Annotated in this window: 50 protein-coding genes, 1 other RNA gene and 1 pseudogene (1 of these 52 running past the window's edge); 21 read left to right on the top strand and 31 right to left on the bottom strand. The window is 37.1% G+C overall.

Features of this window, described 5'->3' with window-relative positions; all coding sequences use genetic code 11:
- Window positions 1-165: the final stretch of a ribonuclease Z gene (locus QNJ50_RS08035; protein WP_300633870.1), read on the top strand. It extends 804 nt beyond the left edge of the window; 165 of the gene's 969 nt are visible here — the last part of the coding sequence; its start codon lies off the left edge, out of view; it ends in the stop codon at window positions 163-165.
- A gap of 379 nt (window positions 166-544) precedes the next feature.
- Here QNJ50_RS08035 and QNJ50_RS08030 read toward each other — a convergent pair whose 3' ends face one another.
- The 4 genes from QNJ50_RS08030 to QNJ50_RS08015 form a co-directional block, all read right to left on the bottom strand.
- Window positions 545-667 carry a hypothetical protein gene (locus QNJ50_RS08030; RefSeq protein ID WP_300633868.1) on the bottom strand — a complete coding sequence of 41 codons (123 nt, stop codon included), beginning with the start codon at window positions 665-667 and terminating at the stop codon, window positions 545-547.
- A gap of 171 nt (window positions 668-838) precedes the next feature.
- Entirely contained in the window at window positions 839-1,180 is a 342-nt protein-coding gene (locus QNJ50_RS08025; RefSeq protein ID WP_027841978.1) for a ribulose bisphosphate carboxylase small subunit, read from the bottom strand.
- 107 nt (window positions 1,181-1,287) lie between these two features.
- Window positions 1,288-1,692, bottom strand: coding sequence for a chaperonin family protein RbcX (locus tag QNJ50_RS08020; RefSeq protein WP_300633865.1), 405 nt, complete (start codon window positions 1,690-1,692; stop codon window positions 1,288-1,290).
- Window positions 1,693-1,812: 120 nt separating this feature from the next.
- Window positions 1,813-3,243, bottom strand: a complete 1,431-nt coding sequence (locus tag QNJ50_RS08015; protein WP_027841980.1) for a form I ribulose bisphosphate carboxylase large subunit — start codon at window positions 3,241-3,243, stop codon at window positions 1,813-1,815.
- 1,507 nt (window positions 3,244-4,750) lie between these two features.
- On the opposite strand from QNJ50_RS08015, the gene QNJ50_RS08010 reads away from it, so the two are divergent.
- Entirely contained in the window at window positions 4,751-4,918 is a 168-nt protein-coding gene (locus QNJ50_RS08010) for a hypothetical protein (RefSeq protein ID WP_300633861.1), read from the top strand.
- Window positions 4,919-4,985: 67 nt separating this feature from the next.
- Here QNJ50_RS08010 and clpB read toward each other — a convergent pair whose 3' ends face one another.
- Window positions 4,986-7,613 (bottom strand): ATP-dependent chaperone ClpB, encoded by a 2,628-nt coding sequence (clpB, locus tag QNJ50_RS08005; protein ID WP_300633859.1) that lies wholly within the window; start codon window positions 7,611-7,613, stop codon window positions 4,986-4,988.
- Between the two features lie 342 nt (window positions 7,614-7,955).
- On the opposite strand from clpB, the gene QNJ50_RS08000 reads away from it, so the two are divergent.
- The 5 genes from QNJ50_RS08000 (at window position 7,956) to QNJ50_RS07980 (ending at window position 13,593) form a co-directional block, all read left to right on the top strand.
- Window positions 7,956-8,330 carry a hypothetical protein gene (locus QNJ50_RS08000; RefSeq protein WP_300633857.1) on the top strand — a complete coding sequence of 125 codons (375 nt, stop codon included), beginning with the start codon at window positions 7,956-7,958 and terminating at the stop codon, window positions 8,328-8,330.
- Between the two features lie 666 nt (window positions 8,331-8,996).
- The gene (locus QNJ50_RS07995; RefSeq protein WP_300633907.1) at window positions 8,997-9,239 is read left to right on the top strand and encodes a TIGR02450 family Trp-rich protein; all 243 of its coding nucleotides are present in this window, start codon (window positions 8,997-8,999) and stop codon (window positions 9,237-9,239) included.
- A gap of 882 nt (window positions 9,240-10,121) precedes the next feature.
- Window positions 10,122-10,988, top strand: a complete 867-nt coding sequence (gene bchL / locus QNJ50_RS07990; RefSeq protein ID WP_300633855.1) for a ferredoxin:protochlorophyllide reductase (ATP-dependent) iron-sulfur ATP-binding protein — start codon at window positions 10,122-10,124, stop codon at window positions 10,986-10,988.
- 31 nt (window positions 10,989-11,019) lie between these two features.
- Window positions 11,020-11,820 carry a DUF5331 domain-containing protein gene (locus tag QNJ50_RS07985; RefSeq protein WP_300633853.1) on the top strand — a complete coding sequence of 267 codons (801 nt, stop codon included), beginning with the start codon at window positions 11,020-11,022 and terminating at the stop codon, window positions 11,818-11,820.
- Between the two features lie 357 nt (window positions 11,821-12,177).
- Entirely contained in the window at window positions 12,178-13,593 is a 1,416-nt protein-coding gene (locus QNJ50_RS07980; RefSeq protein ID WP_300633851.1) for a ferredoxin:protochlorophyllide reductase (ATP-dependent) subunit N, read from the top strand.
- 389 nt (window positions 13,594-13,982) lie between these two features.
- Here the strand turns inward: QNJ50_RS07980 and QNJ50_RS07975 are convergent, their stop codons facing one another.
- The gene (locus QNJ50_RS07975; RefSeq protein ID WP_300633849.1) at window positions 13,983-14,159 is read right to left on the bottom strand and encodes an element excision factor XisI family protein; all 177 of its coding nucleotides are present in this window, start codon (window positions 14,157-14,159) and stop codon (window positions 13,983-13,985) included.
- 223 nt (window positions 14,160-14,382) lie between these two features.
- Here QNJ50_RS07975 and QNJ50_RS07970 point away from each other — a divergent pair, with 223 nt between their 5' ends.
- On the top strand, window positions 14,383-14,859 hold the full coding sequence (locus QNJ50_RS07970) for a peptidoglycan-binding protein (protein ID WP_300633848.1): 477 nt from the start codon (window positions 14,383-14,385) through the stop codon (window positions 14,857-14,859).
- 177 nt (window positions 14,860-15,036) lie between these two features.
- Here the strand turns inward: QNJ50_RS07970 and QNJ50_RS07965 are convergent, their stop codons facing one another.
- On the bottom strand, window positions 15,037-15,768 hold the full coding sequence (locus QNJ50_RS07965) for an HAD family hydrolase (RefSeq protein ID WP_300633846.1): 732 nt from the start codon (window positions 15,766-15,768) through the stop codon (window positions 15,037-15,039).
- A gap of 58 nt (window positions 15,769-15,826) precedes the next feature.
- Window positions 15,827-15,985, bottom strand: a complete 159-nt coding sequence (locus QNJ50_RS07960; protein WP_300633844.1) for a hypothetical protein — start codon at window positions 15,983-15,985, stop codon at window positions 15,827-15,829.
- 67 nt (window positions 15,986-16,052) lie between these two features.
- Between QNJ50_RS07960 and QNJ50_RS07955 the strand changes: the two genes are divergently transcribed.
- Together QNJ50_RS07955 and QNJ50_RS07950 are read left to right on the top strand one after the other, a co-directional pair.
- Entirely contained in the window at window positions 16,053-20,468 is a 4,416-nt protein-coding gene (locus tag QNJ50_RS07955) for an AAA domain-containing protein (protein ID WP_300633842.1), read from the top strand.
- 131 nt (window positions 20,469-20,599) lie between these two features.
- On the top strand, window positions 20,600-21,583 hold the full coding sequence (locus tag QNJ50_RS07950; RefSeq protein WP_300633840.1) for a hypothetical protein: 984 nt from the start codon (window positions 20,600-20,602) through the stop codon (window positions 21,581-21,583).
- Between the two features lie 78 nt (window positions 21,584-21,661).
- Here the strand turns inward: QNJ50_RS07950 and QNJ50_RS07945 are convergent, their stop codons facing one another.
- Window positions 21,662-22,189, bottom strand: a complete 528-nt coding sequence (locus tag QNJ50_RS07945; RefSeq protein WP_300633838.1) for a DNA-binding protein — start codon at window positions 22,187-22,189, stop codon at window positions 21,662-21,664.
- A gap of 3 nt (window positions 22,190-22,192) precedes the next feature.
- Entirely contained in the window at window positions 22,193-22,465 is a 273-nt protein-coding gene (locus QNJ50_RS07940) for a hypothetical protein (RefSeq protein WP_300633836.1), read from the bottom strand.
- Here QNJ50_RS07940 and QNJ50_RS07935 point away from each other — a divergent pair.
- Window positions 22,465-22,725 (top strand): hypothetical protein, encoded by a 261-nt coding sequence (locus QNJ50_RS07935; protein WP_300633834.1) that lies wholly within the window; start codon window positions 22,465-22,467, stop codon window positions 22,723-22,725. The two genes, QNJ50_RS07940 and QNJ50_RS07935, sit on opposite strands and share 1 nt — an antisense overlap.
- 180 nt (window positions 22,726-22,905) lie before the next feature.
- On the opposite strand, the gene QNJ50_RS07930 is transcribed toward QNJ50_RS07935, so the two are convergent.
- Window positions 22,906-23,532 (bottom strand): LysE family translocator, encoded by a 627-nt coding sequence (locus tag QNJ50_RS07930; RefSeq protein ID WP_300633832.1) that lies wholly within the window; start codon window positions 23,530-23,532, stop codon window positions 22,906-22,908.
- Window positions 23,533-24,130: 598 nt separating this feature from the next.
- Here QNJ50_RS07930 and QNJ50_RS07925 point away from each other — a divergent pair.
- The 3 genes from QNJ50_RS07925 (at window position 24,131) to QNJ50_RS07915 (ending at window position 25,502) form a co-directional block, all read left to right on the top strand.
- Window positions 24,131-24,334 carry a hypothetical protein gene (locus tag QNJ50_RS07925; protein WP_300633830.1) on the top strand — a complete coding sequence of 68 codons (204 nt, stop codon included), beginning with the start codon at window positions 24,131-24,133 and terminating at the stop codon, window positions 24,332-24,334.
- Between the two features lie 579 nt (window positions 24,335-24,913).
- Window positions 24,914-25,162, top strand: a complete 249-nt coding sequence (locus QNJ50_RS07920; RefSeq protein ID WP_300633828.1) for a hypothetical protein — start codon at window positions 24,914-24,916, stop codon at window positions 25,160-25,162.
- Between the two features lie 82 nt (window positions 25,163-25,244).
- A complete protein-coding gene (locus tag QNJ50_RS07915; protein ID WP_300633826.1) occupies window positions 25,245-25,502 on the top strand; it encodes a hypothetical protein in 258 nt (85 codons plus the stop codon).
- 970 nt (window positions 25,503-26,472) lie between these two features.
- Here the strand turns inward: QNJ50_RS07915 and QNJ50_RS07910 are convergent.
- The 3 genes from QNJ50_RS07910 to QNJ50_RS07900 all read right to left on the bottom strand — a co-directional run bounded on the left by QNJ50_RS07910 (window position 26,473) and on the right by QNJ50_RS07900 (window position 29,626).
- On the bottom strand, window positions 26,473-27,609 hold the full coding sequence (locus QNJ50_RS07910; protein ID WP_300633824.1) for a Gfo/Idh/MocA family oxidoreductase: 1,137 nt from the start codon (window positions 27,607-27,609) through the stop codon (window positions 26,473-26,475).
- Between the two features lie 214 nt (window positions 27,610-27,823).
- Window positions 27,824-28,693 carry a lysozyme inhibitor LprI family protein gene (locus QNJ50_RS07905; protein WP_300633822.1) on the bottom strand — a complete coding sequence of 290 codons (870 nt, stop codon included), beginning with the start codon at window positions 28,691-28,693 and terminating at the stop codon, window positions 27,824-27,826.
- A gap of 396 nt (window positions 28,694-29,089) precedes the next feature.
- Window positions 29,090-29,626, bottom strand: coding sequence for a 2'-5' RNA ligase family protein (locus QNJ50_RS07900; RefSeq protein WP_300633820.1), 537 nt, complete (start codon window positions 29,624-29,626; stop codon window positions 29,090-29,092).
- Window positions 29,627-29,907: 281 nt separating this feature from the next.
- On the opposite strand from QNJ50_RS07900, the gene QNJ50_RS07895 reads away from it, so the two are divergent.
- From QNJ50_RS07895 to queF, 5 genes are all read left to right on the top strand, one after another.
- Window positions 29,908-30,174 (top strand): YciI family protein, encoded by a 267-nt coding sequence (locus QNJ50_RS07895; RefSeq protein ID WP_300633818.1) that lies wholly within the window; start codon window positions 29,908-29,910, stop codon window positions 30,172-30,174.
- A 37-nt stretch (window positions 30,175-30,211) separates the two neighbouring features.
- An RNA gene (gene ffs, locus QNJ50_RS07890) (signal recognition particle sRNA small type) lies at window positions 30,212-30,308 on the top strand.
- 26 nt (window positions 30,309-30,334) lie between these two features.
- Window positions 30,335-30,733, top strand: a complete 399-nt coding sequence (locus QNJ50_RS07885; protein ID WP_300633905.1) for a phasin family protein — start codon at window positions 30,335-30,337, stop codon at window positions 30,731-30,733.
- Between the two features lie 339 nt (window positions 30,734-31,072).
- Window positions 31,073-31,483 carry a hypothetical protein gene (locus QNJ50_RS07880; protein WP_300633816.1) on the top strand — a complete coding sequence of 137 codons (411 nt, stop codon included), beginning with the start codon at window positions 31,073-31,075 and terminating at the stop codon, window positions 31,481-31,483.
- A gap of 127 nt (window positions 31,484-31,610) precedes the next feature.
- Window positions 31,611-32,030, top strand: coding sequence for a preQ(1) synthase (gene queF, locus QNJ50_RS07875; protein ID WP_300633814.1), 420 nt, complete (start codon window positions 31,611-31,613; stop codon window positions 32,028-32,030).
- 110 nt (window positions 32,031-32,140) lie between these two features.
- Here the strand turns inward: queF and QNJ50_RS07870 are convergent, their stop codons facing one another.
- The 6 genes from QNJ50_RS07870 to QNJ50_RS07845 form a co-directional block, all read right to left on the bottom strand.
- Entirely contained in the window at window positions 32,141-33,568 is a 1,428-nt protein-coding gene (locus tag QNJ50_RS07870) for a cytochrome c biogenesis protein (RefSeq protein WP_300633812.1), read from the bottom strand.
- Window positions 33,569-33,915: 347 nt separating this feature from the next.
- On the bottom strand, window positions 33,916-34,662 hold the full coding sequence (locus QNJ50_RS07865) for a cytochrome c biogenesis protein CcdA (protein ID WP_300633810.1): 747 nt from the start codon (window positions 34,660-34,662) through the stop codon (window positions 33,916-33,918).
- 201 nt (window positions 34,663-34,863) lie between these two features.
- Entirely contained in the window at window positions 34,864-35,982 is a 1,119-nt protein-coding gene (gene lepB / locus QNJ50_RS07860) for a signal peptidase I (RefSeq protein ID WP_366914232.1), read from the bottom strand.
- A 696-nt stretch (window positions 35,983-36,678) separates the two neighbouring features.
- The gene (locus QNJ50_RS07855; protein WP_300633808.1) at window positions 36,679-37,869 is read right to left on the bottom strand and encodes an FtsW/RodA/SpoVE family cell cycle protein; all 1,191 of its coding nucleotides are present in this window, start codon (window positions 37,867-37,869) and stop codon (window positions 36,679-36,681) included.
- 791 nt (window positions 37,870-38,660) lie between these two features.
- Window positions 38,661-39,581: a hypothetical protein gene (locus QNJ50_RS07850; RefSeq protein WP_300633806.1), complete on the bottom strand. Its 921-nt coding sequence runs from the start codon at window positions 39,579-39,581 to the stop codon at window positions 38,661-38,663.
- Window positions 39,582-41,236: 1,655 nt separating this feature from the next.
- A complete protein-coding gene (locus tag QNJ50_RS07845) occupies window positions 41,237-43,792 on the bottom strand; it encodes a sialidase family protein (RefSeq protein WP_300633804.1) in 2,556 nt (851 codons plus the stop codon).
- 721 nt (window positions 43,793-44,513) lie between these two features.
- Between QNJ50_RS07845 and QNJ50_RS07840 the strand changes: the two genes are divergently transcribed.
- The gene (locus QNJ50_RS07840) at window positions 44,514-44,777 is read left to right on the top strand and encodes a hypothetical protein (RefSeq protein WP_300633802.1); all 264 of its coding nucleotides are present in this window, start codon (window positions 44,514-44,516) and stop codon (window positions 44,775-44,777) included.
- Window positions 44,778-45,126: 349 nt separating this feature from the next.
- Here the strand turns inward: QNJ50_RS07840 and QNJ50_RS07835 are convergent, their stop codons facing one another.
- From QNJ50_RS07835 to pqqA, 11 genes and pseudogenes are all read right to left on the bottom strand, one after another.
- The gene (locus QNJ50_RS07835) at window positions 45,127-45,330 is read right to left on the bottom strand and encodes a phycobilisome linker polypeptide (protein WP_027845265.1); all 204 of its coding nucleotides are present in this window, start codon (window positions 45,328-45,330) and stop codon (window positions 45,127-45,129) included.
- 224 nt (window positions 45,331-45,554) lie between these two features.
- Entirely contained in the window at window positions 45,555-46,040 is a 486-nt protein-coding gene (apcB, locus tag QNJ50_RS07830; protein WP_027845264.1) for an allophycocyanin subunit beta, read from the bottom strand.
- Window positions 46,041-46,109: 69 nt separating this feature from the next.
- Entirely contained in the window at window positions 46,110-46,595 is a 486-nt protein-coding gene (gene apcA, locus QNJ50_RS07825) for an allophycocyanin subunit alpha (protein WP_027845263.1), read from the bottom strand.
- An 894-nt stretch (window positions 46,596-47,489) separates the two neighbouring features.
- Window positions 47,490-50,240 (bottom strand): annotated as a pseudogene (locus QNJ50_RS07820) (phycobilisome rod-core linker polypeptide); the annotation flags it as partial.
- Between the two features lie 358 nt (window positions 50,241-50,598).
- The gene (gene pqqE / locus QNJ50_RS07815; RefSeq protein ID WP_300633798.1) at window positions 50,599-51,699 is read right to left on the bottom strand and encodes a pyrroloquinoline quinone biosynthesis protein PqqE; all 1,101 of its coding nucleotides are present in this window, start codon (window positions 51,697-51,699) and stop codon (window positions 50,599-50,601) included.
- Window positions 51,700-51,802: 103 nt separating this feature from the next.
- A complete protein-coding gene (gene pqqD / locus QNJ50_RS07810) occupies window positions 51,803-52,117 on the bottom strand; it encodes a pyrroloquinoline quinone biosynthesis peptide chaperone PqqD (protein ID WP_300633797.1) in 315 nt (104 codons plus the stop codon).
- Between the two features lie 114 nt (window positions 52,118-52,231).
- Window positions 52,232-52,693, bottom strand: coding sequence for a hypothetical protein (locus QNJ50_RS07805; protein WP_300633796.1), 462 nt, complete (start codon window positions 52,691-52,693; stop codon window positions 52,232-52,234).
- A 65-nt stretch (window positions 52,694-52,758) separates the two neighbouring features.
- A complete protein-coding gene (gene pqqC, locus QNJ50_RS07800; protein ID WP_300633795.1) occupies window positions 52,759-53,520 on the bottom strand; it encodes a pyrroloquinoline-quinone synthase PqqC in 762 nt (253 codons plus the stop codon).
- A gap of 355 nt (window positions 53,521-53,875) precedes the next feature.
- Window positions 53,876-54,886 (bottom strand): pyrroloquinoline quinone biosynthesis protein PqqB, encoded by a 1,011-nt coding sequence (locus QNJ50_RS07795; RefSeq protein WP_300633794.1) that lies wholly within the window; start codon window positions 54,884-54,886, stop codon window positions 53,876-53,878.
- Window positions 54,887-55,006: 120 nt separating this feature from the next.
- Window positions 55,007-56,248, bottom strand: coding sequence for a PQQ-dependent sugar dehydrogenase (locus QNJ50_RS07790; protein WP_300633792.1), 1,242 nt, complete (start codon window positions 56,246-56,248; stop codon window positions 55,007-55,009).
- A 169-nt stretch (window positions 56,249-56,417) separates the two neighbouring features.
- Complete coding sequence (gene pqqA / locus QNJ50_RS07785) at window positions 56,418-56,585, bottom strand: pyrroloquinoline quinone precursor peptide PqqA (protein ID WP_300633790.1); 168 nt, start codon at window positions 56,583-56,585, stop codon at window positions 56,418-56,420.
- 395 nt (window positions 56,586-56,980) lie between these two features.
- On the opposite strand from pqqA, the gene QNJ50_RS07780 reads away from it, so the two are divergent.
- The gene (locus QNJ50_RS07780) at window positions 56,981-57,529 is read left to right on the top strand and encodes a thioredoxin domain-containing protein (RefSeq protein ID WP_300633788.1); all 549 of its coding nucleotides are present in this window, start codon (window positions 56,981-56,983) and stop codon (window positions 57,527-57,529) included.
- Window positions 57,530-57,671 lie beyond the last annotated feature (142 nt).

The following is a 57,671-nucleotide window of genomic DNA, read 5'->3' as shown; positions in this document are numbered from 1 at the left end:
TTTAGTCCCCGTTACGCTCCTGGAAATGCTTTAGAACTCAAAGACCTACTTAAGGAAGCCCGAGCAATTTTTCCCAAAACTCAAATGGCTCATGATTTCTTGACTTATGAAGTTCCTAGACGTCGGGATGTCGATAAGGAGAAATTGGTAATGGGTAATGGGTAATGGGTAATGGGTAATTGGTGATTTCTTGGTACGTAGTCGGGCTTCAGCCCTATCTAAAAAAATAAGGGAAAATCAAGCATTTCCCCTTTTCCTATGCGAATAATTTTATTTTTTATAGGGTAGTATTAATTGCTTGCCTTAGAATTTTTAATCAAATTACAACTACTTAGTTTCCTTTTATGGTTATTTATTTTTGCTAGTTTTTTTAAAACTCTATTTTCTTAAAACTTGATGTTTCTGAAGTTGTTGTACAAAAGTCTTATCAATGGTGCGTTACGCTATCGCTAACACACCCTACTGGACTGACACGCCTAAAATGATGCAATAGATTTGTCCTAAAATTTATTTCAATTAATGATTTTTGGATTTTGCTAATGCACTATTTTAGCTGTGTCAGTCCACTACGTTTTTTACGTGAAGCAGGCTGAGAACAACAAAAATCCCATAAGAAGTTTTCTGTTAATGGTTCCTCCTGACTCCTGACTCCTGACTCATTACTCATTACTCATTACTCATTACTTATTACTTATTACTCCTAAATTTTCTTGTGTTTGCGACCAAAAAAATAAAAACCTCCCAGCTGTATACGCGGGGAGGAACTCAATTCTTCAGGTAAGGTAATATTTGTCTGAAAAGCTTTGATTCAAATTCAATCCAAAATTAAATTGAATTTCTAGTATCTGTAACCACCTTGGTTGGGTTTGTGAACGATAAAGCTGAGGATTTGACATTGCTTAATGTTGTCAAAACCAACAACACGAATGAAACAGCTAGGATACTGAGAACGACAAGCTTGAATTTCGTTCAAAACTTCTTGGGTGCTTCTAGCATTAAACAAAGGTAATTTCCACATTGTCCAATATATCTCTGTAGGTTCAGAGGTTTCGTTGAATTCAATTGCTGGGAAATAACCTTGCTCTAAAATGTATTGGATCTGACGATTGATTTGAGCGTCACTGAGGGGAGGAAGGTAAGAAAGGGTTTCGTAACGACGTTCTTTTGGTAAAGTTTGCATGGCGAATATTAATTATTTTGCGAAATTTGACATTTATCAGCGAACAGCTACCAGTTAACATTTATTAGTATTTTTATAACTGTTCCCTGTTTTCTGTTCCCTAACTCTTAAGGACTATCTGAACTAGGATCCGAAGATTGCTGCTGTTGGGATCCCGAACTGGGGTTAGAAATATCTAATTGCGTTATTCGCTCAAGATGCTTGCGACGGTGCTCCATATTCGCTTGTGTAATCCCAGCACTCACCATTTCTGGTAAGTATTCCGTAACCTCCTCCGCTAAATATTCTCTGACTGTCATTATTCGTAAAGCTAAATCCGGACTTTCACGAAATAAATCTTCGATATACGCTTCCCCATCTTGAATTTTATCCTTAACAGAAAAGCGATGCAGCCAAAGCGACAAAGGTGGATTGGTTTCACTGAGTTGAGCTATCACCGTTTTCACAGCCTGATAAGTCAGGTAGCTTTGCAGCGTCTTAGCTGTGTCCTTCGCAATTTGTTTAATATTCATGCTTGACCCCAGCCCGTAATAAGTAAAAAGTTAAAAGTCAAAAGTCAAAAGAAAAAACAACTATATTTGTCTTAAATATTTGAATTCGATCTTTTATCTTTTTACTTCCTACCTAAACGATCAGACGGTATCCATTGCTTCAAACTCGAACTTAATTTCTTTCCAAAGTTCGCAAGCAGCAGCCAATTCTGGAGACCATTTTGCAGCTTCACGGATAATGTCATTACCTTCGCGAGCCAAGTTACGTCCTTCGTTACGAGCTTGGACACAAGCTTCTAAAGCTACACGGTTCGCTGTAGCACCAGGAGCATTACCCCAAGGGTGACCTAAAGTACCACCACCAAACTGTAGTACGGAGTCATCACCAAAGATTTCTACCAGCGCGGGCATGTGCCATACGTGGATACCACCAGAAGCAACTGCCATTACACCAGGCATAGAAGCCCAATCTTGGGTAAAGTAAATACCGCGAGACTTATCTTGTTCGACATAGTTCTCACGTAGTAGGTCAACGAAGCCCATTGTAATGCCGCGTTCACCTTCTAACTTACCAACTACTGTACCGGTGTGAATGTGGTCACCACCAGACATCCGCAAACACTTAGCTAATACCCGGAAGTGAATACCGTGGTTCTTCTGACGGTCGATAACCGCGTGCATAGCACGGTGAATGTGTAGCAACAAACCGTTATCACGACACCAACGAGCTAAGGTAGTGTTAGCTGTGAAACCTGCTGTTAGGTAGTCATGCATTACGATGGGCATGTTGAGTTCTTTCGCGTACTCAGCACGCTTGAGCATTTCTTCGCAGGTAGGAGCGGTAACGTTTAGGTAGTGACCTTTGATTTCGCCAGTTTCTGCTTGTGCTTTGTGGATTGCATCAGCCACAAATGTAAAGCGATCGCGCCAACGTTGGAATGGAGCAGAGTTGATGTTTTCATCATCTTTGGTGAAGTCCAAACCACCACGCAAACATTCGTATACGGCACGTCCGTAGTTCTTCGCAGATAAACCTAACTTGGGCTTAATGGTACAACCGAGTAAGGGACGACCATATTTGTTGATTTTATCGCGCTCAACTTGGATACCGTGGGGAGGTCCTTGGAAAGTTTTTAGGTAAGCAACGGGAATACGTAAGTCTTCCAAACGTAATGCACGCAAAGCTTTAAAACCAAATACGTTACCTACGATTGAGGTCAACATATTGGTTACAGAACCTTCTTCAAACAAATCCAAAGGATAAGCTACATAACAGATGTACTGGTTATCTTCACCACGTACTGGCTCGATATCGTAACAACGACCTTTGTAGCGATCTAGGTCGGTTAACAAATCGGTCCATACAGTGGTCCATGTACCGGTAGAAGACTCAGCAGCAACTGCAGCACCAGCTTCCTCTGGAGGTACTCCTGGCTGGGGGGTCATACGGAACGCCGCTAAAAGGTCCGTATCTTTTGGTGTGTAATCGGGTGTGTAGTAAGTTAATCGATAATCCTTAACACCTGCCTCATATCCTGATTTTGACTGAGTCCTCGTTTGAGCGTAAGACATATTTCCCTTCCAAGTCACTCTTTACTTACAACAAATTACGTCGATCTGCGAATTTTCTTTACCACTCCTCTTGCTCCCTATGAAAGGGGAAATCAAGAAAAAATGTTTATTAGAAACTCCCTCAGGTAGAGGGTTATACTTCGTTCTCTTTTTCGTTCTCTTAAGAACACTTAGTGAAAGACAAAGATTATCGTATCCGTTTTCCTTTATACTCCACTAATTGTTTTTAGACTTTGTTCAACCTTAAATTTTCTCCAAAAGAGAAGTCACTTCATCATTTTCCGTTGGCTCGAATCAAGTTGGTGAATGCATCTAATACCCATCAGATACAATTTTCCCAGAACATGACCCTCATTCCCACTAGAAAAATAAGGATTATCCTCCGATTGCATTAACTCAGAGTCGCGATAAAAAAAATTGAACAACTGCACACCGCGTAATTTGTAGCCTGATTCACAATATATCAAGAATGTAATAAGTTATTCTTTGAAGATTTTTAACTTTTTGATTTAATTTTCTTATTAAATCATTTTTTGACAATATGTTGCGAAAACTTTACAAATACTACTTTTAAGTAGTAAACAAGTTGGACTCAAGAACATAAAACACCTATTTATCTAAGATTTCAGACCTTAAAGGAGCTAAGTCTCAAAAATCCTCAGACTAATTTGATAAATTAATTTAACTTTTAACTTGTCTTGTACAAGCACATTTATTTTGTTTTCGTTTAAAAAGAACGAAAACAAATATTGAGATTTGTAAATAAAATTAAATCAAAGATGAATGAGTGCACATATATGATATTGCTTCAACTACACAAAAACGCATTGGTGAGTCCGTAATTCTTTTGATGTAAATATCTACTAAAAATCAATGTTTCAATAATTTGATTTCTTGATTAGTATTCTCTATTCAGGAATACCCACAAAAAAATAAGAAACAGCAAATAGAAATAAGTAATATTTATGTATTTCGCTGTTATTATGGATACTTTGTTTTTTCTGTACCTTCAAATCTTCAGTTAGGAATGTGGATTAAATAAAGTACAAAAGTAGGGTGCTGTTAGCATCGCGTAACGCACCATTCCAAATCTCAGAATTACAGGTTATTAAACTCTCATTCCTTAGTTACACTTTCAAATGAATTGCTAAACAATGGGGATATGTCCCAAAGTTCCCAAATTTCTTGCACAGACCTATTAAGCTGAAGCGCGACTCATTCTTTTATTTTCTCTTTGGGTACGCAGCTAAATTATGAGGTAATAAATTTCATTTCTCAACACTGGTGAATACTTTTATTCAATAACACGCGAGATTTATAATGTGCAATTGAGTTGCTCAATTTAAACTCACTAAAAAAATCTCCATTTATAACTTTCAAAATTGATTTAGTAATTATTGTAACTAATAAAATAAAAATAACTATACTTATCGAATTTTATATTTCAATTTTATTTTGCTCGAAAAATTTCTAATTTTTGCAAACATGCTTTTGGATATAATCCATAATGACATTTGATGATGGTGAATGGGAGGCTTGGGAATTTGCTACCTGGTATCCTAGAGCAGTAAGATATTCGTCATTTTTAGAAATTATGATGGATGGATATGACAGAATTTTGGATTCAGATTTGCCCAAAATTCGAGATATTTCCCTAAAAAACTTAGAGACGTAGCAATGCTACGCCTCCATAAGCCTAAAATTATTAACAGCAACCCCTCAAATAATATTAGTTTTACTTATTAATTGGACTCTGTCGCAATCAAATCAGCGCTCAAACGCTTAAAAGAAAGCCGTTCATTTTCCACATCAACGAAAATGGTATCCCCATCATTGAATTCACCCCGCAAAATACATTTAGCAATTTGCGTTTCCAACTCCCGCTGAATTGCTCGTTTGAGGGGACGTGCTCCATAAACTGGGTCATAGCCAATTTCTGCTAAAAAGTCCAGAGCACCATCGGATAACTTCAACGACATCTTGCGATCGCTAAGTCTATGACGCAATCTTTCGACCTGTAATTGGACAATTTTCCGCAACTGGGGCTTTTGCAAAGCGTGGAAAATAATTGTTTCATCAATCCGGTTGAGAAATTCCGGACGGAAACTATTGCGCATTGCTTCTGTGACTCGACGACGCATTTCTTCGTAACGTGAGTCATCTCCAGAAACATCTAAGATGTATTGGGAACCGATATTACTGGTCATGATAATAATGGTATTTTTGAAATCTACCTTATGACCTTGAGCGTCGGTAACCCTTCCATCATCGAGAATCTGCAACATGATGTTGAAAACATCTGGATGAGCTTTCTCAATTTCGTCAAATAATACCACTGCATAGGGACGACGACGAATTGCTTCTGTTAATTGTCCGCCTTCATCGTAACCCACATAACCAGGTGGTGCGCCAATTAACCGCGAAACGGCGTGTTTTTCCATGTACTCAGACATGTCAATGCGGACGATCGCTTCTTCGGTATCAAACAAATATACCGCCAAAGCTTTTGCTAATTCGGTTTTACCCACACCTGTGGGACCAAGGAAAATAAAACTTGCAATGGGACGATTGGGATCTGCAAGTCCCGCGCGGGAACGTTGGATTGAATCTGCAACCGCTGTTACTGCTTCTTCTTGTCCCACCACTCTATTATGCAGTTCTTCTTCCAAGTGAAGTAATTTTTCTTTCTCAGATTCTACCAATTTGCTGATTGGTATTCCGGTCCACTTAGAAATAATTTCCGCAATATCTGATTCTGTGACCTCTTCCCGCAACAATGATTTTCCACTGTGTTGGGTTTGAGTTAACTCGACTTCGGCTGCTTCTAATTGACGATGTAAATCAGTTAACTTGCCGTATTTTAACTCGGCAGCCCGGTTAAGGTCGTAGTTGCGTTCCGATTGTTGAATTTCCAAACTAACCCGGTCAATTTCTTCTTTGACGGATTGAATTTTGGCGATTACGCCTTTTTCCGACTCCCACTGAGCGCTTAAAGTCCGTTGCTCTTCCTTGAGATCGGCTAATTCTTTTTCTAATCTTTCCAAACGTTCGCGAGAAGCGGGATCGCTTTCCTTTTGCAGCGATAACTTCTCCATTTCCAACTGCAAAATTTTTCGATCGATTTCGTCAATCTCTTCTGGTTTGGAAGTAATTTCCATTTTTAACTTAGCCGCTGCTTCATCAACCAAGTCAATGGCTTTATCTGGTAAAAAGCGATCGGAAATATATCTACTAGACAAAGTTGCAGCAGCGACTAAAGCACTATCAGCAATTTTCACCCCGTGGTGAACTTCATAACGTTCTTTCAAACCCCGTAAAATAGAAATAGTATCTATTGGACTGGGTTGATCGACAAAAACCTGTTGGAAACGTCGTTCTAACGCTGCATCCTTTTCGATATACTTACGATATTCATCTAAAGTTGTCGCCCCAATACAGCGTAGCTCACCCCGAGCCAACATGGGTTTTAATAAATTCCCCGCATCCATTGCACCTTGGGTTGCACCAGCACCGACTACGGTATGAATTTCATCAATAAATAGAACAATATTACCTTCAGATTCGGTAACTTCCTTTAATACCGCTTTGAGACGTTCTTCAAATTCACCCCGGAATTTTGCTCCCGCAATTAAAGCACCCATATCCAGTGCAATTAATTGACGGTCCTTCAAAGATTGGGGTACATCACCAGTAACAATGCGCTGGGCTAAACCTTCTGCGATCGCAGTTTTACCAACACCCGGTTCCCCAATTAAAACCGGATTATTTTTCGTACGACGGGATAAAATTTGCACCGTGCGGCGAATTTCATCATCCCTTCCAATCACCGGATCTAATTTACCTTCTCGGGCTGCTTCTGTCAGGTCGCGCCCATATTTTTCCAATGATTGATATTTACCTTCTGGATTTTGATCGGTCACTTTCTGGTTTCCTCGAATTTGCTTAATCGTATTTTTGAGCTTTGCTTCATTCAATCCAAATTCTTGGAGCAAACCTTTACCAAAACGATTATCTTTGGCGTAAGCGATTATTACGTGCTCAATAGAAATATATTCATCGCCAAATTCTTTGCGGTAACCGTCTGCTCGATCCAAAAGACTATCTAAACTTTTTCCGAGATATACAGAAGTACTGCTACCGGAAACTTTTGGTTGTTTTTGGATAAATTGATCTGTGTACTCCCGGACTCGCTGAACGCTGACGCTAACTTTATTAAAAATACTATTGGTTAGTCCTTCCTGTTCTAGCAGCGCTTTCATCAAATGCTCGCTTTCAATTTGCTGCTGATGATTTTGTTTCGCAATGTCTGGAGTATGGGCGATCGCTTCCCAAGCTTTTTCCGTAAACTTATCTGGATTAGTAGGTTGCATAGGCTTAGTAGGAAAACGAATAACTTACTTAGCGCTGACTTACTTAGCGCCGTGAATTATGACTAAGATAGAAAATATCAGTTCTTATTAAATATTGTAGAAAAGCAGAAAAACTGACAGGATCGGTGTTCGCGACTCCTGAAAGTAGAATTACCGTCCATTACTTGCAGTTGAAATCAATTTGCTTAGTTTCATTTTTGATTTTTCCCCTCCCCCAGATAGTTTGATGACTTAGAACCTTAATTATCGTTGAACACCTAAATACTGAAAACAGCATGTTTTTTGTGTAACTCAGATAGAGTTACTATGATGCCAGAAATAAGATGAGGTAGAGCTAAAAATATGACCGACTCCTACAATTTCGAAGACGAAGAATTCAATTTTGAGCGCGAAGACTTGTTTTATCCAAAACTCACTGGTGAGATGAGTGAAGGAGAAAAACTCAGACGCTTTCAACAGTTGTTTGATGGTTGTAGTCGGGCTTTGCTCCAAGATTGCTTATTTCGAATTCTCTATCAAACAGATGGTACGGGAACTTTAGAGATTTTGTGTCCCAGTCAAGTTGCTGTGGAAACCCTCATTGAGAAAAAACGCAAAATAGTTAACAACATTAATACTTGTTGGGAAAATATTAAATTTTTCTCCTTATGCATCCGGGAAAATGGCAAGTTGGTGTATCAAACATTTAGCCATAGTGGCAACCAAATCATGCCATGAAGAAATATTGGTGGGGAGTGACTATAGTCACAATTAAAAAATCCTCCATGATATGCGCCTGCGGTGCTTGCGAGCCTTGCGCTCCAGGTGCATTTTGAAATAGACTTCTTAATAAATCTCAACTTATAGTAAGGAGTAATAAGTAATAAGTAATAAGTAAGTAAGTAATGAGTAAGGAATGTGAATTAAATAAAGTACAAAAGTAGGGTGCTGTTAGCATCGCGTAACGCACCACTCCAAATTTCAGAATTACAGGTTATTAAACTCTCATTCCTAAGGAGTAATGAGTAAGGAATAAAAAAATTAAAATTATGTGTTGTGTGAATTCGAAGCTGAAATAACGTTAATTCGTGCAAATAATCACAAATATGATTGATTTATAGCGTTTCTTAAAACCCTTATTACAAGGCTCAATTTAATTCACGTTGGACATAAACATAAATTATAGATTTCAAATCTAAATAAAATCTTAATTTTAAATTCTAAGCTGGTTGTTTGGATTATTGATTTAGAACTTTTGATTTAGATATATGCCTTTCAAGAAATGTTTTACCTAATTATTTGATACTTGCAACCATCTTCGGTCAATATTTGAAAATTTCCTATTTAAAGTCAAATATATTACCCAATAGCCAATTGACAGTCGCCAATCCCCAATCCCCAACAATGCCGAAAAAACAAAAATATCCTCATCTACTCAACTCAAAATGGACATCGCAGAAAAAAATAGATGGATGGCGACACTTTCGAGTCATTAACCGCAAAAATCAAAGTAAATGGGTTTACGCCGAAATGGTTGCAGCTTGCGATCCCAAAGTACGTTTTTGGATTAATGCACAATTACTCAAAGACCGTTCTCAATGGGAAGCAGGTTGGTTATCGTTACAAGAAATGCATGGAGGGGATTAGGCTAGATTATTCCTTCCTCGGGGGAGGTTAGGTGGGGGTTAGATCTCTTGGGAGGTTATGTAGCAATACAGTTCAGTTAAAACTTTTTTTAAAACAAATACCACTGTAGAGACGCGACATGTCGCGTCTCTACCAAGAAATTTAGGCTTATCTGAACTGTATTGGATTATGTAGGGGTTAGACCTTGGAGTATTGACGACTATTCGTTAAGTTTTGAGAATTTTCCGCAAAAGTTATATTTTTTTACATTGTGTGAGCATAAACCCCCAACTTATTACGCCGAGTAGATGGGATTTATTGTCGCAACTGGGTTTTTATTTTTTATGATTTTTTAAATTAATTGCGATAAGCACAAAGTGCATGAGCATTCGCATCGTAATCACACTCATTGCAAGTCATCAAATTCTAGATTTTGAGTACTGATTATGATCGAGTTCGTAGTTGCACTTCAGCGCCATAGGCAAATTTTTGCGCTAAAGCGCAACTACAAACAAACATGCTTTTCCCATAAGTCATTAAGTTCCCAGAGGTTATTTAAAGCCCACTGAAAAGCTTAAATCACAGGGAAATTTTTTATATATTATTTTTATTTTGTAACTATTTTTATATAAGTCAAACATAAAATATATTTTTGAAGAATATTAAATGTATATAAAGCATGAACAAACAAAATAGTTGTGCATGATACCTTTAAAATCACTATTTACCCTTTTAATACCCTAAATGTCGATTAAAGACCTTTATTTTCGTTGTAAGTTGAAAACTATCGAATAGACAACAACAAACAGCTAACGAAAAAAACTGTTAACTGTTAACTGGTAACTGGTAACTGTTAACCGACAACTAACTGATATAAAAAACAACAGTAAGAGGCAAAGTAAGGTGAAACTAGCAGTTTACGGAAAAGGTGGTATCGGTAAATCAACTACAAGCTGTAATATATCGGTCGCTTTAGCTAAACGTGGCAAAAAAGTCCTACAAATTGGTTGCGACCCCAAACATGACAGCACCTTCACTCTCACTGGGTTTTTAATTCCAACAATTATCGATACCCTGCAAGAAAAGGACTATCACTACGAAGACATTTGGCCCGAAGATGTAATTTATAAGGGTTATGGCGGAGTAGACTGTGTTGAGGCTGGTGGTCCCCCCGCTGGTGCTGGCTGCGGAGGTTACGTAGTTGGCGAAACAGTAAAATTACTCAAGGAATTAAATGCTTTTGATGAGTATGATGTAATTTTGTTTGATGTTTTAGGGGATGTGGTTTGTGGTGGTTTTGCTGCACCTTTGAACTATGCCGATTACTGCATGATTGTTACTGATAACGGCTTTGATGCTTTGTTTGCAGCTAACCGGATCGCAGCTTCTGTGAAAGAAAAAGCACGTACTCACCCCTTACGATTAGCTGGTCTAATTGGTAACCGCACTTCTAAACGAGATTTAATTAATAAGTACGTAGAAGCCGTACCTATGCCAGTATTAGAAGTATTACCTTTAATTGAAGATATCCGTGTTTCCAGAGTGAAGGGAAAGACCTTATTTGAAATGGCGGAGTCCGAAGAATCCTTAAATTATGTTTGTGATTATTATTTAAATATTGCCGATCAAATCCTGGCACGCCCGGAAGGAGTAGTTCCTAAGGATGCTCAAGATCGAGATTTATTTGCATTGTTGTCAGATTTTTACCTAAATCCGAGTAAACCACAGGTCACTAATCCGGAAGAGGAATTAGACTTAATGATTGTATAAAACATTAATTCTATTTCTTAGGATGAGGCGTATGGCATTTTTTTACAGTTTTACTGATTCTTTACGACAAAAGTGGTTAAATTTTTACCAAACCAATCGTGACTGGATTACCCTGCATATGCAGGTAGAATCGGTTTATACACCCGATGGAGGTAAGCGACCACCTTCATACCTCATCCTGGGAGTTGCAAACGCCTTAGAGCCAAAATTAGCGCAGTTAATGCTTCCTTTCTCTAAGTTGAATGCCGATGCTGATACTTTAATTGAAGTTTTAGATTTGCATTTCGACCCAGAAATGGCTCTTGGTAACCGTATTATTCCTCCGGTGGAAACCGACGAAGTTGATGGTGATGGTTCTGCGATCGCAACTCGAGGTGAAATGGGGGAAGAACCTGTAGATGAATTCGATCGCGAAATCATGGTTGCGAAAGAATTTCTCGCCAAAGGACATTCCACGGAAATGTCTGGGGATGGTGTTTCCTATGTTGAAGCGGTAATGGGAGAACACGAACCGGTGGGTGAAGCTGATGGGTATGAAGATACCCAAGATCGCCATCGTTCCCAAGGATTCAATAATGGTGAATCCGGCGATGAATTTGGGGAGATTTCCTTTGACGCAGATACCCAAATCCTCGGAAACCACAACGAAGAAACCCTAGAAAATCTCGATACTGATGATGATTCCCATGAGTTCAGCAATGTATTAATGGATGTCTGGGGAGAAGAATCTTCAGTTCCCGATGGCGCACATAATGAAGAGCAGTCGGGAGAAAATGAGCCGGGAAATGCATTTGACGATACGGAAATCGCTAACCTTTTTCCTGACACTTAAGTGCTATTAAATTTAGGGGTTTTACTGTAGAGACGCGAAATTTCGCGTCTGTACATTTGGGAATCTAAATATGTGATTGAAATGAAAATTCCTGTATAGCGCTATACACAAGTCAAAATTCATTAGCGCCTAGCGAAGCGTAACGGATCCGCAGGTAGCGCAGCTATAGTTATTGCGTGTCCGTAGGACATAAGTAAGAAGTCAAAAGTTTATTAATTATAGTTTGCAGTTTTAATCAATGTCCGAACCTAATTACTTAGTGCGATAAATCTACAAAATATTTTGACTCTTAAATCCTGAATTCTTAAATCTTGAATTCTTAAATCCTGAATGTCGAACCAAGGGGAGAACACCAACATGACCGTTGCACAATCACAATCTTCAAATTCACCATCTTTAAACTTTGAATGCGAAACTGGTAACTATCATACTTTTTGTCCCATTAGTTGCGTTGCGTGGTTATACCAAAAAATTGAAGATAGCTTTTTCTTGGTAATTGGAACCAAAACCTGCGGTTACTTTCTCCAAAATGCGATGGGGGTAATGATATTTGCTGAACCCCGCTATGCAATGGCAGAATTGGAAGAAGGGGATATTTCCGCCAAATTAAATGATTACGAAGAATTAAAGCGGTTATGTTTGCAAATTAAACGCGATCGCAATCCTAGTGTAATTGTTTGGATCGGTACCTGCACCACTGAAATCATTAAGATGGATTTGGAAGGTTTAGCGCCCAATTTGGAAGAAGAAATTGGGATTCCCATTGTGGTTGCACGAGCGAATGGTTTAGATTATGCTTTCACCCAAGGGGAAGATACAGTTCTCGCTGCAATGGCTGCACGTTGTCCTAAAGAAGCTCCCGTAGCACAAAGTGACAAGGACGAACGCACTGGGATCAAAAAACTCCTCAACTTCGGTAAGAAGAAAGAAGAAATCGCCCAAGAAGAATCGGAATATGTAGATCACCCACCATTAGTTTTATTTGGTTCTTTACCCGATCCTGTAGTTACCCAGTTAAGCTTAGAACTGAAAAAGCAAGGAATTAAGGTTTCTGGTTGGTTACCGGCTAAACGCTTCACTGAATTACCGGTAATTGAAGAAGGATATTATGTTTCTGGGATTAACCCCTTCCTGAGTAGAACCGCGACGACCTTAATGCGACGTCGTAAGTGTAAGTTAATTGGTGCACCGTTCCCCATTGGTCCCGATGGTAGTAGAGCTTGGATCGAAAAGATTTGCTCGGTATTTGGAATTACTCCCAAAGGTTTAGACGAACGGGAAGCGCAGATTTGGGAAAACTTAGAAGATTACGTGAAACTAATTCGCGGTAAATCTGTGTTCTTTATGGGAGACAACTTACTAGAAATTTCCTTAGCAAGATTTTTGATTCGCTGTGGAATGACGGTTCCCGAAATTGGTATTCCCTACATGGATAAACGTTACCAAGCTGCAGAGTTAGCATTTCTGGAAAAAACCTGTAAAGAAATGGGTGTACCGTTACCCACAATTGTGGAGAAACCAGATAATTACAATCAATTACAACGGATTAAAGAAATTAAACCGGATCTTGTGATTACAGGTATGGCTCATGCTAACCCCTTAGAAGCACGGGGAATTAACACCAAGTGGTCTGTAGAGTTTACCTTTGCACAAATTCACGGGTTTACTAATGCTCGGGATATTTTGGAGTTGGTGACTCGTCCCCTACGTCGGAATAATAGTTTGAAAGATTTGGGTTGGGATAAGTTGGTCAAGGAAGAAGCTCAGGTTTAGGAATTTGGATTTAAATTAGTTTAAATTAAACCAACTGACAATTTAAGGTTGTTTCAAATGTAGAAACACACCATATTTCAAATGTAGAGACGCGCCATGGCGCGTCTCTACAAGGTTTTTCGGGTTTAGTGAGGGTAATCTAAACAAACAAAAAATATCGGTTGTATACTGAAGAATAAAAATCTCCAAAATATGCAAGTTACCTTCGACCTACCCGATGAAGTTGTTGCTCAACTTAACATGTATATAGAAAAACTCATAAAAAACCATACCATTCGATAGGGCGCACGTCGGTGCGCCCCTACAGCTTCAAATTATGATGTTAATTATTTTTGGAAATCCCTAATAGACCGGAACTCAGGCGGTAAATCTTGTAGATGCTTTTAGTATTATAGTATTGGTAAAATTTTCAGTAGATTTAAGTCTTGCTGAGAGTTGTGACTATAGTGGTTGTTTTCTGCATCAAAAATTGTCTGCGCTTCTACTTCGCTATTAGATTTTGTATATTGACTATATGCTACAAGTAATTCTTTTATATGCTGTCTATATTCCTCTATTTTAGCCATTTAACAATCACCTCACTATCGTTTAATTTGTGACAATTTTAAAATCGTCTACTGATATTCCAAAAAATATGTTTATCAGTAGCATTTTACTATGTGACAAATATTATTCTGACACTTATCCTAGCTAAAAATACGTAATATTTACTGTTCGATTTGGATAAATATACAGGAAATGCAACATATCGAAAACACACAAACATCCAGTTAAAGGAATTCAAAAATTATGTCTTACGCAACTCAAACCACAATCGTTCGTCCTACTCTCACCCTTGGTAGTACTGGTGATGACGTTAAGGATTTACAAAAAGTTTTGAATGGTACTGTTGCTGATAACACTTTAGTCGTTGATGGTATATTTGGTCGAGCAACACAAGAAGCTGTGACTGTTTTTCAAAAGCAATATGGTTTGACTGTAGATGGAATTGTAGGTTCTCAAACTTGGGCAGTATTAGATACGATTGATATTGATGAAAATGACCTAATATTTCCTCCTACTATACGTCTTGGTAGCACAGGTGAAGATGTTGAATATCTCCAACGACGTTTAAATGGTATTGGTTTGGGTCCCGTAGTTGTTGATGGAATATTTGGTGTTGCGACAGAGAAAGAAGTGAAGAAATTTCAAAAACACTATGATTTAACTATAGATGGAGTTGTTGGACCGAAAACTTGGGTTCGACTGGAAGTTATTGATGTGTGAGTTAGATAAGTTTTAAATTATATTTTGATTCATTAACTCATTGGTCTGAATATCGACAACTGTTTATGGTAATTGGTAATGGGTAATTGGTAGAATAAGCAACAAATAAGAATATAAAAAATTATTACTTCTTACTTCTTACTTTTTACTTTTTACTTTTTACTTTTTACTTTTTACCTATGCTTCTACCTGAATTTCCTCCAGTTTATTAATCACTACATCTGCACCTTTGACATTATCATTTCTCCCGATCCAAGTAATACCGACACAACCGTTAGCTTTACCATTCTTCGCCATTTGCATATCGCCTACCGAATCCCCTACCATTAGAGTCTTACTCGGTTCTACTCCCAAAGATTCACAAGCTTGCAAAAATAATCTGGGGTCTGGTTTGGAAATATTTCCATCTACTCCCATTCCCAATTGCATATAATCATTCAACTGATGATAATTAATAAACCCTTGTACTTCTTCGGTTGTAGCAGCAGAAAGAATACCAAGTTTTAGTTCTGTGATTGATAGATTTTTCAGTAGTTCTAAAGCACCAGGAAACAAAGGTGCATGGGTATTACCAAAAGATTTTTCCGCTTCATCCAAGCTTTGACGTGAAATTTGCAAAGACTCAAACCATCCTCTTCCAGTTTCAGCGATGTATGCAGCTGCAGCAACTTCAGTTTCTTGACGACTTGCAACTGCGATTAAACCAGCTAGATCGAGTTTACCTCCATCTACCCCAAATGCCATTAATAATGGTTCTCCAATCCCAGGGATTTTGGCGTCGATAATTCGGGCTGACTTTTGAGCAATGTGACGCAAAAATGTTTCAGAATCTTCTAAAGTACCATTTTTATCGAATAAAATAGCCTCGATGTTAGTAAAGGTGATATTTCCACATTTAATGTCTACCATATATAAATTAGTCCCCAATAAGTTAAAAAAATCTAAGAAAAAGTCGGTATATATCGATTTATGTCAATTTTAATGGTAATTGGTAATGGGTAATTGGTGATTGGTGATGGCTAATGGGTAATTGGTAATGGGTAATCCTGAATTCTGACTTCTGACTTCTGACTCCTGACTCCTTACTTCTGACTTCTGAATTCTGAATTCTGTACAGACGCGACATGTCGCGTCTCTACGACTCATTACTCAACTTATGATATCTTTTCCAGTGACAGCGAATTTTTGCATGTATGGGTAACAGTGATTCTCAAACTTGGGGCTATAGGTTTGCTGGGGAACGAGCAATTAATAATTTAATTCGCGAACTTGATGGTCGAGATGCCTTCGATAGACACATTTCAAGGGATATAATCGGTCGGGCTGAGACTTTTTTATCTGATGTTACGGGAAATTCTGGTGCACTTTTCTATGTCCGTCGTCAAGAAATTAATCAAAGATATCCAGATGAAGAAATCTGGGAGTTGACGGTTGCAAGCGATACTAATTCTGCTTTACCTTCACCATTAGAAGATTTTAAAAAAACTTTGTGGCTAAAGGCTACTATCAATTCAAATAATGGTAGTGGTGGTTTAAAGTTATTAGATGCACGGTTGGTAGACTTACCTAGGGGAAAGGTTGATGGATTCTGTTTACCGTTTTGTTTGCAGTTAGCTTCTAATAACCGTTTGGGGGTACCCCGCGCGACGGTTGCAAAAATTAAGTCTTTACCTTTATGGAGTGAAAGACACGTCCCGACTTCTGAACAGTTAAAAGTTTGGCGCGTTTTTCTCGATATGGAAGAACGAATTGCGAAAGCACGTCAATTTTGCGTCCCTTTTGACAATCATAATTACAGTTATAAATCTAGACGAGTCACTTTTATTATTCATCCTGCATCTGCAACTTTAGACGGTTCCCCCAAAACTTCTTTGGGTGAAGATGAATTTTGGTTGCGGATCAAAAAGTCCAAGCAGGAAGATTTAATGATATGCAGATCTGCGAGTGACATTGCAACCAGGAAAGGTACGAAAAAGTTAGGTAGCATCGACGCAATTGATGCGAAAAACCATAAAATTAAAGTTTTGCTGGATGATGATTTAGTTGATCGCCTCCGAGAAGGATTATATAAGTTACCGGCGCGGGGTTTTTTATATTTTGAAGCTGCGGGTGATATTCACCAAATTAATCAGAAGAAGAAAGCTTTAGAACATTTACGTTTGGGTAGAACCCAAAATCCTAATTTAAGTAAATTTTTATTTGATGCAACTCAAGCTAGGAATCCCGATTCAATTGTCAAGCTTTCACCGCAAAACTTATTAAAAAGTAATTCTAATTTTGACCAAATAGCTGCAGTAGAAACGGTTCTTTCTGCACCAGATATGGTTTTAATTCAAGGACCACCGGGAACCGGTAAAACGACGGTAATTGTGGAAATTTGCTATCAGATAGCATTACGGGGAGGTAAAACCCTGATTGCTTCCCAAGCGAATTTAGCGGTTGATAATGCTTTGAGTCGGTTAGTTCATAACCCAGTAATTCGGGGTTTGCGTCGAGGTAAAGCTGAAAAAGTCCAAGCTGAAGGACAAGCTTTCCTGGAAGAAAACGTTATCAATCAATGGGTGGGGAATACCGCGAGCGATTGTGAAGAAAGGTTATCAACTAATCAGGATAGGGTCAAAGTTTTACAGGAATTATTAGCTCCCCAGGAGCGCTTCGGAAAATATTTGCAATCGGAATCGGAATGGATTCATCAACAACAAGAATTTCAAGAACGTAAATTACAGTTAGAGCAAGCTTGTAAGCAACAAGAAGAAATTTATCAAACTGCGATCGCAAAAACAGATAAACTAGAATCTTTGCTGGTGGGTTTAAAAAAGATTATTAAACCTGCATCAAAAATGAACTGGTTAACTGAAGAAGTTGTAAGTTTTCTTCCTCAGCTTCAACCTTACGCTAAAGGTGATAGCGTAGTAGACCAATTTATTGCAAATATCAAAACAGCAATTCACGATGCAGGAGAACTTAGTTTTACACCACCTAAATGTGGTGCTTTTGGATTAGCTGCGTGGTTGAAAAATACTGTCGCAAAGGAAATTGAAAGCTTTCCCCCAGCATTTAGCGGTGCAAATGATGCGATCACCGTGATGTCAGAAGTGGGGGTATCAGTACAAAATTTCCGCTCTGCTTCTGAATCTGCAAACACATTGCATCAGGGATATCATAAACTTTTAGGTGAGCAACAGGAATTAGCGGAAAAAATTCGCCGAACCGAAAGACGCAGAAGTGAAATTGGTTTTATTATTGGTGCTGTCAGGGATTGGAAAGCTAATGCTAGCCAGAGATTACACAAAATTTTAAATCGATGTCGTCAGACTGGTAAACCCATAACGGAAAAAGTCTTAGAACTACCATCAGGATTAATAACGATCGCTAGTTCGTCTCGATTATCTTTAGTACCAATTGATTATCAAGTCCGCAAGGTTGACCATTTACCGAACTGGCAGCAATTATATAACGCTTTTACCTATGAATTAGAAAAAGGTTGTATTAACGCTAAAGGTAAAACGAGTAAATTTAGTGAATTCATGAATCGTACTTTAGGGGAAATTCCTTTAGTACTTATAGGGGAACATCGCCAACAATGGCAAGATTTAGCTGAGAAGTTTGCAGATTACTATCGTCTCAAACCTCCAGAACGTCAACCTTTGGTTAGGGAAGCTGGTAGTTTATTAATTCAACTTCAAGCTATTTATGGTGAATCTTGGAACGAAAGCAATGTAAATGCAACTTTAAAACAAATTGTTGAAGAGTTAAAAGAAAGCATCTTAGCAAATGCGCGGGAATGTGTTTTTCCCCTCAAAGCAGAAACCGAACAATATCTAGAAAATTTCCAAAAACAAGCCCAAGAAGTTGAAATCAAGCTCAATAATGCAAAATCTCAAATAGATCAACTAGAAAATGACATTGAAACAATTAGGGAAGATTCTAATATCAAACTTACTCAAGCGGTAACTTTTTTGCAAGAGTTAAGTCAAAAACCGGAGCTACCAAAAAGATTAGGTCTTTTAGTCGAAGAATATATTAATAATCAATCTTACATTTGGGAAAATCCCCATCATTTTAGCGCCGAAGTTGCTGCTTGGGAAAATAATCTCAATCGTTTAATTAAATTAATTCCCGATATCGACCCCTTAAAAACATTAAAGTATATCAAAAACAACTTAGATACAGAAGTTTCAAACTTAAAGTTAGAGAGCGATCGCGCCAAAGAGGAATTACAAATATCCCAAAATAAAATTACTGAACTCGAAGAACAAATTCAAGCACAGTTACCAAAAGATTTAGCGAAAGAACGTAAATGGTGGCAGAATTTATGGAAAAAGATATCTAATAATTTTAATTTTCAAATTAACTTTCAACCTAATACAGTCATTGCGACGCAAGAAAGTAATCCCAAGGAGTCAAATAATACAGTCATTACGACACAAGAAAGCAATCCCAAGCAACCTAATAATATAGAATTGTATAACCTTGATTTCTTAACCAAAATCAAGCGACAACTTGAATTTTGGCAAAAAGAATTACAAGAAAAAGAAAATTACCTCAATCGCTATCAAAACTTTGTTCAAGACTGGATTAAAAAACTTCGTCAACCCTCACAACAAGATATTGAGGATCTCAAACAAATTTATTTAGATAACGCTAACGTTGTCGGTATTACCTGCGTCCAAGCTGCGAGGGGCGATTTTTCCCGAGAATTTCCCAGTTTTGATGTGGTAATTATTGATGAAGTAAGTAAATGTACTCCCCCAGAATTATTAATTCCAGCTTTAAAAGGTAAGAAAATTGTTTTAGTCGGGGACCATCGACAATTACCGCCCATGTTACGCGATGATACCATCGAAGATATCGCCGAAGAAATTGGTACAACTAAAGACGAACTAAAGTTTATTAAAGAATCTCTCTTCAAAACCCAATTTGAATCTGCGGATGAAAACATCAAGCGCATGCTGACAATTCAATATCGCATGCATCCGCAAATCATGGGAGCAATTAATCAGTTTTATCAGGATAAACTTAGTTGCGGTCTTCCAGAACCAGATAGTTTACGCGCTCATAATTTGTCCGGTGAATTACTTCAAGCAAATCAACATATTTTGTGGTTGAAAACTCCGATAGATAACGATTTTAACGAAAAAAGAGAAGGGACGTCTCGAATTAATATTAAGGAAGTTGACGCCATTGAAAAGCTATGCGAACAATTAGAAACTGCTTGGTCAAGTAAAGTACAAAAAAGTAATGAAAAAAAAGAAATTGGAATTATTACTTTTTACGGCGCTCAGTTAAGGTTAATAAAAGATAGAATTGCAGCGAAAAAATTCCCTTCCTTAGATATTCGTACCGGAACAGTTGATATTTTTCAAGGAATGGAACGTCCAGTAATTATTGTGAGTACCGTATGTAATAACTTTCGGGGAGATATCGGTTTTGCAAAAGCTCCGGAACGGGTAAATGTCGCTTTTTCTCGCGCTCAGGAATTACTCGTGGTGGTAGGTTGTTATGACCTGTTTACTCAACAATCTGGTAAAGTTGGGTCTATGTATCAAGAAGTTGCTCGTACTGTTGATAAATATGGGGGTTTAATAGATGTTAGTTATGTTTTGTAGATTAGACATTTCCCCAAAAGATGTAGGACGTAAAATTTCCCCAAAAGATGTAGAGACGCGCCATGGCGCGTCTCTACAAGGATTTCGGGTTATGTGCAGATAATATTTGAAGATAGATATCTATTGATCTAATGAGCAGCAAAGACACAGAAAGTACCGAAGGTAAGAGAAAAACCAAGAGAAAATCTACGAAAAAAGAATCTCAAGATTTATCTCAAGAATCATCTCAAACTTCTCCTCAAACTTCCCAGGAAAAAAAACCCCAGCCAAAATTTATTGATTCTAGTCTCAGTTCCTTAGTAAAACAAATTGAAAAGGAAAATTCTGGAAAGCAAAATTCAAAGCAGACATCTAAATTATCTGTTGTATTTGCTCGTAACTATTACTATGAAGTACAGCAAATACCAGTTAAGATAACTATCAGCGAAACCCGTAAATTAAATATCCTAGAAGAATTTATCCTTCGGGCTGCTATTGAGTTTACACCACCCCCAACAACTGAAGAATTAGCAAAAGTATTAGGTTTAGATATTATATTTGTCAGAAGTGCGATCGAGCGACTCGTTAAATTGAATTGCTTGGAAGCTTTACCGTTAAAAATTAATATTACACCTCAAGGAGAGAAGTGCTATCAACAAGGACATGTATTCAGTTCTCCAACAACTAAATTAATTTATGCGATCGCAGACCCGCTACAAGCAGAAATAGAACTGAAAGCAGATATTTTAAATTCAGAAACTAAAGTAAATTCAGAAACTAAAGATTTACCTAGCCCGGGAGAATTAGTTAATTTAGAAAGTAGAATACCTGATATTAATCAATTGCAGATTGAACAAATCCAGGAAGCTGTTCGGGATTTAGGATTAGAAGTAGAGCTACTGGAAGATGAACATATTATTACTGATTTTAAGGTTGTAGGTAAACCGCAAACTTGTTTGCAATCTGTTTCTGTGTTTGTGTTATTTGATGAGTCAGAAGGTAATTATATTACTCAGGTGAGAAGTGAGCGACAAATTTTAGAATCAGCATCAAGTTGGTTGACAGAGTTAGAAGCATTCCAAAAGCTGTATTTAGATTTATGCGATAAAAATGCTTCCCCTGTAAAGAATACTTAGTATTTATTTGTTTCTGGTAGGGGCGCACCGACGTGCGCCCGGACGAGTGATATACTTTTTCAATTGGAAATCCCTTATTTAACCAACCAAAGCCTTAATATTTTCTTGGAGATTTGGCTCAACTTTTTGCCAACTATTAGCGAGATTAATATTCATATTGATTTTAGCGACCTCTATTAACGCATCATTGATCGCATACTTTTTGACTTCTCTCAACCATATTAATATTTCTGCCAAATGCCAAATAGAAGGTGTACCTTCATAAACAGGAAATGGAGCTTTTGGTTCATTTGTTATAATCAGTTTTCTGATATTTTGTCGAGTACATCCAAGGATTTTGGCTGCATCTGTTAAACCAACAAAATCGGGTGTAGCTTCAATTAAAGTGGCGTATGGGATAACTCTTTTGACGTCAATAATAGCGCTAGAAACAGCCTCATAAGCAGATGATGCTTCACGAATAAAATTCAGTGAAATATATCCTTGCTTCCCAATTCCAATTAAAGCATCGTCACAACCACCTTGATATAACTTCTCAACATGACTATCGGGGTCAGCTTGAGAATTGTGGAGATTAAACTTTAAAGTAAAATCATACTCTTTCATTGTTTATCCCTCTTCTTCGCAAGAATCATCTGTAATGTTATGTCTTGTACAGTTATCGACTATCCGGCGAATCTGCTTCGCATGATTTCCTGCATTTTTTGGGGTACTCCAAACACTAGATATACAAAAAATTCCACACCTGCATTCTTTATCGTTGTAAGGACAATAAATCTTACCCCAAGCATGTGAACCACCAACATCAACGTACCAGCCATTTTGTTCAGCATACTTCAGTGCAGCCTCAATCTCTGGTTTTGGAGCATCCGGAATTACCATTGCATAACAATCCTGCAGAGTTAGCTGCTAGGACTATGGTGCAGCGACGTAATATCAGTTATGCAACCCAAACTCAACAAGGTATAAAAGCTTGGGATATTTTTATGTCTCTTGTAGCCACTACTCGCAAGTTGGGAATCAGCTTTTTTGAATATATCCGTGACCGCATTTCCAAAATTGGAAATACTCCATCTTTGGGGACTCTTATTCGCGAGAAATCTGTTTCTAATCCATTCGGTTGGTCGTGGATAGCTCAATGACTTCCTACCCCGAATTATTGAGGGGATACAGAAAAACGACAGGAGGGACTATAGCTGAGATCTCCACCTTTTGAAAGAGGATTGATTTTATACATTGTTACACAGAATTATAATTATCAACCTACTATTTACTAGTTCCTTAGGACTCTATCCCAGGAGCTTTTCTTCTATTATTCTTGATTAAGTCTTTACCAACAACATAAAACCAGTACCAATCATGACAGTACCAGCAATAATATTTATAATTTTCTTGGCTCTAGAACTTTGAAAAATTAATCTAGCTTTATCAGCCATATATGCATAACCAAGCTTTACTCCACCCACAGCAATAGTAGCGATCGCCATAATTATGCAAGTATCCAAAATAGATATATTCTTCAACTCAATAAAAGCAGGGAAAAAACCCAAGTAAAATAAAAGTGCTTTTTGATCGCCTAAAGTAATAAATAGACCGCTCAAGAAATTAGATAACCAAGATGATTCTCTAATTCCTTCAACTTCTATAGCTTTCGATTTTGCTCTCCATAACTGTATTCCCAACCAGATCAGATAAGCACTACCAAGATACTTTACTACAACGAACAGACTATCCAGAGTCTGAGCGATCGCTGATAAACCGTAAATAGCTAAGATGATGAATACAAAATCACCAACCAGTATCCCCACGACTGTAACGAAACCATGGGTAAATCCGGATGCAATTGTGCGCGCTACCACAGCAAACACACTGGGACTAGGGATAGCAGCCAGAATAATCATTGTTCCCAATAGTGCAGCGATACTGCTAAATGTCATGGTAGTCTGCATAGGCTGAAGTATCTTTATATGAAAATTTATCGCACATGATGATGGGCTATTTAGTTATGGGGGAATTTCAAGTAAATTAAATAAAAACTAATTAAACTTCCATGTCCATCGAACTATATTAGTAAATTAAAAGTAGTAGAAATAGATTTACAAAACAGTTTTCATGCAATCGATAATAAGACTATCTTGACATACAGATATATATAATTCTCTCTATGTTTGCATATCAAATATGCCAATGTATTCCTCTATTGGTCAACTTCATGAATACTTTAAAATAGCTTAAGATTGATGAAGAAGTAGATATGAATTGTGACCAAATCACTGTAAATCAAGGGTATTTGCAACTAGCGACATAAACTCTCGTCAGATAAAAATTATTTTTGTGAGTACTTTTACTTCAATGACGTAGTTAAATATTAGAGCTATGTTGTTGAAAAAAATATTGACTATAGTGAACATTAATTTTTTTTTCGACATGGAGAGAATTTGTCCCGTTTTTGTCACTTTTTCCATATATGCTATTGAGTAAGTTAAGGAAATAAGAATTTCCTCTAACTTTTAGAGTGATTCAAAAGCAATTTAGAGGTTATCAGAAATGAATAATGGCGTTCAGTTCGAAGAGCTGATCTTAGAAGATCTGAATGTAGAAGAGCAAGCAGCTATTGCTGGTGGTGATGGTTCTTCTCTCGATGATTTCTTCAAAAAATATCTCCAATTATCCCAAATTAATCCAGCTCTTGGTCAACAGTACTTTCAACAAGAATTGTTTAAAAGTGTGACTGCTCCTGAGGATGACTAATAATTTAGTCATTGGTCACTAATTCGTTGATTAATATTTATAGAGCCATCGATATATAGGTCTTATAAATGTAAGACCTATGAAAACCTCGTATCTATTCATAGTAAATTCAAACAAATTATTATCCTGAGATTTTGGGTGATATCTGTTTGATACATTTACTTGTCACATGCAAGTGTTTTTATTCTGAGAAAAGTCTAAAATAACTTGCTTATGACTGGATATTAGTCAATGCTTGTGTAGAATTTGTGCACCCATAGAAGATACAGAAGTATATAACTACAAACTTAGTATTTGGAACTAGTTCTTATTACACAATTAGTAAAACAATAGGTTATGCAGATATTTTGCCTATAGTCACTAATTTCGTAATGTTGCGGTAAGTCTCGTGTATTTACAGTGCACTGATTATTCAGTTCTGGGATTTACACCACTTCGACTTATCTTTCATGGGTTCTAATCTTCCAATGCTTAGAGAATTTTATACTTTGTGACACATTTTAAGATATTCTATGGTGCGCATATTCGACCCAATCCAAATCATCGCTAGTTAGTTAATTAATTGGAGAATATTGGGAAATGAATAATAACAGCAAGTGGGAAGATTTGATTGCTGAAGACTTGAATGTGGAAGAACAAGTAACCATCGCAGGTGGTGCTGGTATTCAAGATTTCTTAGTACTTCAGAGTTTATTGGGTAGCTCCAATGGTGGAGGTGGACTTAACCTAGGTAATCTTTTAGTACTCGAAGCATTACAAGATCCAAACGCTGGTGGTAGTGGTGGTCTTCTCAGTGGTCTGTTTGGTTCTGCTACCCCTGCTGACTAGCTTATAAAAAGACTGATGCATTAGTCTTTTCGCCTTCTAATCTCAACAACTACACTTCATCATTAACAGGAAACTTTGGAACATGAATAACAACTCTCAATGGGAAAACTTAATTGCTGAAGATTTGAATCCACAAGAGCAAGCAAATATTGCTGGTGGTGCAGGAATCGCTGATTTCTTACTACTGCAAAACTTATTCGGTAGTAATGGTGGTACTGGTGGTGGTACTGGTGGACTTGACTTGAATACTCTTTTCCTAATTCAAGCGCTACAAGATCCAAATGCTGCTGGTGGTGGTATTCTCAGTGGTCTATTTGGTCCTGCTACCCCTGCTGACTAATCTATAAAATCGGGAGATTTGGATGGAGGAGTTAAAATGCAATTTACCTCTAATTTTTAAGAGATTTATCTTTATTAGATCGCTGTTGAACTATATTAAAGATAATTTGTGATTTGCATTTTTATTCAGCCCAAACAAAGTGTGTAGCAATAAGTCGAATAAGTTTTGATGAGTATCTGTACGGTTAATATACTCAAAAATCCATACTTACCAAAGATAAGTTTTATTAGCTTATTCTTATCTTGGTGGTATATATATTGCCCTTAAGGTACAATTATCATTATTCGACTTATTGTTCTCCTCTAGAATAAATGTTCGCTCTCTAAAACATTTATTTTAAAATATATTCCTTATTGCTGCTAATCCTGTAACACATACCAAATCTCTATGAATTTCTTGCATCCTAGAATATTCAATCTACATATCTATCCTTTCTTAGGATAATCAAAAAAATCTAACGAATGCTTGTGAAAATAAAATATATTGAGAAGCAAATAATTATTGTTAAATAAATTATTTTTTCGTTTTAAAAAATTGAATATATTAAAATTCAAAATCAACCGATATATAAAATAAAGTATATGTACTTAACTTGAATGACAAAACTGAATAACAATCAGGCACTATGAGAAAGCGAGATACAATGTCTCAAAAGCCTTTAATTACAAAAAATTAGATGGGAAAATAAGAAATAATATCAAAAACAAGTCGTAAAGAAATAGACTAAAAACGACTTGCTTTTGATTGTTGATTCATGAAGCAATTTAGAGTTTATAACATTCAAATTACATCGAAAAAAAAGTTATGTCAATCATAAGTTGACACCAATGACTTCTTTGTGATTATCAATCTGTCTTTCTGCTTGATTTTTTACCATTTCTTTCATAGATATCTGCAAAAATAACATAGCTGCCACCAATCAGATAAGGTGAGGTGTAGTATATTGGGGATAACTTTAGAGTATATTTGCTTAATAGAAGGTATCATCAATATATTCAGATAATTGGGGTACATTAACCCAACTTAATGTGTTATTAGATTGATGAGATAAATCCATTAGTAATTGAGAATAAACACCCTCACGCAGACTAGAAATTAGCGGTTCTCTGCGATCTATAGCATTCACCCATTGTTCCACAACTCTTATGAAAGCACTGATGCGTCCATCAGCGTGATTTTTTTTGAAAGTTAAATGATTGGGGATTTCAATTTCAGCCAAAGGTTTTCCTTGTTTGGCTCCCCAAACGTGAAATCCATGAATATAATCTTTTTGGTTTTCGCTACCCAAAACTAATGTACCCTCATCTCCATATACTTCTATCCAATGGGTACGAGATGCGCGAACAACTGCACTGATAGAAATTTGACAAGGTGTACCATCAGTCAATTCCAACATTAGCATGCAAGTATCATCGCTATTAACAACTTTAAGTTTGCCAGTAGAAGCTTCAGGACGTTGAGGAATTGCAGTAGTAAATCTAGCATTTAATCTGCTCACTTCACCAAATAACCAGTGAATATAATCAAAGGTGTGGGAACCTAAAGAACCTAAAGCACCTCCACCCAAATCTTTTCGTGAATACCAATTCCAAGCACGTTCTGGATTTGCACGAGAAGATCCCAGCCAATCAACTTTTATTAATCTTTTGTTACCAACATATCCGGACTTAAGTAATTCCGCAAAAAATTGCCATCCTGGGACAAAGCGAAATTCAAAATCAACTGCAGCAATTACAGAGTTAGATTGTGCTAAATGGTGTAATTCCTTAGCTTCTTTTACATTAAGAGTTACAGGTTTTTCCAGCAATAAATGTTTACCGGCTTGGATTACAGTTTTTGCCATTTCGTAATGTAAAAATGGCGGTGTCGAAATACTAACAGCCTGCACTTCAGGTATTTTGAGAACATCTTCCATGCGATCGCAAGCATGGGGAATTTGATTTTCTGTAGCTATTTTTTTCGCTTTTTCCAAATCGCGGTTGTAAACAGCAATAACCTTAGTTCGAGGATGTGCTTGTAGACCAGGGATATGAACTTTTTTCCCAAATCCAGTTCCCACAACCGCTACACCAATTATCTCCTGTTGACTTTCCAAAGCAGCAGTCATAAAGCATTGAGGTTTGAGTATCAGTTATCAATTATCAGTTATTGGTTATTAATTATCAATTAGTTGCTTTGGATTACTAAGAACTAGATTTAATTTAACTTAAATTGATTTTATTTATGAGTAAGTTAAAAAGACAAGTAAGTATAAAATAAGCCTATAACTCCAGTACTTTTGGAGGCATAAGCTTTTTTAATAATAACAAGTAATAATTAGGTTAGCGACGACAAGAACGAGGAGGAATTTGACTTCCAGCATTTATTGGATTAAATAACTTGAGATTCAAATTGACGTCGCTATATTTCACATCTCGACCCACTTTTCTAGCATTTCTTACTTTCAGGTTACCTTCATTATCCCAAACTACAAATTCTGACCCCGTACTAACGACTCTAGGTTGTCTTATGTTTGGTTCGTAATATTCAATGGCTTCACCTATAATTTGATTTTGATTGATTCTACCGGTAATGCAGATATTATTTTCCGAGTCAATTTGATATAACATACCTGTAACTTTGTTACCTGTTTTGCGGAATAAAAAGTAATAACCACCGGCTTTCACTAGATCGTTATCTTTAATAATATCTGGTGGGGGTGGTAAATCTGCTGTAGCATAGCGATAGTTACCGTCTGGTAATTGACTAACCGCTGACCCAGGTACTCTGTTTTTCTCAAAATTATCTTGCAAAGAAAGATACTTTTCTAAATCTGCTGTGCGTTGTTCTGTTAACCTTTCGAGACAGCCATTACGAAATATTTCATAGCCAGTACTACTACGGGAACGATAGGTTTCAAAATTACAGTTGCGATCGCGGAACTTTATCCATGCTTGCTGAGTAGTAATAAGTATCTTTTGTTGCTCACCACTTAGGCTGCCGATAATTTTTTGGTAAATCTGATTGAGTTTTTCATCTGCTGCTTGGTAGTTTTTCAAAGAGCAATATTTGATTTCTGTTGTGCTGTTAGCTGCAGAACAGTCGATTTTCTGAGCAATAATTTTTCTACCAATAGCTGGCGATTGAATACCAAAAGTAAATAATAGTGGATTTGCTAACAAGGTTAGCGTAATTGTTAACTTTTTGAACATGACTTCCCAATTCTTCACCGCAAATGATGAGGTTTTGGGTTGTATCTTATCTTACTTCAATTTGTATGTCAGGCGATTTTAGATACAAATATTGGAACCTGCTTGCACTTTACTTGTTCAAAGCACAAATTTAGTACCGATATCAATTTCTTTTTAAGATTGCCAGTAATTCTCATTTTGAAAGGAGAAGAATACAAACTTATTTTACTTCTATAGAGAAATAATGTGAAATTATAATATTAACTCATACTATTAACTCATAAATTTTACCCCAATAAGATATTCTTTGTTTTAAATGAAATTTCACCTCGAGATAAAAATAATTGATACTTTGGTGCATCACAATGCAGTTCTAAGTATTTACTTTGTATAATCACTACAATAATTATTTACCTCTTACAAAAAAAATTCCGATGCAATATGCCAGGATTTATCCTTATGGATAAGTAAGGTTAATTTATCAGCAGTAAACTCAAAATGTAACTCTCGCCTTTCAAACTCTTTCCATGCTGTCTGAAAACTTTTGCGTTTCAAGTCTTTAAAAGCTACAGTCATGTGGGGTGTAAAGGTACGAGTTTTAGAAGATTTGTCAACTATACCTAATTGGTTCTCTAAGTGTTCCATCAACTCAGATTGCAAAGCTAATAAATCTGGGGTTTTCTCAACATTTATATAGATAACGTGGGGAATAAAAGCACCATAACCATTAAGCGTAACTGGTAAAGAACTTCTTGTTAGGGTAAATGCTTGCAAACATTCTTCAATAATTGATATGTGAGCATCTGCCCATTCAAATGGTGGTTGCAAAGTAATATGGGGTGGAGACTTCAGAGCATGTCGAGTATTATATCGATCCGCAAAGTGTTGCTTTATTTTGGTAGCGTAGTCCTGAATCTCTTGAGATGGTAAAAGGGCAACAAACAATAAACTCATTGGATTTTACGGTTCGCAGTTGGATTTGATAAGTGATAATTTAATCCCACTCTTTAGCTCACGATTTAGTTTGTATCCATAATTTTCACATTATTTACTCATGTATCTTAAAACTGTAGCTTATACCTTCCAAACACTAACCGATAAGATACAATGCTTTTAGGCTTTACAAAACTCAAAATTTGAGAATCAAAATTTAAAACTCCAACTGAAATTATTTCAAATTTTGCTGATGTTGATGACAGACAATATATTAGAGGAAGTTGAGAGGATGCAAGTGAATGCCCTGGTTTGTGAAAATTGAAGCAGGCAAAGTTGAGAAGTCCATGTTTGACGAACATGTGGACGCCCATAAAAATTTTGTACGGGATTTGATTGCTAAAGGTCATCGCGCTAAGACTGGGTATTGGGCAAAACGGGGAGGTGGAATGATGCTATTTGAAGCTGCATCCATGGAAGAAGCCAAAGAAATTGTGGCACGCGATCCCTTGGTAAAGAACGAATGCGTTGATTATGTAATCTATGAATGGAAAATTGTTGTGGAATAATTCACACAGTTTCGAAATTAAATGCTATACTATTCATGACTCGGATCTATGCAACTTCAACGCCCAAACCTTGTCAGGACCGGAAGGTAGCAGCAATACGGGATGCTTGTGGTAGGCGTAGTCTCCGGGTCTCCTAGTTCTTGTGAAGATGAGCGCCATAATGCCTGGTTTTGGAGATATTATTCAGAAAGCGGTTTATCTTGGAGTTGGTTTAGCTGCCTATGCGGGAGAAAAGGCTGGCAGTAAACTATCTGAATTACGATCGCAGGTCCAAAAACTAGCCGATGAAATGGTGGAAAGAGGCGAGATGACAACAGATGAAGCTCGCCGCTTTGTAGAAGACATGATGAAACAAGCTCAAAATCCTTCTTCGACCAGTAATAATCCCCAAGAAAAAACTTCCAGTCAACCACGTCAAATTGAGATTTTGGAAGATGGTGAAGGTGAATCATCTAATTCGCAGAATTCTAATGTTGGTGGGAATCAGAATGTAGATAATTTACGACAGCAAGTTCTAGATTTACAAGAAGAGTTAAGACGCTTGCAACGTGATCGATAGTGAACATCTTACTTGTTAAATCAAGTTAAATTTTAAAGCAAAAATACTCTCGAATTTAAGCCATTATCTTTCAATCTGTAGACGTAATATATTATGTTTAATGTAGAGACATAATGTATTGCGTCTTAAATTGTTATCAATAACACAATAGATAAAATCGCTTCATTAAAAAATTGACCAAAAAAATTAGGAATAATATGGGGATATCATGAGAATTAGTGGATGACTTAGTATGATGCTGAATTTTGATACAAGTGCCATTGAACATCTACTTGGTTTAATCTGGGCAAGTGTTATGTTGAAGCAATTGGACAATTAAACATTAAGGAATTCTAGATTATGGACAAATGGCAACAGGATTTCTGGGAAACTGTACAAACTGTAGCTGATGAGGTAGAACGTTTTTTTGAAGGGGTAACAGAGATTGCCGATAGTTTTGTTGAATTTACGGAGGAAACTATCGAACAAGTACAGTATTTCATCATTACTGAAGTTGAGGAGTATTTACAAGAAATAACAGAACCAATTTCTGACTTTGATTGGAACTTTGAAGATATTTTAGATGATGAATTTGAGTCAAGTTTTCCTTATCCAGTAGAAGCTACAGCACAAAAAAATCCTGCTTGTATTGGGTGTCAACATTATCATGGTCAAGTGTATAATGGTAACTTATTAGTCTGTGCCATGCACCCCCACGGACGGGATGATGAAAATTGTCCAGACTGGGAGAAGCAAGAATTAGATTTTTGAAATCAATTCGAAATTAACTTTGTTACCATAAAAGCTCTCTCACTCTAAACTCAAATTTTTTTGAGTATGTGAAGAAATAACTGCTCAAATTTGAATATTTGCGATTGATATAGATATATAAAAGCTCATGAGTAACTCCTCTACAGAAAGTACAAACTCTCCTAGTACAGAAATGAAGTATGGTGAACGTGAAATTGCAAAAGGTGAGTTAATTACTTTCCCAAATCCTCGCATTGGAAGACGCTACAATATTGATATTTCTTTGCCAGAGTTTACCTGCAAATGTCCATTCTCTGGATATCCTGATTTTGCAACTATTTATATTAACTATATTCCTGATGAAAAGGTAGTAGAACTTAAAACTTTAAAGCTATACATTAATAGTTACCGCGATCGCTATATTTCCCACGAAGAATCTGCAAACCAAATTTTAGATGATTTTGTTTCTGCTTGCGATCCACTAGAAATCACTGTCAAAGCAGACTTTTCACCGCGTGGGAATGTACATACAGTGGTTGAAGTAACTCACCAAAAATCAAATAAATAAAATTGTTGATAATTGGTAATCATGAAACAGTTTATGGCTAACACCACGCCCTTACGGGCTACAGTTAACTCAGTTACCAATTACCAATTACCAATTCCCGAAACTAAAATCTAAGAGCTAGAAACCACTGAACCAGCAACTTTTTTCGGCTCGTCTGTTTGGGATGAAGAACTTAAACTATCAAAAATTCCCAATATTTCCCTTTCAAATACTACCTGAGCGCGGTTAGTTTTACCCCCAACATACAGACAACCATTTTCTTGTAAAGCCCAAACTTGAGAGTGGGAGAAATAGCTCATTACTACACCCAACATTAATACAGCAAATCCTGCATATACTACAGGAACTCCTGGGTCAGCTTTAATTTGCAAACCAGTGGAACCCACAACATCCAATACCTTCAAGGTAACCCCATTAACTTGGACAGACATTCCGCTCCTAACAGTGTTTGCTAATTTACCATTGGGGTCGTAAACCAAAAGTAATCCTTGTAAATCTTTGGCGATTAAAGATACCCCTTCACTCATATCTGGCTTTGTTGGAACCCAAGTACCCCAAAGGCGACCATTTCCATTAGTATTTAGTGGAGCCATGGGTAGTTGAAAGATAGGGCTATTATTTACTTGGACGCGAACAGCAGAAAGTCCCCAATTTGTCTGGTAAAAAGTAACACCTTTGTAACGTAAAGGCTTATTGACAAAAATAGTTTGACGATCTAACTCTTTTCCTTGTTCATCTACGACTGATAAATCTGAGTAAAACTGATCTACATCACCTTTGGGGGTATAATCAATCCAAAAACGATTGACTTTTACTGCCCAATCTTTTGGTATTTGTGCATCAGCAAAAGGTCCTGCATTATATATATTTTTTACTTGAAAAGTTTCACCACTAGGAATCATTTCTTGACCAATAAATCCAGTCATGGTTCCAAAAATTGACCCTAGTAAAATAATAATAATACCGATATGAACTACAATTGGACCAATACGTCCAATAATTCCTTTTCGGGCATATAAAAGATTTTCGTTATTTTGCTCTTGAAAAACTTTGTAGTTTTTTTGATGTAATTTTTCAATGAGTTTATCTATTGATGCATTATTTTGATTTCCTAAATTAAACTCTGCACTCAATGCTAGTTTGTTAAATTGTTTGGCTTTATTATAAAATTTCCACTTTCGAGCAACCTTTAATGCTGGTAGCTGTCTGGTAAAACTACAAGCAGTAATACTCGTACCAAATAAAATCAATAATGCTAAAAACCACCAAGTGCTATAAACATGGTCTAAACCCAGGGTTAAAATAACTTTCCAAGTCAGAAATCCAAATAAAGCAGGTTGTAAAGGATAGTTTGTCTTGTAAAATTCTAAAGATTCACCTTGTTCAATTACCGTACCACTAATACTAAATAAGGCAATTATTAGAAGCATAAGTATTGCCAAACGCAAGTTAGTAAGTATTGGTAATATATCCTGTTTGATAGACTTTTTGAGTATGTAAAAAAAATCAGATTTGTTGTCAATTGTGTTGTCTTTCATATAAGGTAAATAAAGAAAAATCTAACTCCAAAATGATGACTTCAATAATTATTACTTCAACAATTATGATTTCAGGATTATTTTTCAAAATGATTTATTCACTACTCTCGCGACACCAAACTTTTAGGAATTATGGGGAGGCAAGAAATCGATAAAGATAAAATATTCAGATATAATTCCTCTCACAAGGACGATTATTTTTGCTTAATAATGATTTTTTTACATGCTGTAGCTAAGTAATACAATTAAACTACTCAAGTTAAGTAAATTGATTATTGATTATAAGCCAAAAAAATTGGAATCTTTCCAAAAAATTCCTCCCCAATAATTTTTTAGAAAAGCTACTCTCAAAATCCAAATACCTTCAAAGGAAGGCGATAAGCCAACGAAATTGCACCGAAAGCAATTAATAACACACCACTAGCAGGATTGATCCAAGCAGACCAACGACGTATTTCTAGTATCTTCTTAATTGATGCAGTGAATGTACCAGCTAAAATCAATGGTGTAACATGACCTGCGGCATAGGACAACAATAAAACAGCTCCTAAAATTAAATCCTTAGTACTGGTCACCCAACCCAATAATGCAGCTAAAACAGGTGTACTACAGGGGGAAGCCACTAAACCAAAGCTCAATCCGATGAAATATGCTCTAACACCTTGGGGTAATTCTTCAGAGATCCAATCCGTTCCACCCCATGATGGAAATTGTAACGGTAAAGCTTCTAATAAATTTAACCCCATCAATATCGCAATGATGCTAACAATGATGGGTAAACCTACACCTATCTGACCGTAAACTTTTCCTAATGTAGCAGCAAATATTCCCAAGCCTGCGAGGGTACTTGCAAGTCCCAAAGCAAACCAGGTTGACTGAGTTGCTGCTTGCAAGCGACTTTTTGCTTCATAACCACCAATATAACCAATGGTAATTGGCAACATTGAGAGCATACAAGGCGTCAAACTTGTGAGCAAGCCAGTCATGAAAATAATAACGATACTTAACCAACTCAAATGTGTTAACTGATTAGAAACAACAAATGACGCAAATTGTTCTAAATTGTAAAGTTGGGTCTGTAAGGTTTCGAGCATAATTCAAGCATAAAAAAATAGCAGTACAAAATATCTACACTGCTTGAATTTTAGCGCAATCAGGGCTCTATGACAGAATAATTAGTTATATAAGTGCGGGGTCTTGAGCTTTGTATTTGTAATCAAGTAGAAAGGATCGGAAAGTCACAAAAACAACCTAGAAGCGGATAGACAACAAAAGTTCTGTTCCAATAAGTTACACTAAAGAGACCTTACACGGGCAATGGGAAAGAAAATTTTTGATACCTTACCAATAATGTTATTTTTTGGTACTAATCCCCAACAGCGACTGTCATAACTAATGTTGCGATCGTCTCCTAGAACAAAATATGAGTTTTCTGAAACTATTATTGGTTGAGAAATAAATACAGGCTGCGATCCTGAAATACAAACATCAACTAATGTAGATTGGTTTTGTTCTACATAACTATCTTCTAATAAATGTTTGTCGTTGATGTAAACCTTGCCATCTTTTAATTCTACTTTCTCTCCAGGTAAGCCAATGATACGTTTAACGAAATTATCTGTATACTCTTCCTTTTTTAGGGTTTCAGTAGGTGAGAAGACTATAATATCGCCACGTTCTGGTTTATGGAATTTGTAGCTAAACTTATCCACTATAAAATTATCTGCATCCCATTGGTTTTGATTCCCATTTAGAGTTGGTTGCATTGCATTGGATTTTATCCACTGTGCTTCTGCAACTATATTTGTAATAAAAAAGATTGAAGGTATCCAAACAAATATTGGTAATAGTACTGTTGCAAGAACAATTCCGGTAATCTTTTTTTTCGACTTCTCTCTTCTTTCCGGAGAATTAATGTATACATGATAAATACTGAAAGGTAAAACTAAAAATAAAATTGCATGACCAACAGGGATTAAGTAAGCAGCGAGTGAAATAATAATCAAAATTATTCCCACAAAATAAGAGCCAATATAAATATGACCAATTCCAGGTATTATTCGTGATAATAATACTGCGAACCAAGGATCCTTCTTACTTTTTCTGTTACTTTCAAAAGCTGGTGGGTTACTTATCTTTGTAGATAGATAAGCATCAATTAAATTCCAGTTACCAACAAAAACATACAATAATAACCAAATTAGACCATCACGCAATAAGTGTTTTTCCGGAAAAATAACGATCCAGAGCATCCACAATGATAATAAAATTTTACTAATTATAAAAATCAATCCTTTCAATTTATTTCCTGAATAAATTTGTCCTACACCAGGAAAAAAAAATGATAAATTTGCAACATACCAAGGTTCTTTGGCCGTTATATTTTTATTGTTATTAACATTAATTTTATTCATGTTTTGAATATAGGGTGATAAAATCTTGTAGAGATTCTACAGCAATCTGAAATCATTTAGAAAAGATATCTGAGAATATTTTTTAAAAAAGTGGGAAATTCAATTAGATTGATAACTGAAAAAATTATCATATCTGTTAAATTAATAGTTTTAGATAGTAATTTATTGAGTGAATGTATAAAAATACAACTTTGGATATCTAACATAACTATTCGCGGCATCAGACTATTGCTAAAAGCAGTAAGAAGACAGGAAACAGGATTACAATGTGCTTTAAACATGAGTTTAAGCTTTTAATCTGTACCTAAATTACTTCAAATTCGCTATGAAACAAGAGAATGAAAATATATTTTTGTTTTAGAAAAAAATTAGAAAATATTGTTTATCAAAAAATATTTCGTTTTAATCAAGCAGATTTAATTGTTTTGTAGTTGGTATCTCAGAGGATATTTGATATTATTTCCACTTAATTATTTATAAAAAATATATTTGTTTGTAGTAGCGCTTTAGCGCCAATATTTGTCTATGGCGCTATTAGCATTAGCGCGTTAGACTCTGTTGCGTTTCTACGGTGTTATTTGTTTAAAAAAAAACTTAACTGAACTGCATCAATATATAAACAACTGGATTTGTCCGAAAACTTATACCTAACCAGATTCTGTAGTGAGATATGAGCCAATTTTCTTCCTGACTATTTTAGCTGAAGAATCTTCGACTTCTCCGTTTTGGTGTTTTGCGATCGTCTTCTCGTAATTGTACAACTTCTGCTTCATTACTCTCACGTGCAACTCTAATTAATAATCCAGCTGCAAGCAGACTTGCAATCATTGAATTACCCCCATAACTAAACAAAGGTAAAGGTAAACCCGTGGTTGGTAAAGCCCCAGTAGTCACGCCAATATGAAGCAATGATTGTCCTACCATCAACAGAGTCATTCCCATTGCAACTAGTCGATGAACAATATTTTCTGATTTGAGAGCGACAATTAAACCCATAGTGGCATAAAGAGCTAACATTGTTAATAATGTCATGCTGCCAATAAAACCAAATTCCTCAGCAAATACCGAAAAAATAAAGTCGGTATCTTGAATTGGTAAATAGTAAAGTTTTTGTTGGGACAATCCAAATCCTGCACCGGATACTCCACCCGAACCAATTGCAAGTAAACTTTGCACTAATTGGTAACCGTCTCCTCTCCGATCCGCCCAAGGATTAAGAAATGACATAATTCGTCTGCGTTGGTATGTTCGGATGCTAATACTCAAAATTGCTAAACCAACTCCTGTGAGAGCGGTTCCTGTTAGTTGCTTGTAGGGTAATCCTGCTGCTAGAGCTACTAGCCAAACTGTCATTCCGCACAAAGAAGCTGTACTTAAATTCGGCTGCGCCAAAATTCCCAAAACGACCAAACAAAAAACACCCAACCAACTCAAGCGAACCCCCCAACTAAGACGATCCCAGCTAGCAAATAATCGGGCGCTTTGTAGTACCAAAAAGGGTTTGATTAATTCTGAAGGTTGAATCGGTATTATTGCTAATCTGCGTGCTGCACCCAAATCTGTTTTTCCCAGTCCTGGAACCAAAGTCAAAAAAATTAAAATTAAGAATAAGAAAATAAACCAATGAGAAGACCGAGTAATCTGACGTAAGGGAATATTACTAACAATATTGAATAAAATTAAGCCCACTCCAACCCATATGAGTTGGCGTTTAAAATAAAACATCCCGTCATTTAAGCGCTCGCTGGAAACCGCAAAAGATGCAGAAAAGAGGGTTACTAAACCAACAAATAGCCAAATTAAGGTTAACCAGCGTAATAAACGTGCTTCCAATGCCCAACTGGAAACAGAGTCGTCTAAAAATGGTATTAAGCGACGTATATTCACGATTGTTACAGGTAAGGTGTAATAATTTTATCTATGAAAAATTTTAGATTCAAGTTAGTCTGTGATATCTAAGGAACATTACAATGTAACAAATATACTGGTTTTAATTTCAGAAATAATTTTGGGGAAGTATAAGTTTGATTCCTGCTCTTTTCCTGATTTTTAGATATTTTGTTCTTGCTGGAAGGGAGAGATTGCATATGTTTGACTTGGTTTATGTGCATAAGGAGATAGGATAAATGGTGCCAGCAGAGTTTATGCTCTATTTAAAGATGCAGTGTGAGTTTTTGTAGGAAAAATACTTAGAGTTAACTTAATTGGTTCCATAGCTTATATTGCTATGGTTGTGAAATAAAATACAAAAGCAAAACGTACAACTTTTTTGGTTAACTCTTATTTCCGGGTGACATACTCACAGTATTTATTGCACCATCAATGTTGTATTACCCGGTAAATTTAAAAATTGAATGGGAAAATGAAAAAAAATAATTAGGTAGGCAAAACTATTTATAGATTTAATATTGATTTATATAATCAATTCCCTGTTTTATCACTCAACAAAATATTAAACCAATTTTGTTCAATTATTTGAGATTAATATTTGAGATTAAACATCAAGAATGAAAATTTCATAAATTGGGAAAAATCCCTAAAAAAAATCCCTAAAATATCTAAATTTTCTGAAAATATCCACTATAAATAAAAACCGAACGCTTCGAGGGAGCGAACGGTCAGCAAAAGGTATTTTCAAACAGGTAAATTTGATGTCACACAATCATTTAACAAATCAATTAACACTTAGAGTTACCCACAAGTGATAGGAATCCTGGATTTTTACAACGGGACAAACGTTCTTTGAGTTCTTCGTTCTTACCTTTGAGACGACTATTCTCTTTTTTAAGTTTTTCATTCTCAGTGATTACCTGTTCCGCTGATTTTGCTGCTTCTTTTTCTTTTTCTAGATTATTATTAAGGGATTCATTTCTGCTTCTGAGAATCGCAAGTTGATTTTTGAGTCGTCTATTTTCAGCAGCAAATTGATTTGCAGATCTTAAGGCAACTTCATTTTCAGTTAAATTATTAATTTCTTTTTCTATTTTAGTTTTAAGAACGCTATTTTCTTTTTTTAATTTCTGATTTTCAAGAGCTACATTCTGAGTTGATTTAATTTCTTCTTTCCCTGCTTCTACTTGTTTTTTGAGATCTGTAATTTGCTTGTCCATGCTTACTTTTTGCTTTTTCAACTTAACAGCTTGAGAGCGAGCTTCTTCAACTCGCTGTCCGGACATAGCATTTTCTCTTGTTTTGTAGATCCCAAAGGCAGTTGCACCAGCTAGACTGAGGAAAGCCACAACAACACTACCGATCACGATTATTTTGGGAATGGTCTTTTTTGCCTTGATGTGTACGATATCGGCTTCTAGATCCTCAATCCTTTCTGCAACTTCTGCTAGTTCTCCTGCTAAGTAATTGCAAATCTCGCTGCTTCCGCTTTTTTCCAGCAATACTTTGTAAAGCCAGGGAATGCGATCGTCAATGGTATCTCTGTGGGGAATGACGTCTTTTCGAATCAATCTTGATACGAACTCACTACCGCTTGCTTCACTCAATGCTTCAAGTCTCTGGACAAGCGCATCCGAGTGTCTCCCATTAATTAGCTTGGGTAGTTGGCGGACCATTGTTTTTAACTGCTGCTTGTTACTGATAGGCATTCCTTACCTCTGCTGGAAGCAAAATTGAGTTGATCGATATCGGTGAATTACATCATCGTGCAATGATTCTCAAAACTTTGATTCAAAAGCTTTGCATTGCAATGATTTTAGTACGTTTTAATTGAGTTGTACTACCAGCGAGGAAACTTGCGTGTTTAGATTGAAAATAGGTCAGTGTTTCCTCCGTTGTTAGTATCCAGAAAAGTTTTAAGATTACATATGTTCCGAGGGAGCTTATTATTTTTTCTGCTAGCAGCCAAAAGACGAGAAATAAAGTGGCTTTGTAGTGAAAAACATAAATTGAGTTAAAAAAATAAATTAAAACTGTACTTCTGTTTTGAGCAAAACCACACTCGCAAATATGTTAGTAGCAGATAGCTGAAAGTTCTTCTCCGTTTAAGGTAAAGTGTGGAATTATCTTACCTCAAGTAGTGAATTTGTAATCTCAAAAAAAAGAAAAAATTTTCAATCAATTGACTTGGGAATGATTGGATTCCCAAATATCGACTGCCCGAAAATTTTAATAAATTGTGATAGTTAATTTTTTCCCAGAGTCGCTGCATGTTTTCTGACGTATAAATAAATGAATACGGTTCAGTTTTAATTTTTTCTGGAGATATCGCAGTGCATTCACTTATAGGATGTTAAATAACACATGATTTTTTATGAAGAATTAGTTTGTAGTCATTTATTCTTTGACGAAAGCCAGTTAAATCACAAATATCTATAGATGATATGATACTAAAAAATTTTAAACTAAATGTATATTATGCCTACACAAGATTAGGTGGCAAAATGCTGCACAACATTGTTTATAAACTGTATAAACTGAGTTAAACACTTTTCTCAATGTTGTAAATATTTGCTTTGATTGAAAAATGCAGGTTTGAGATACGATACGGTTATGGCTGTCGGCAGAGCAACACAATTTGTGTCTAGTAATATTTTCCTGTTGACTTTTAGATTCACAATAGTAGTTATCTCTTTTTTTATTGGTCACTGTTGTCAATTACACGCAAGAATATAGATAGTTTGACTAAGTTCAGACAATCATAAATAACTATAAAAGCGAACTGTACAGACAATTAACATCTTTGTTCCGAATAAAATCACACTTTAGCAAGCAGGATTATAAATTTTTTCATTCAGATATTATCACAACAGTAATTGGAACAAAATAGAAAAAAAATAGCTATTTTAAAAATCACGTAGAATAAAACTTTGTAAATGGTTGCAATTAATACTGTCGTTTTAGGGCAAGATATGATTCGTTCTACCAAACCCTTGATATGTCGGTCTTAATCTTTAAAAGACAACATCATGAATTTGATACTTGAGTATAAAATAGTTAAAAATTAATTGATAATCAATTTGACAATTATTTGACATCATATGTTTGTGAAAATTATCAATAGAAAAATAAACACTTCACAAAAATTTTACGTTTTTGATTGTTTATTATGATTTATTTATTTGTTTGTTCTATAGATGGTATATGCACCCAGTCTAAATTGATTATCAGTTACCAGTTATCAGTTAATACGTTGTGTATATTTACATATGATGCAGTCTTAGCGTTTACTAGCCAAGTATTACAGCCTTCTCAACCTTTACTTATAGGTACAGGCATCTAGCAATTACAGATTAGCAGCATATTACCTGTGTAAATACAAAGATAACTCTTGCGGTTGACAGCTAAGTGTTTCACCGATCATGATTCCACGACCAGTTAAAGCTGCATAAACTAGGTTTGGGGTTCGCATATCACCTTCTAGCCAAGTCAAACCAGGAAATTGTAAGCGTTCGGGATCGCTAATTCTTATCCAAGTTTTACCCATATTTTCCGACTTATATATCGCATCTTTTGTCGCTCCATTGACTCGTCCAAATATGTACATATAAGGCTGTTTATCAGATTTACCTTTACCAAAGGTAATAAATTCGCAGGTGTCAACAGAAGAAACAGTATTAAAAGTTCTGCCCCCATCTGATGAATGGTAAAGTTTATTCCCATTAACATCTTCCGGATTGCGGGCGAAACTCATCCAGACATCGCCTTGCTGGGTGGGGTTAGATACTATGGTTGGACGAATGAGCCAATTAGGAAAACCACTATCAGCACCTTTACGCCAGTTGGAACCACCATCATTACTGTAGAAGAAAGTAGAACCATTAAAGTAATAAAAGGTTTCCCCTTTTGGATCTTGGCGATCGGCGGCTAAGATATACGAACTCAACCAGGGTGAAATTGTATTTGACCAAGCTTTGGGTAAGGCTTCGTAGTGGGCGTGATCGTTATTTTTTGGATCGTAATCATCTGGTCTTGGTGGATGATCAAAATTGAAAGCTAGTTCCCAGGTTCTACCACCATCTTTAGTATAGTGAGGCCAAGTTCCCCAAGTTGGTGTCCAAACCATGTTTTGGGGGTTGGTTGGAGACATAGCAATTTGACCGCCAATTGCAAATGCTTTGTATTGTTCTGAGCCATCGGATTTCCATAAATTTTCTTCGGGTACAGAAGCAAAAGCTGTCCATGTTTTACCATTATCATTAGTGATACCATGAACTGGCCAATTCCCCTGCCATTGGTGAAAACCGACAAAAGCTGCATAGTCGGGTTTCTTGTAGGCGTAGTCCATAGCTGTTGCGCCGGCGACATGGGGAAAGGGAATGGGATAATGTTGCCATTTCGGATTAGCCCATTTAAAATCTGGGTTTATGGGAAGATTAATAGGATTGATTTTGCTATTTGGTACTTGGTAACGTTCGACGTGACGGAAACCTATGGTGTCATGTACTGCACTTAATAAATCTGCTCCTCCCTCATCCTTAGGTTTGGGTGGGACTCTTACCATATTTGCGTCCAATTCTTCTAAATTTTCCATCAACCATTTGTAGTCAGGATTAGAAGCTGTAACATCATCGGTTCGTGCTACCCCCCAACCATTAGTCCACCAAACCTGTTTGGGATTACCAGGATCGATAAAAATAGCAGCGGCTCCACTGGAAGCATCCTCATGATAGTAGCCAGGTGCGGAGGTATTAACATCTTGGGTGAGGGATTTATTTTTGGCACTCATTTCCATGGTTTGCTTCCGCCAATTCCTACCGCTGTCCTCGGAACGATAAACATATTTACCCGAAACAGCCATCACTATATTGGGTTGATTTGCTTGGACTGTTACTGATGAGTAAACTTTATCGTTGCCATCCGGGCTAATATCAGTCCATTTTCCTTGTTGATATTTCTTCAGACTTCTAGGTGATTTTTTTCCTTTTTTGCCCCGAGAGCCAAAGCTAACATACAAAGTACCATCAGATGCCACCACACCTCGTAAAGGATTTTTTTCCCCAACGATATTATTCCAAGATTTTCCTGCATCCCTACTTTGCCACATACCACTACCATGAACACCAACATAAATAGTTTGAGTGGGTTGATTGGGAGCGCCAGTACTTTTATCGAAGGCGACAAATGTAAAGCCAGGAATTTTCTTATTTATTTTTCCATTGGATTTCTTATACTTTGGCAAACTACTAGGATCCGGTAAACCTCCAGATACTTGCTGCCAATCACTTTTACCATCCCATCGCCATAGTCCATCTCGACGGGATGCAAAATATACTAAACCTTCCTGGTTGGGGTCTGCAACTAAGCGTTCGCCAGTATCGGAACGATAAGCTTCATTGGGACCAACAAAAATATTTTTACTGCCTAAATTACTTGGACGCCAAGTTTTGCCTCGATTATCAGAGACGATAACTTCGCCTGAGTATTTGTACTTTAATTTGCCGTTGTCGTCAAATGTTCGGCTACGGCGATTGATTGCAGCATAGACTCTTCCATTTTTTTGGGGGTCTATTGCTACGCTTTCGACTCCAACTCCACCCCCAGAAAAGCTGGTATCGAACATGTCCATTAGGGGTAACCAGCGGTTTTTATCTCTGTTAAAGCGATAAGCTCCACCCACATCTGTACGGATGTAAACATCATAGGGCGCTGATGGAGAAACCACTAAACCTGTGACATAGCCCATTCCCTGAATATTTACACTTCTCCAATGAAAGTTATTGATTGGATTTGATGATGCAGACAATAGGATTGAGTTATTCCAGGTGATTAATATTAGTGCTGTAAATATGCTTAAAAATAAAAAACTAATTCGACGTAATGAATATAGAAAAGTACGAATAAAATTTGATGTATCCATTATTAATCTATATGTCCAGTATTAGACACAAATCTTTTCAAAGTTATTAACGTTTTTAAAAACTTTAACACCGATCTAAAATATGGTGGATTGTTGCTTGGAAGCAATACTTCCTTGGGTTGAGTTGGTAATTAGGTAATTGGTGATGACTTGTAAACAAAAATTGCACTAAGTCATACAGGAAATATTTTGCAGATAACCCAATCTAAGACATCTCCAGATAAAGAAATTTTGGATTTCTCACAGAATATCTTACCGTGAAGACCGCAGTTTCCTAAATACTCGTTTCTTTTTTAGAGAGAATCACAAACTGCAAATTATAAGCAGCTTTCATACCGACTCTACTTTCGTTGATGAATTTATCCGTTTCTTCATATTTTGTGCGACGGGTTGAAGAATCATGTAATGCATTATCTCACGATCAAATTCGTGAAATATAGCGCTACGCGCAAGTCAAATGAAAATCGATAGAACAAAACGATGAAAAACAAAACTGACGATGTTAAAAAATATCAAACTTTTCAAATCTTTTCGAATGTAACATTATCCTCATACTTATCTTAAAATTGAATATCTTTTGCTACCCTCTATGCCCAGAGTCGTACGATATTTCCGAAGGGTAAAATTCCAAGTTTAGTAATATTTTTCTGAGAATATGTTATGGTAACTAGCTCTTACTCACTATTGCTTGTATATGATTTTAGGAACAATCTATTAGTCTATGCCTAAATTTTGGGTAATGGTTATCGGCTTATTCACCGCAATTTTAATGAATATTTTCACTGGGTTCTATAAGTTGCGGTGGTCAATTAAAGATGCTGTACCTGCAACATTAATAATGTGTGTTACAGCTTTACTTGCTGCTTTACTTGATGATGCGATCGCTGAATTGTTAGAAATAGATGGTCAGTTTGTCACTATCCCACTTATATTGATTTTAGTTATTGGTGCCTTGACTTTATATAAGGAAGTTATGGTTTCATAAATATTTTGTATTCCCTTAATTAACAGTTATGACACTAAGTGCAAGTCTAAACTTTAATAATCATAAGTTTTAGCATTTATGAATCTCCTAACCTAATGATGTACTGCTATATATGACATGGCTAGAGAAGTTATTTTTGAATATTAGTTATTTTTGAATATTAATACTCAGAATCTGAATACCTAGAGAGTATTTTAATATTTCAGTTTTCTAAAGATTTATAATTGTAACACTAGAAGTTTGTAGAGATTTGACAATTATTCAGACAAAAAAGAGGTCCCCACTGACCCCTTTGCAACTCCCTTAAAAAAAATATTTAACTTGCATATTTAATTTGTCAAAAAATAAATTAGAGTAAACCAGTATTGGTTCCTTGCTTTCCTGTAGCTAGTTGTACTTTAACAATTTTTCCACCCATTTTTTGAATTCGTTGCTGTTCGCTGAACCAATTTTCGTAAGGAACTAACTTAGTAAAAAATGTATTTTGTAATTCGCGTTGGGTACGAGTTCTGGTTTTGCTAGGAACGCAAGCTGTAATTTTAAACATTCGCATGGTGTAAAGTCCCCAAATAATAAGTGGAAAATTGCTTATTTCAAAAATAACAGAATTTTTCTTTATCTAATTATTCAAAGGCTGGAAATCAAACGTCAATACTAAAGCACCAACACTCATCAATCATCATCTGAAGAAGATAAGCAATATCAGACTTTAACACTCACGGCTGATTTCCAGACCTTAACAAGATTACAAAAGCACCTTATTAAGTGCTAGAACTCCTAGCTTAAGCCAGAGCAAATATAGTCGAAGTAAACGCCCATTTCTTTACCTGCGTCAGGACCAACCAAGCTAGCGGTAACTTCTTTCATTGCTTGGATTGCTTGCACGGTAGAACCAACAGGTACACCCAAAGAGTTATAGGTTTCTTTCAAACCGTTAAGTACGCGTTCGTCGAGAATGGAGGGATCGCCAGCCAACATTGCATAGGTGGAATAGCGGAGGTAATAATCTAAGTCACGGATACAAGCTGCATAGCGGCGAGTAGTGTACATGTTACCGCCGGGACGAGTAACATCAGAGTACAACAAGGACTTAGCTACTGCTTCTTTAACGATAGCTGCTGCGTTAGCGCTGATAGTGGTTGCAGCACGTACGCGCAACTCACCAGTAGCGAAATAACCTTTGAGCTTATCCATCGCAGAAGAATCAAGGTATTTACCTTGAACGTCTGAAGAATTAATGACAGAGGTAATTGCGTCTTGCATCTTGTCGATTCCTTATTTACAAGCGTTTTGTAATACTGCTTTTTGTGGATAATTTAGGGATGTTTCTGTTTACTGGAGAGCACCAGCTACATAGTCGAAGTAAGAGCCAGCTTCAGCAGCATCTTCTGGAGACATCATACCGGTCGCAACACCCTTCATCGCACGTACACTTTCAGAAACTGCATCAATGGGAGTTCCAAGAGACTTGTACATCTCACGTACGCCCACAATTCCAATTTCTTCGATGGGAGTAGTGTCACCTGCAACGATACCGTAGGTAACTAAGCGGAGGTAGTAATCCATGTCCCGCAAGCATGTTGCAGTCATTTCTTGACCGTAAGCGTTACCACCAGGAGAAACAACGTCAGGACGCTTTTGGAAGAGCTGGTCGCCAGCTTGCTTAACAATCCGTTCCCGGTTGTCAGTCAACATCTGAGCAATTTGGAGGCGGCGCTGACCGCTGGTAACAAAGCTTTTGATCCGATCTAGTTCGCCGGGGCTGAGATAACGGGCTTCAGCATCCGCATTCACAATAGATTTTGAGACGATACTCATGATTTGGATTCCTCCAATACTAGATAAAACCAGGTTTACTTAAACTGGTGTGAATTTATAGACCAACTGAGTTTCACTCAGTAACACTCCCACAGCCCGACATTGGGTAGAACATTTACTTCACAGGGAGCTAAAAGCTTTACCCTGGACAAGTATTAATTGCACCTTTTCACGGGGAGGGCTAAAGAAGCACTAAGCTTTTTTAACTTGTCTTCCTCGGAAATATTTTCGGGCATTGTGATGAGTAAATATGACTGTTTTTAACAGTTTGTAACATTTTCTTTCAGAATTACTATGATACTTGCAGTTTGAGAACTTTGTAAACTCTTGTTGCGATTCCATGAATTTACTCATATCTATCGCTGACAGATTGAATTCAAATTGCAATTTGAACTTAAATTGAAATTTGAATTTTCTGAATTTAGCGAACTCATTAGTGGTTTTATTGTTCAAAATATAAACCTTATGATTGCTGTTTTTATTTGCAAAAATTTGTCCAGTTCTCAAACAAAGCCTTTCGAAAAAAGACAGGTTTTTTCAAAAAAATACTTTTGACAGGTATCTCCACGTAAATACTGAAGCAATGACATAATTTTATATCATGTCATATTTGTACACATTGGTAATGGGTAATTAGCAATTAGTTAAAGCATATTTTATAACAGATGTTTACCTCAATCGATATAACTATTGATATCGCTTGAATAAAACAGCTCGCTGATACGCTTATTACCCTTGCCTGTTACCCATTACCAGTCAAAATGGTGTTAAAAATGTTCACCAAGCCAAGAACAAAAACATTTAAGCAAGAATAATAAAGTTTAAAATCTTACTCTGCTTAAAATCTTATTCTGATTGATTTACGCGACCGATATAATTACCCTCTTGTTGGGTACTCATATTTGCAATCGCTAATCCCATCATTGGCATTTGTGCTACATCCATCTTGGGCTTAACTGGCTCAAAACTGGGTACAACCACGTCATCATTCTGTTTGGTGAGTTGGTTATACAACCTTTGAGTATTGGGGAAGTTTGCTGCAGGAAGGGTTGGAAAACGACGATAAGGAACCGTATCTTCGTTAAATACCTCAGCATACTCCATAGTATTAAGCATAGCTCTAATAAAGGCGCGAATACCCTGAGTAGCTAAAATTTGATTGTATTTACGAATTTCTTCTTGATTTAATGGTGCACGTCCGAGGAAGTGCTTGGTTCCCAATTCAATCACCTTAGTGTTGGGATATGGGGTGTAAAATTCTTTCAAGTAAAGGCTAGAACAACCCAAACCTTCAATAAATTCCTTGACTGTAATTTCACCGTTACCCAACTTACTTTCCAGATTCTTGAATTCCGCCGAAGAGGTGATATAGGGTTCAATATCACGTTCAAAAATCTGACGGTATGCAGCACGAATCGCATTTTTAACTGCGACCTTATCGTTGAGACCCGCAACCAACTTAAAGATTTTTGTTTGTTCCCGTTGTTTAGATACACCCTGGTTAATCCGGAATTGGATATCTGGTTCGCCCCGTTTATCAGCAACTGCACCCAACTCCACAAAGCGAGGTGTAACTTCTTTGACGACTTTGGGACCAATGTCAGGACGCATGCTACCGGGACGCATTTTCCGTAATGCTAAACCCCCAGGTGTTAAATACCGTTCGTAAGGAACTGTATCTTCACCAAATGCTTCGCTGTATTCCGTGCTGTCAATAATTGCATCAACTACAGCATAGAAACCTTTCTTTGATGCGATATCAAAGTATTTGTTAGTTTCTTGACGCCCGTAGGTGGGACGACCTAACAAACGACGATGGATATACTCGATCGCTTTCATTACATACAGCGATGTCCAGTACATCTTGCGGAAAACATCAGATTTTGCCAAAGTACGGATGAATTCCCGTACAGAAATATCACCGTTTTCCAGTTTTATTTCTGCGACTTTTTGTCGTTGACCGTCGTAGACATCACGTCCAAATACTTGTAGATAAGCACCTCTAATTACAGCTTGGGTTGAACTTTCACTGTACTGAATACTTCTGGCTTTAGTACCTGTACCGGGAAGTTGGTCTAAGCGGAATATTTTCTTTGCACCTAAAGAACCTGGGAACTCACCTCTAGCTCCGGGGTTGCTATTTTGATTATTAGTTGGTGGTCCTTGGTGAATTAATAGGCGCTTAGTATCTTTACCAAAGAAAGCCGGACTAGTGCTGGGATTACGAGTTTCTTTGGAGAAAATAGCTCCGAACTGGATTTCTAATGGATCGTTTCCAGAACCATAGGGATGTTGATCTGGTAATGGTTGGTTATAAGCCGCGAATGTGGTAATAAACTGGGGAATTTTCCGGAATGGTGCGCTGTAATTCAACAGATCTTGTTGTGGTCCCCAATTGCGACATTCTTGGGCTTCTTGACCCAAACCGCGAAGATAGGGTACTGTCTCTTCACCAAAATAATCGGAATATTCTTGAGAATCTACCAAAGCATTAATTAATGCTGGCAAACCACCCTTAGAAATAATGTCAAAGTATTTTTGTACTTCTTCACGAGAACTGGGACCGCGACCAAGGATATGGCGGAAAGCGAGTTCCAGGGCTCTACTGTTAATGAAAGGTTCGTAAAATTGCTTGCGGTATAAAGGAGATTTCCCAAGACGACGGACAAACTCTTTCATTGAGATGTCGCCATTTTTGACTTGGGATTCTAAATAAGAAATTGACTGACCGTAAGCACGGGTGATGTCTCGTTCAAAAATCTGTCGATATGCAGCTTTTACTACGTCATTTTTCTCGCTTGCAGACAAACCGGGCTTCATGACAAATTTTTGCCTGCGCTCTGCTGCATTAAAGTAAATTTGAGGTAGTTGTAAGCCTTGTTGGTCAACGCTATCACGCTGACGTACTTTATTTGAAGGGGTGGGTGCTTTGAATTCTCCAATCAAAACATCCATATATTGGGATATGATTTCCGTCGCTTCTGGGTCTTGACGGAAATAAGATAACGAAGCAACTTTTATTTCCTGTAAGGCTACTAAGGTTGCATCCGTAGAACAGGCGTTCTCAATAATTTCTCGCAAACCCCTGGTATTTACAACCAAAATATTAGGGTCGCCAGCAACTATTGCATAAGTCCCATAACGTAAAAACCACGACAAGTCCCGCAGACTTTTAGCCATGTTGCTAGGACCATAACGAGTAACGTTAATGGGTCTAAAACCTGCTGGTGTTGGGCCACTAGGAGTATTAAAAATTGAACGTAAATTTTCTAAGAACCCACCTCGTGTTTCCACGTAGGTAACGGTTCCTAGTTCCATTTCTCTTTTGATATCCATCCCAGAACCAACAGCAGCCATTGCCATTTCCGGCTCTGGCTCCCTAGGCTTTTCCAAGAAAGCCATTGGCGAACCACCAACAAAAATTCGGTTGGCAGCCCGAGAGACAATTATCTCAGAATTATCTGTCAAAACTTTGGCAATTTCCAACCGTTTTGCACCAGAAGCAAAATAAGTGCTTAACTCACTCAATTCTCCTCTTTCGAGAAAACGGTCTTGCTGTTCTGCTTGGGTAATTGTTGCCAAAGCTACAGTTTGATATAGTTGCGGACGCGCAACTGAGCTTCCACCACTTGCCTTAACACTCATCGGATTTGTAAAACTCCCATCATATTTTTCCTGTGTTAAGCCTGGATTTTTTTTGGGGCTGGATACAAGGACTGCGCTACCGCTTTCCGAGTGTTGCCTTCCAGACTGCAAAAAAATAACCCAGTAGCTTTTAGATTAAAACTTTTTGAGATCTATCAGGGTCTTTATTAAGAATTATGTAGGTATTAAAATCAATCACGGTCTAATTTTGGGATGCTTCACATCTAAATTTTCCAACTTATCTGAGAAAAAGTCTAAATTTTGTGAGTAATGTTTGCAAATCTTCAATTTTTGGGACTGGGGATTGGCGATTAGAGATTTAATCTCAAATAAGTATTAAAAGTAACTTTATTATGCTTTATTTTCGACGATATTTTAGAGAAAAATTTTGTTCTAGCTGTGCGCGATTACGAACAGCGACAATGCGATCGTGATGAGGTGAAAGATGACAAACTGGATCGGTTGCATTTTCATCTTGTGCGATCGCAAAAGCCTGACAGCGACAACCACCTTGATCGAGTTCTCGTCTTAGAACACCTTTCTCGTTTGTAAGTTCGCAACTTTGACAAGGTTCAGGTATCCAGTCATCACCACGAAAACGGTTGAAAGCTGGAGATTCATACCAAATCCATTCCAAAGAATGGTCGCGGATATTGGCGAATTCTAAACTTGGGATAATACTTGCGGCTTGACAAGGTAATCCGTTTCCATTGGGTGTTACTACAATAGTGCGTTCTCCCCAACCTCCCATACAGGGTTTGGGATATTCTGCATAGTAATCGGGAATCACATAAATGATACCCATAGGAATTTTATTGCGCTTTCGAGCCGCAGTCACTGCTTGTTGGGCTCTTTGAAGTTGCTCGCGACTCGGTAATAAAGCTTCACGGTTTTTAAACGCCCAACCATAGTATTGAGTATTTGCTAGCTCTACACGATCTGCTTGTAATGTTTCGGCTAATTCGAGGATTTCTTCAATTCTGTCTAAGTTCTGACGGTGGAGGACAAAATTAAGGGTTAGGGGAAATCCTAATTCTTTGACTAGAAGTGCAGCAGTAATTTTTTGTTCGAAGGAGGTAATTCCTGCGATTCGATCTGATTCAGAAGCGCGACTATCTTGAATGCTAATTTGGATGTGATCTAAGCCTAGTTCGCGCAGTTTTGTAGCTCGCGATCGCGTGATTAGGGTTGCAGCAGTTACCAAGGTGGTATAGAGTCCCAAAGTTGCAGCTTTTTCAACCAATATTTCTAAATCTTGACGCAGTAATGGTTCTCCACCTGAAAGTCCGAGTTGTAGTACTCCTAAACTTCTTGCTTGTTCAATAACCTGCAACCATTGATTTGTATCGAGTTCTTGACGATATTTACTACTACCCCAATCTATGGGATTGGAACAGTAGGGACAAGCTAAAGGACAACGATAGGTTAGTTCCGCAACCAGGCTGAATGGTCTATTCATGATGATGGGGAAGTGTGGGAGGTGTGGGAAGTGTGGGAGGTGTGGGGAGTGTGGGAAGTGTGGGAAGTTTGAAATGGTTAAAGGCTTTAAAATTTAGACAATTCTATAGATTATTTGGCGTTTTGTTTGATTTATTGCTCTCAAACCTAACTAATCCTCGCGCAGCAAGTTGGGATAAAAAATGATGTACATCTACATCAATATTAGGTGATGGATATTTAATGGTTAGTTCTGCAATAATTTCACTTACGGTGTGACATTCGCAATTGCAAAGCTCTAATATTGCTAGAGCTGTTTTATTTAGTACTAGAGTACCTTCAGGAAATAACAGGAATGACTGTTGTCTCACTTCATCCCAAAACAAACGCACTCCAGGAGCTAAATAAGGACGAGTGTCTGAATGAATTTTTATGAACATTTTGGAAATTAAATATTTTAGAAATAGATTTATTTTATCTGTGTGCTTGGTAATGGGTAATGGGTAATTGGTAAAATCTATTGACAAATTAAAGACTAAATTAAGATATATATTTTAGTGTGGCTGCTGTGTATTTAATTTATTGATTGCAACTTGAAGTAATAGAGCTGTTCCTAGACCCCAAGCACCATTGAGCATCAATCCTGTTGCAATTCTTTTGATTTCCCAACCTCCAGCAAACGACATACCTTTGAGGGGTGAAACAATAAATAAGAATACAGCAGTCGGAGCAACTGCTCCAAATAATAATGCAGTTAACCAATAAGATAATTTATTGCGTAAAGGAAGAGTCAGAACAGCTAAGATCACACCCCAAACACCACCCCAAAATGATATTGATACAATTACAGGTATCCCAAAAGGTTGAGTTGGGTTTGTTGGGTAAGGAGTAGCTTCAATAAAGTTAATCAGATTTAAAAGAGCTAACATTCCCTGGTGAAACAGAATCACCGAAATAAATCCCGCCACAAAAGCGAAAAATAAACGTAAAATCTGATTCTGATGTCGATCTAACATTGGACTTAATTTAGATTTTTAGTAATTAGATTTTTAATAACCAGATTGTTAGTAACCAGATTTTTCTAATGATTAATAATTGGACGGGTTTCACCTCGTTCAATTGCTTCTAACTGACTCCATAAAAGATCGCATTTAAAAGCTAAAGCTTCTACTGCTGCTTGCTGCATTTCAAATGTCCGACAACGTTGCAAAACTAAATTTAGTGCATAGCTTGCATCTTGAGGTGCTTGCTTTAATCGCACTCGAAAATAATCAAATCCGGCTTTATCAATCCAAGGATAGTGTTTTTCCAAAGCAATCAGGCGATCGCGAATCGCATCAGGACCAAATAATTCTGTCAAGGAAGATGCTACAGCTTCGATCCAAGGTTTTGTTCTGCAAAAGTTAACGTAAGCATCAACTGCATAGCGAACACCTGGTAATACAGCTTGTCCTTTCAGCATTTTTTCTCTGTCCAGTCCGACAGCTTCTCCAAGTTTCAACCAAGCTTCGATTCCACCTTCTGAACCGGTATGTCCATCATGATCGATAATACGGCTAATCCATTCCCGACGTATATCCCGCTCGGGACAGTTTGATAAAATTGCTGCATCTTTTAAAGGTATGTTTTGCTGATAATAAAAACGATTAAGCACCCAGCGTCGAACTTCTTCAGGGTTTAATTCTCCTGCATTCATACGTTGATGAAAAGGATGGAGATGGTGATAACGGCGATGTTGAGCGCGCAGATTGGCTTCAAATTCTTCTTTTGTCCAGGGTTGTTGGGAAATTTTTTCTGAAGTATTTGAATCTGAGATAGATGATAGTGGTGTTTGTAGTGACATGGGAATGAAGAAAGAAACAAGAACAGAGGCTGTAAATGGTGAATAAGGAAGATATTTAGGGGTAAATTGATAGTTAAATTTATCGGATTTTAAACTTCATTTTTTAACCTTAATTGAGCGTATTTTCAGGAAAATTGTAGTTGATTCTAAGATCCCCCTAAATCCCCCTTGAGAAGGGGGACTTTGACCCAATTTTTTCTAAATCATCACATTAACGAGGAATTTAGGAAAAATTTATGATGTTTTACTTATAACTAGCAACTTGAGTTATTTATGGCATAAATTCACTCATTCACTTATCGGAACTTAAACAGAGAATAGGAAAAAGTTTTCTCGAGTTTATAAGTGCTTAAGTTTATATTTCTAAAGTCAGTCCGTCATAACCAATTTCAATACCTGCATCTTTTACTACCTGATGTTCGGGTGAATTGGGAATCAAAATTGGGTTGGTATTATTTATATGAACTAATATTTTCCGTGGCTTTGAAGATTGAGGTACTTTAGAGTTTTGGGACTTTAATTTACTAAGTTTCATAATGCAACCATCATCACCAGAGAGTGGTAAATGTCCCATATCAAAAGCGGTACGAGAACCTATTCCCAATGATGGAAGTTCTTCATTTTGCCAAAAAGTACCATCGACTAAAATACAATTACTGTTTGCAAAGCGTTCTTGTAAAGAATCATTTAATTGTCCGAGTCCTGGAGTATAGGTTAGTACACCGCCAGTTTTGCGATCGCGAAATGTTAAACCAATACCCCATATTTCAGGCTCATCATTCTTGTTACCTTCTTTAGTTTTGTGACTCTCTTCATTTTCGTTTTCTTCACCCCCTTTAGTTTTTTGCATATATTTGGGAGGCTTAGTAGATAAGGGAAATACCTCAACATCTAGATCGGGAGAATCGGAGTTGATTGGTGTGAGACTTTCTCCTGGTTTGAGGGGAAACCATTCTACACCGCAATAGTTTTGTAAAGTAGAAAAAAGTGGGTAACCAGTTGTTAGTCCGCGCTTAACGGAATATGTACTGTAGACTTTTAAAGGTTGAGCGGACTCCCGCAATAAAATTAATCCGGTAGTATGGTCAATCTCACCATCGGTAAGTATGATTCCAGCAAAGGGATTGGAACGTTTACTTTCGTTTAATGAAAGCTCTGTTTCTTCTGTTCGTAGCATTTCCAATTGCTGACGCACATCAGGGGAAGCATTGATTAAAAACCAGGGACCATTATCAGACCTAACTGCGATCGAAGATTGCGTTAAACTTTTTGCTTCACCCCTACGTGCTTTCTGACAACCAGGACAATTACAATTCCATTGAGGAAATCCTCCTCCTGCTCCTGCACCCAAAATTTTGACTAGCATGATTATTGGCGATTGGTAATTGGTAATTGGTAATTATTTCTTACTTCTTACTCATTACTCCTTACTCATTACTCATTACTCGTTACTACTCCTTACTCCTTACTCCTTACTCCTTACTCCTTACTTTTCTTCAAGGCGAATTAATTCTCCATCAGCTTGATCTGTCAATATATATAACAAGCCGTCTGGACCTTGACGAACGTCGCGCACGCGCTGACCAATATCAATAGATTTCTGGCTGACAACATTACCTTTCTCATCTAAGTCAATGTGACGGACATCGCGAGATACTAATCCCCCCGCAAATAAATCGCCTTTCCATTCTTTGAAGCGATTAGCTCGTTGAGCATCCGCAGAGCGAACGCCATTGTAAAAAGCTAGTCCTGAAGGTGCAGTTGCAGGTGTCCAAACTACTTTTGGATCTTCCATCCCAGGGCGAGAACGTTCTTGAGATATCTCTCCTCCAGTATATTCCTTACTGTGGGTAACTACTGGCCATCCATAATTTTTCCCTGCTTCTACTAAATTTAGTTCATCACCACCCCTTGCACCATGTTCTGTTGACCAGACTCTGTTGTTGGCTGGATCGTAAGCAAGTCCCTGGATATTACGATGTCCGTAACTCCATATTGCAGGAGAAGCATTTGCAGTTTTTGCAAAAGGATTATCTTTAGGAATGGAACCATCGTCGTTAAGACGTAAAACTTTACCAAGATGACTGTTTCGATTCTGAGCTTGTTTGCGAATAAAGTCACCCTCTAGCCTAACTGGTGGGTTACCCCCATCACCAATTGCTAGCAACATGGTGCGATCGGGTAACCAAATAATACGCGATCCAAAGTGCTGTCCGCCTGACTTGGGTTGGGAGACTTCAAAGATTACTCGTACGTCACCTAATGTTTTACCATCAAATGTTGCTCTTGCAAGTCGGGTTCGATTGGCGTTATTACTTCCGTGAGAGTAGGTGAGGTAAACAAAACGATTTTTGGCGAAATCTGGATGTAGCGAAATTTCCATCAATCCGCCCTGATTCACCGCAAATACTTCGGGAAGACCACCAATTGGATTTGGATCGAGTTTTCCGTCGCGTACAATACGAAGTCGCCCTGGTCTTTCTGTAATTAGCATAGCTCCATCTGGTAACCATGCCATACTCCAAGGGTGTTCTAAACCTCTAATTAAGGTTGTTTTTTGGAAGTTTTCAGTAGCAGTATTGGTACTTGCAACATTGGTACTCGATTCAGAATTTACTGATGAATTTTCGTTTTCAGCAGCAGTGGAAGTATCGGGTACATTTTCGCAACCAACCGCAAACAAAGCGATAGCTATTATTCCAATAAACCACTTTAAAGGAGCCAACACACTCCCACCCCCTCATCAATAATTGTTTTCATAGCTATTTGAAATGTGCTCCAGGCTATTTAAGCAGATTTAGGTTTTAAATCTAGTCTTGACTCAATATAGAAAAAACTTTCTTTTTCGTTGGAACCCTTACTCGATAGTCAATCTAAAACTGTATCTAAATTATTAATTATTGCCAGCGAGCGACATAAGCTGTCACTTCCATACATAGATTGAGTTCTTCAAAATCCGGTTTTTCCCAACTTTCTGGATTGCGTATGGATTGGCGAGATGTAGGAACATCTGGCTGAGTATCTCGATCATTTTTTTGAGAAGATAGCTTTTTTGGTGTAGTCATAATATTTACATCTACCTCAGTAATGAATTATTTACACCTGTTTGACCTTCTTTCTTTATGCTTTTGTCAGTGGTCGCGCAAGTCATCAAATAATTACACTTCTTTATTCTGACAAACAAAAGTGACACAAGGATGTCAAAAGTATACTTTTTCTCTATGGATACTCAAAGGTTCTGTGGTATTTTAAATGCTTGCTTCATATTTACCGAAATATGCTACTGATTGCTGCACTTTCGCCGAAAAACTTTTAAAAGCATTTTTACCTTTAAAATATTTTGTCTTTACAGAAAAAACACGAATTATTCAATTAAATAGTATTTAATTTTTTTTTCCGGAGTAAATCCAATTTAGCTTGAGATTTGTATAACAGGTAAAGCCTATTATCAATTGACATCATGACTGTGAAGCAACAACACAACTTAACCGCGAAAATGTTGAAGCTGCTGGGTTTAGTCGGTGCTTTGGGAATTGCTATTACTACGGTAGCCTGTGGATCTGAAAATAATGTTGCTTCAGAGGGTGAAGCAAATAGTCAAACAAATGCAGTAGAGAATGTCAAACCTGAAGCTGTTCAGGTCGCAGATGTCAAGCCATTAGCGCAGGAACTACAAGGTAAACCTGTACTTGTTGATATTTATGCTACATGGTGTTCGGGATGTCGCAAAATTAAACCTGCGTTGGACGGACTCAAACAGCAGTATGGTGACTCAGTTAATTTTGTGGTTTTGGATGTAACGGATAAGGGAACTACTGAAACTGCAGAAGCTAAAGCTCAAAAGTTAGGTTTAGAAAGTTTTTTTGAAGCTAACAAAGCGAAAACAGCGACTGTTGGAATTCTCAATCCTGATACGGGTGAAGTATTGAAATTATTTCAGAAAAATCCCAATAAGGCTGATTATGCAGAAGTTTTAGATTCTGCGATCGCTGCGCAGAAAGCCTCTTAGGCGTTTATCGCATAACTGAAATAAGGAGTATTTGTTGACACTCTGCCGTCCTATAAGGACGGAGATTCTTAGTTCAACGAGTCCACTTAAACTAAATTCCTTACGGTATCTAGCCCAGAGATGGTTCTCTCCTTAAGCGTTT

The sequence above is a fragment of the Mastigocoleus sp. MO_188.B34 genome, assembly GCF_030065675.1.
Lineage (GTDB): Bacteria > Cyanobacteriota > Cyanobacteriia > Cyanobacteriales > Nostocaceae > Mastigocoleus.
This window is presented reverse-complemented; position numbering and strand designations above follow the sequence as displayed.

Excerpts from the sequence above, each read along its gene's own strand:
- QNJ50_RS08030 (WP_300633868.1), bottom strand. The coding sequence starts at position 667 with ATGAGTAATGAGTCAGGAGTCAGGAGTCAGGAGGAACCATTAACAGAA.
- QNJ50_RS08025 (WP_027841978.1), bottom strand. The coding sequence starts at position 1,180 with ATGCAAACTTTACCAAAAGAACGTCGTTACGAAACCCTTTCTTACCTT.
- QNJ50_RS08020 (WP_300633865.1), bottom strand. The coding sequence starts at position 1,692 with ATGAATATTAAACAAATTGCGAAGGACACAGCTAAGACGCTGCAAAGC.
- QNJ50_RS08015 (WP_027841980.1), bottom strand. The coding sequence starts at position 3,243 with ATGTCTTACGCTCAAACGAGGACTCAGTCAAAATCAGGATATGAGGCA.
- QNJ50_RS08010 (WP_300633861.1), top strand. The coding sequence starts at position 4,751 with ATGACATTTGATGATGGTGAATGGGAGGCTTGGGAATTTGCTACCTGG.
- clpB (WP_300633859.1), bottom strand. The coding sequence starts at position 7,613 with ATGCAACCTACTAATCCAGATAAGTTTACGGAAAAAGCTTGGGAAGCG.
- QNJ50_RS08000 (WP_300633857.1), top strand. The coding sequence starts at position 7,956 with ATGACCGACTCCTACAATTTCGAAGACGAAGAATTCAATTTTGAGCGC.
- QNJ50_RS07995 (WP_300633907.1), top strand. The coding sequence starts at position 8,997 with ATGCCGAAAAAACAAAAATATCCTCATCTACTCAACTCAAAATGGACA.
- QNJ50_RS07985 (WP_300633853.1), top strand. The coding sequence starts at position 11,020 with ATGGCATTTTTTTACAGTTTTACTGATTCTTTACGACAAAAGTGGTTA.
- QNJ50_RS07980 (WP_300633851.1), top strand. The coding sequence starts at position 12,178 with ATGACCGTTGCACAATCACAATCTTCAAATTCACCATCTTTAAACTTT.
- QNJ50_RS07975 (WP_300633849.1), bottom strand. The coding sequence starts at position 14,159 with ATGGCTAAAATAGAGGAATATAGACAGCATATAAAAGAATTACTTGTA.
- QNJ50_RS07970 (WP_300633848.1), top strand. The coding sequence starts at position 14,383 with ATGTCTTACGCAACTCAAACCACAATCGTTCGTCCTACTCTCACCCTT.
- QNJ50_RS07965 (WP_300633846.1), bottom strand. The coding sequence starts at position 15,768 with ATGGTAGACATTAAATGTGGAAATATCACCTTTACTAACATCGAGGCT.
- QNJ50_RS07960 (WP_300633844.1), bottom strand. The coding sequence starts at position 15,985 with ATGTCGCGTCTGTACAGAATTCAGAATTCAGAAGTCAGAAGTAAGGAG.
- QNJ50_RS07955 (WP_300633842.1), top strand. The coding sequence starts at position 16,053 with ATGGGTAACAGTGATTCTCAAACTTGGGGCTATAGGTTTGCTGGGGAA.
- QNJ50_RS07950 (WP_300633840.1), top strand. The coding sequence starts at position 20,600 with ATGAGCAGCAAAGACACAGAAAGTACCGAAGGTAAGAGAAAAACCAAG.
- QNJ50_RS07945 (WP_300633838.1), bottom strand. The coding sequence starts at position 22,189 with ATGAAAGAGTATGATTTTACTTTAAAGTTTAATCTCCACAATTCTCAA.
- QNJ50_RS07940 (WP_300633836.1), bottom strand. The coding sequence starts at position 22,465 with ATGGTAATTCCGGATGCTCCAAAACCAGAGATTGAGGCTGCACTGAAG.
- QNJ50_RS07930 (WP_300633832.1), bottom strand. The coding sequence starts at position 23,532 with ATGCAGACTACCATGACATTTAGCAGTATCGCTGCACTATTGGGAACA.
- QNJ50_RS07925 (WP_300633830.1), top strand. The coding sequence starts at position 24,131 with ATGAATAATGGCGTTCAGTTCGAAGAGCTGATCTTAGAAGATCTGAAT.
- QNJ50_RS07920 (WP_300633828.1), top strand. The coding sequence starts at position 24,914 with ATGAATAATAACAGCAAGTGGGAAGATTTGATTGCTGAAGACTTGAAT.
- QNJ50_RS07915 (WP_300633826.1), top strand. The coding sequence starts at position 25,245 with ATGAATAACAACTCTCAATGGGAAAACTTAATTGCTGAAGATTTGAAT.
- QNJ50_RS07910 (WP_300633824.1), bottom strand. The coding sequence starts at position 27,609 with ATGACTGCTGCTTTGGAAAGTCAACAGGAGATAATTGGTGTAGCGGTT.
- QNJ50_RS07905 (WP_300633822.1), bottom strand. The coding sequence starts at position 28,693 with ATGTTCAAAAAGTTAACAATTACGCTAACCTTGTTAGCAAATCCACTA.
- QNJ50_RS07900 (WP_300633820.1), bottom strand. The coding sequence starts at position 29,626 with ATGAGTTTATTGTTTGTTGCCCTTTTACCATCTCAAGAGATTCAGGAC.
- QNJ50_RS07895 (WP_300633818.1), top strand. The coding sequence starts at position 29,908 with ATGCCCTGGTTTGTGAAAATTGAAGCAGGCAAAGTTGAGAAGTCCATG.
- QNJ50_RS07885 (WP_300633905.1), top strand. The coding sequence starts at position 30,335 with ATGCCTGGTTTTGGAGATATTATTCAGAAAGCGGTTTATCTTGGAGTT.
- QNJ50_RS07880 (WP_300633816.1), top strand. The coding sequence starts at position 31,073 with ATGGACAAATGGCAACAGGATTTCTGGGAAACTGTACAAACTGTAGCT.
- queF (WP_300633814.1), top strand. The coding sequence starts at position 31,611 with ATGAGTAACTCCTCTACAGAAAGTACAAACTCTCCTAGTACAGAAATG.
- QNJ50_RS07870 (WP_300633812.1), bottom strand. The coding sequence starts at position 33,568 with ATGAAAGACAACACAATTGACAACAAATCTGATTTTTTTTACATACTC.
- QNJ50_RS07865 (WP_300633810.1), bottom strand. The coding sequence starts at position 34,662 with ATGCTCGAAACCTTACAGACCCAACTTTACAATTTAGAACAATTTGCG.
- lepB (WP_366914232.1), bottom strand. The coding sequence starts at position 35,982 with ATGAATAAAATTAATGTTAATAACAATAAAAATATAACGGCCAAAGAA.
- QNJ50_RS07850 (WP_300633806.1), bottom strand. The coding sequence starts at position 39,581 with ATGCCTATCAGTAACAAGCAGCAGTTAAAAACAATGGTCCGCCAACTA.
- QNJ50_RS07845 (WP_300633804.1), bottom strand. The coding sequence starts at position 43,792 with ATGGATACATCAAATTTTATTCGTACTTTTCTATATTCATTACGTCGA.
- QNJ50_RS07840 (WP_300633802.1), top strand. The coding sequence starts at position 44,514 with ATGCCTAAATTTTGGGTAATGGTTATCGGCTTATTCACCGCAATTTTA.
- QNJ50_RS07835 (WP_027845265.1), bottom strand. The coding sequence starts at position 45,330 with ATGCGAATGTTTAAAATTACAGCTTGCGTTCCTAGCAAAACCAGAACT.
- apcB (WP_027845264.1), bottom strand. The coding sequence starts at position 46,040 with ATGCAAGACGCAATTACCTCTGTCATTAATTCTTCAGACGTTCAAGGT.
- apcA (WP_027845263.1), bottom strand. The coding sequence starts at position 46,595 with ATGAGTATCGTCTCAAAATCTATTGTGAATGCGGATGCTGAAGCCCGT.
- pqqE (WP_300633798.1), bottom strand. The coding sequence starts at position 51,699 with ATGAATAGACCATTCAGCCTGGTTGCGGAACTAACCTATCGTTGTCCT.
- pqqD (WP_300633797.1), bottom strand. The coding sequence starts at position 52,117 with ATGTTCATAAAAATTCATTCAGACACTCGTCCTTATTTAGCTCCTGGA.
- QNJ50_RS07805 (WP_300633796.1), bottom strand. The coding sequence starts at position 52,693 with ATGTTAGATCGACATCAGAATCAGATTTTACGTTTATTTTTCGCTTTT.
- pqqC (WP_300633795.1), bottom strand. The coding sequence starts at position 53,520 with ATGTCACTACAAACACCACTATCATCTATCTCAGATTCAAATACTTCA.
- QNJ50_RS07795 (WP_300633794.1), bottom strand. The coding sequence starts at position 54,886 with ATGCTAGTCAAAATTTTGGGTGCAGGAGCAGGAGGAGGATTTCCTCAA.
- pqqA (WP_300633790.1), bottom strand. The coding sequence starts at position 56,585 with ATGACTACACCAAAAAAGCTATCTTCTCAAAAAAATGATCGAGATACT.
- QNJ50_RS07780 (WP_300633788.1), top strand. The coding sequence starts at position 56,981 with ATGACTGTGAAGCAACAACACAACTTAACCGCGAAAATGTTGAAGCTG.